Source organism: Acinetobacter sp. 197 (genome assembly GCF_048148385.1).
GTDB lineage: Bacteria > Pseudomonadota > Gammaproteobacteria > Pseudomonadales > Moraxellaceae > Acinetobacter > Acinetobacter pecorum.
In genome coordinates this window covers 57,672-115,342 of sequence record NZ_JAYWZK010000011.1, presented here as the reverse complement: position 1 = coordinate 115,342, position 57,671 = coordinate 57,672, and the positions used below count along the sequence as shown (strand labels likewise).

The 57,671-nt window shown below is 44.5% G+C and carries 53 protein-coding genes (2 of these 53 cut by a window edge); 35 read left to right on the top strand and 18 right to left on the bottom strand.

The genetic code is table 11. The features are described from left to right. The 3 genes from ffh to VXQ11_RS12095 all read left to right on the top strand — a co-directional run. Positions 1-1,322, top strand: partial view of a signal recognition particle protein gene (gene ffh, locus VXQ11_RS12105; RefSeq protein ID WP_005247147.1) — the 3' portion only. 85 nt of this gene lie to the left of the window's left edge; 1,322 of the gene's 1,407 nt are visible here — the last part of the coding sequence; its start codon lies beyond the left edge, outside the window; its stop codon occupies positions 1,320-1,322. 150 nt (positions 1,323-1,472) lie between these two features. Continuing rightward, positions 1,473-2,039 (top strand): RBBP9/YdeN family alpha/beta hydrolase, encoded by a 567-nt coding sequence (locus tag VXQ11_RS12100; protein WP_416706130.1) that lies wholly within the window; start codon positions 1,473-1,475, stop codon positions 2,037-2,039. A gap of 143 nt (positions 2,040-2,182) precedes the next feature. Further along, positions 2,183-2,788 (top strand): RBBP9/YdeN family alpha/beta hydrolase, encoded by a 606-nt coding sequence (locus tag VXQ11_RS12095; RefSeq protein WP_416681189.1) that lies wholly within the window; start codon positions 2,183-2,185, stop codon positions 2,786-2,788. On the opposite strand, the gene VXQ11_RS12090 is transcribed toward VXQ11_RS12095, so the two are convergent. Together VXQ11_RS12090 and VXQ11_RS12085 are read right to left on the bottom strand one after the other, a co-directional pair. Beyond that, entirely contained in the window at positions 2,742-3,482 is a 741-nt protein-coding gene (locus VXQ11_RS12090) for a type III pantothenate kinase (RefSeq protein ID WP_416681190.1), read from the bottom strand. The genes VXQ11_RS12095 and VXQ11_RS12090 overlap by 47 nt on opposite strands. 14 nt (positions 3,483-3,496) lie before the next feature. Continuing rightward, complete coding sequence (locus tag VXQ11_RS12085; protein WP_416681191.1) at positions 3,497-4,252, bottom strand: biotin--[acetyl-CoA-carboxylase] ligase; 756 nt, start codon at positions 4,250-4,252, stop codon at positions 3,497-3,499. A 27-nt stretch (positions 4,253-4,279) separates the two neighbouring features. On the opposite strand from VXQ11_RS12085, the gene VXQ11_RS12080 reads away from it, so the two are divergent. The 6 genes from VXQ11_RS12080 (at position 4,280) to rlmF (ending at position 13,784) form a co-directional block, all read left to right on the top strand. Then, entirely contained in the window at positions 4,280-5,083 is an 804-nt protein-coding gene (locus VXQ11_RS12080) for a sulfite exporter TauE/SafE family protein (RefSeq protein ID WP_416681193.1), read from the top strand. 199 nt (positions 5,084-5,282) lie between these two features. Then, positions 5,283-5,978 carry a GntR family transcriptional regulator gene (locus tag VXQ11_RS12075; RefSeq protein ID WP_144724252.1) on the top strand — a complete coding sequence of 232 codons (696 nt, stop codon included), beginning with the start codon at positions 5,283-5,285 and terminating at the stop codon, positions 5,976-5,978. 11 nt (positions 5,979-5,989) lie between these two features. Next, positions 5,990-9,442, top strand: coding sequence for a chromosome segregation protein SMC (gene smc / locus VXQ11_RS12070; RefSeq protein ID WP_416706143.1), 3,453 nt, complete (start codon positions 5,990-5,992; stop codon positions 9,440-9,442). Position 9,443: 1 nt separating this feature from the next. Then, positions 9,444-10,430 carry a cell division protein ZipA C-terminal FtsZ-binding domain-containing protein gene (locus VXQ11_RS12065; RefSeq protein WP_416706129.1) on the top strand — a complete coding sequence of 329 codons (987 nt, stop codon included), beginning with the start codon at positions 9,444-9,446 and terminating at the stop codon, positions 10,428-10,430. A gap of 115 nt (positions 10,431-10,545) precedes the next feature. Further along, complete coding sequence (gene ligA, locus VXQ11_RS12060; RefSeq protein ID WP_416706128.1) at positions 10,546-12,585, top strand: NAD-dependent DNA ligase LigA; 2,040 nt, start codon at positions 10,546-10,548, stop codon at positions 12,583-12,585. Positions 12,586-12,809: 224 nt separating this feature from the next. Then, positions 12,810-13,784 (top strand): 23S rRNA (adenine(1618)-N(6))-methyltransferase RlmF, encoded by a 975-nt coding sequence (gene rlmF, locus VXQ11_RS12055; protein WP_416706127.1) that lies wholly within the window; start codon positions 12,810-12,812, stop codon positions 13,782-13,784. Between the two features lie 120 nt (positions 13,785-13,904). On the opposite strand, the gene VXQ11_RS12050 is transcribed toward rlmF, so the two are convergent. Beyond that, positions 13,905-14,972: an SDR family oxidoreductase gene (locus tag VXQ11_RS12050; RefSeq protein WP_416706126.1), complete on the bottom strand. Its 1,068-nt coding sequence runs from the start codon at positions 14,970-14,972 to the stop codon at positions 13,905-13,907. A gap of 336 nt (positions 14,973-15,308) precedes the next feature. Between VXQ11_RS12050 and ftn the strand changes: the two genes are divergently transcribed. Beyond that, positions 15,309-15,773: a heteropolymeric bacterioferritin subunit Ftn gene (ftn, locus tag VXQ11_RS12045; protein ID WP_416706125.1), complete on the top strand. Its 465-nt coding sequence runs from the start codon at positions 15,309-15,311 to the stop codon at positions 15,771-15,773. 55 nt (positions 15,774-15,828) lie between these two features. On the opposite strand, the gene VXQ11_RS12040 is transcribed toward ftn, so the two are convergent. The 5 genes from VXQ11_RS12040 to VXQ11_RS12020 form a co-directional block, all read right to left on the bottom strand. Then, positions 15,829-16,248, bottom strand: coding sequence for an ExbD/TolR family protein (locus VXQ11_RS12040; RefSeq protein WP_064097008.1), 420 nt, complete (start codon positions 16,246-16,248; stop codon positions 15,829-15,831). Positions 16,249-16,269: 21 nt separating this feature from the next. Then, positions 16,270-16,695, bottom strand: coding sequence for an ExbD/TolR family protein (locus tag VXQ11_RS12035; RefSeq protein ID WP_064097007.1), 426 nt, complete (start codon positions 16,693-16,695; stop codon positions 16,270-16,272). A 16-nt stretch (positions 16,696-16,711) separates the two neighbouring features. Continuing rightward, positions 16,712-17,611, bottom strand: a complete 900-nt coding sequence (locus tag VXQ11_RS12030; RefSeq protein ID WP_416706124.1) for a MotA/TolQ/ExbB proton channel family protein — start codon at positions 17,609-17,611, stop codon at positions 16,712-16,714. A gap of 36 nt (positions 17,612-17,647) precedes the next feature. Beyond that, entirely contained in the window at positions 17,648-18,352 is a 705-nt protein-coding gene (locus VXQ11_RS12025) for an energy transducer TonB (RefSeq protein ID WP_064101801.1), read from the bottom strand. A gap of 149 nt (positions 18,353-18,501) precedes the next feature. Further along, complete coding sequence (locus VXQ11_RS12020) at positions 18,502-21,168, bottom strand: TonB-dependent receptor (protein ID WP_064097004.1); 2,667 nt, start codon at positions 21,166-21,168, stop codon at positions 18,502-18,504. Between the two features lie 740 nt (positions 21,169-21,908). Between VXQ11_RS12020 and VXQ11_RS12015 the strand changes: the two genes are divergently transcribed. Genes VXQ11_RS12015 through VXQ11_RS11990 form a run of 6 tightly spaced genes read left to right on the top strand, consistent with a single transcriptional unit; the run spans position 21,909 to position 31,375 of the window. Continuing rightward, the gene (locus VXQ11_RS12015; RefSeq protein ID WP_416706123.1) at positions 21,909-23,666 is read left to right on the top strand and encodes an ABC transporter substrate-binding protein; all 1,758 of its coding nucleotides are present in this window, start codon (positions 21,909-21,911) and stop codon (positions 23,664-23,666) included. A gap of 22 nt (positions 23,667-23,688) precedes the next feature. Continuing rightward, positions 23,689-25,491 (top strand): ABC transporter substrate-binding protein, encoded by a 1,803-nt coding sequence (locus tag VXQ11_RS12010; protein WP_416706122.1) that lies wholly within the window; start codon positions 23,689-23,691, stop codon positions 25,489-25,491. Between the two features lie 20 nt (positions 25,492-25,511). Next, positions 25,512-27,518, top strand: a complete 2,007-nt coding sequence (locus VXQ11_RS12005) for a M3 family metallopeptidase (RefSeq protein WP_064097001.1) — start codon at positions 25,512-25,514, stop codon at positions 27,516-27,518. A 12-nt stretch (positions 27,519-27,530) separates the two neighbouring features. Continuing rightward, positions 27,531-28,469 carry an ABC transporter permease gene (locus VXQ11_RS12000; protein WP_004279216.1) on the top strand — a complete coding sequence of 313 codons (939 nt, stop codon included), beginning with the start codon at positions 27,531-27,533 and terminating at the stop codon, positions 28,467-28,469. Positions 28,470-28,476: 7 nt separating this feature from the next. Beyond that, on the top strand, positions 28,477-29,628 hold the full coding sequence (locus VXQ11_RS11995; RefSeq protein WP_416706121.1) for an ABC transporter permease: 1,152 nt from the start codon (positions 28,477-28,479) through the stop codon (positions 29,626-29,628). A 10-nt stretch (positions 29,629-29,638) separates the two neighbouring features. After that, positions 29,639-31,375: an ABC transporter ATP-binding protein gene (locus VXQ11_RS11990; protein ID WP_064096999.1), complete on the top strand. Its 1,737-nt coding sequence runs from the start codon at positions 29,639-29,641 to the stop codon at positions 31,373-31,375. Positions 31,376-31,433: 58 nt separating this feature from the next. Here the strand turns inward: VXQ11_RS11990 and rluB are convergent, their stop codons facing one another. From rluB to VXQ11_RS11975, 3 genes are read right to left on the bottom strand one after another with little or no spacing between them, the layout of a single operon-like run. Beyond that, entirely contained in the window at positions 31,434-32,486 is a 1,053-nt protein-coding gene (rluB, locus tag VXQ11_RS11985; RefSeq protein WP_416681201.1) for a 23S rRNA pseudouridine(2605) synthase RluB, read from the bottom strand. Between the two features lie 41 nt (positions 32,487-32,527). Beyond that, positions 32,528-33,118 (bottom strand): SMC-Scp complex subunit ScpB, encoded by a 591-nt coding sequence (scpB, locus tag VXQ11_RS11980; protein ID WP_416681203.1) that lies wholly within the window; start codon positions 33,116-33,118, stop codon positions 32,528-32,530. Next, the gene (locus VXQ11_RS11975) at positions 33,115-33,909 is read right to left on the bottom strand and encodes a segregation and condensation protein A (protein ID WP_416681204.1); all 795 of its coding nucleotides are present in this window, start codon (positions 33,907-33,909) and stop codon (positions 33,115-33,117) included. Before VXQ11_RS11975 ends, scpB begins: the two co-directional genes overlap by 4 nt. Before the next feature lie 503 nt (positions 33,910-34,412). Here VXQ11_RS11975 and VXQ11_RS11970 point away from each other — a divergent pair. Next, positions 34,413-34,892: a hypothetical protein gene (locus tag VXQ11_RS11970; RefSeq protein ID WP_416681205.1), complete on the top strand. Its 480-nt coding sequence runs from the start codon at positions 34,413-34,415 to the stop codon at positions 34,890-34,892. 81 nt (positions 34,893-34,973) lie between these two features. On the opposite strand, the gene VXQ11_RS11965 is transcribed toward VXQ11_RS11970, so the two are convergent. The 3 genes from VXQ11_RS11965 to VXQ11_RS11955 all read right to left on the bottom strand — a co-directional run bounded on the left by VXQ11_RS11965 (position 34,974) and on the right by VXQ11_RS11955 (position 36,680). After that, on the bottom strand, positions 34,974-35,258 hold the full coding sequence (locus VXQ11_RS11965) for a hypothetical protein (protein ID WP_416681207.1): 285 nt from the start codon (positions 35,256-35,258) through the stop codon (positions 34,974-34,976). Between the two features lie 54 nt (positions 35,259-35,312). Continuing rightward, entirely contained in the window at positions 35,313-35,930 is a 618-nt protein-coding gene (locus VXQ11_RS11960) for an L-threonylcarbamoyladenylate synthase (RefSeq protein WP_416706120.1), read from the bottom strand. Between the two features lie 87 nt (positions 35,931-36,017). Continuing rightward, positions 36,018-36,680, bottom strand: a complete 663-nt coding sequence (locus tag VXQ11_RS11955) for an elongation factor P hydroxylase (RefSeq protein WP_416706119.1) — start codon at positions 36,678-36,680, stop codon at positions 36,018-36,020. 99 nt (positions 36,681-36,779) lie between these two features. Here VXQ11_RS11955 and VXQ11_RS11950 point away from each other — a divergent pair, with 99 nt between their 5' ends. From VXQ11_RS11950 to lysM, 6 genes are all read left to right on the top strand, one after another. Beyond that, positions 36,780-37,337 (top strand): YceD family protein, encoded by a 558-nt coding sequence (locus VXQ11_RS11950; protein ID WP_416681210.1) that lies wholly within the window; start codon positions 36,780-36,782, stop codon positions 37,335-37,337. Between the two features lie 77 nt (positions 37,338-37,414). Beyond that, a complete protein-coding gene (gene rpmF, locus VXQ11_RS11945) occupies positions 37,415-37,597 on the top strand; it encodes a 50S ribosomal protein L32 (RefSeq protein WP_004279227.1) in 183 nt (60 codons plus the stop codon). A gap of 250 nt (positions 37,598-37,847) precedes the next feature. Continuing rightward, complete coding sequence (fabD, locus tag VXQ11_RS11940) at positions 37,848-38,834, top strand: ACP S-malonyltransferase (RefSeq protein WP_416681211.1); 987 nt, start codon at positions 37,848-37,850, stop codon at positions 38,832-38,834. Further along, on the top strand, positions 38,831-39,565 hold the full coding sequence (gene fabG, locus VXQ11_RS11935) for a 3-oxoacyl-ACP reductase FabG (RefSeq protein WP_064101793.1): 735 nt from the start codon (positions 38,831-38,833) through the stop codon (positions 39,563-39,565). The genes fabD and fabG overlap by 4 nt, the downstream gene beginning before the upstream one ends. Before the next feature lie 83 nt (positions 39,566-39,648). Beyond that, positions 39,649-39,885, top strand: coding sequence for an acyl carrier protein (gene acpP / locus VXQ11_RS11930; protein ID WP_064096988.1), 237 nt, complete (start codon positions 39,649-39,651; stop codon positions 39,883-39,885). Positions 39,886-40,071: 186 nt separating this feature from the next. Next, positions 40,072-40,569 carry a peptidoglycan-binding protein LysM gene (gene lysM, locus VXQ11_RS11925; RefSeq protein ID WP_064101792.1) on the top strand — a complete coding sequence of 166 codons (498 nt, stop codon included), beginning with the start codon at positions 40,072-40,074 and terminating at the stop codon, positions 40,567-40,569. Between the two features lie 87 nt (positions 40,570-40,656). On the opposite strand, the gene VXQ11_RS11920 is transcribed toward lysM, so the two are convergent. Then, a complete protein-coding gene (locus tag VXQ11_RS11920; RefSeq protein ID WP_004279232.1) occupies positions 40,657-41,124 on the bottom strand; it encodes an Lrp/AsnC ligand binding domain-containing protein in 468 nt (155 codons plus the stop codon). A gap of 140 nt (positions 41,125-41,264) precedes the next feature. Between VXQ11_RS11920 and VXQ11_RS11915 the strand changes: the two genes are divergently transcribed. The 5 genes from VXQ11_RS11915 to cfa all read left to right on the top strand — a co-directional run bounded on the left by VXQ11_RS11915 (position 41,265) and on the right by cfa (position 47,228). Then, positions 41,265-42,524, top strand: a complete 1,260-nt coding sequence (locus VXQ11_RS11915) for a D-amino acid dehydrogenase (protein ID WP_144724267.1) — start codon at positions 41,265-41,267, stop codon at positions 42,522-42,524. Positions 42,525-42,559: 35 nt separating this feature from the next. After that, positions 42,560-43,672 carry an alanine racemase gene (gene alr, locus VXQ11_RS11910; protein WP_416681212.1) on the top strand — a complete coding sequence of 371 codons (1,113 nt, stop codon included), beginning with the start codon at positions 42,560-42,562 and terminating at the stop codon, positions 43,670-43,672. Positions 43,673-43,720: 48 nt separating this feature from the next. Then, complete coding sequence (locus tag VXQ11_RS11905) at positions 43,721-44,086, top strand: RidA family protein (RefSeq protein WP_416681213.1); 366 nt, start codon at positions 43,721-43,723, stop codon at positions 44,084-44,086. Positions 44,087-44,240: 154 nt separating this feature from the next. Next, a complete protein-coding gene (locus tag VXQ11_RS11900) occupies positions 44,241-45,680 on the top strand; it encodes an amino acid permease (RefSeq protein WP_416706118.1) in 1,440 nt (479 codons plus the stop codon). A gap of 408 nt (positions 45,681-46,088) precedes the next feature. Further along, positions 46,089-47,228, top strand: coding sequence for a cyclopropane fatty acyl phospholipid synthase (gene cfa / locus VXQ11_RS11895; protein ID WP_144724271.1), 1,140 nt, complete (start codon positions 46,089-46,091; stop codon positions 47,226-47,228). 259 nt (positions 47,229-47,487) lie between these two features. Here the strand turns inward: cfa and VXQ11_RS11890 are convergent, their stop codons facing one another. Together VXQ11_RS11890 and VXQ11_RS11885 are read right to left on the bottom strand one after the other, a co-directional pair. Continuing rightward, a complete protein-coding gene (locus VXQ11_RS11890; RefSeq protein WP_416681216.1) occupies positions 47,488-47,940 on the bottom strand; it encodes a CopD family protein in 453 nt (150 codons plus the stop codon). A gap of 23 nt (positions 47,941-47,963) precedes the next feature. Then, positions 47,964-49,193, bottom strand: a complete 1,230-nt coding sequence (locus VXQ11_RS11885; RefSeq protein WP_064096980.1) for a beta-ketoacyl synthase N-terminal-like domain-containing protein — start codon at positions 49,191-49,193, stop codon at positions 47,964-47,966. 274 nt (positions 49,194-49,467) lie between these two features. Here VXQ11_RS11885 and VXQ11_RS11880 point away from each other — a divergent pair, with 274 nt between their 5' ends. The 7 genes from VXQ11_RS11880 to rimI all read left to right on the top strand — a co-directional run bounded on the left by VXQ11_RS11880 (position 49,468) and on the right by rimI (position 57,354). Next, positions 49,468-50,952 (top strand): EcsC family protein, encoded by a 1,485-nt coding sequence (locus VXQ11_RS11880; RefSeq protein ID WP_416706117.1) that lies wholly within the window; start codon positions 49,468-49,470, stop codon positions 50,950-50,952. Positions 50,953-51,108: 156 nt separating this feature from the next. Continuing rightward, complete coding sequence (rpsL, locus tag VXQ11_RS11875) at positions 51,109-51,483, top strand: 30S ribosomal protein S12 (RefSeq protein ID WP_004783283.1); 375 nt, start codon at positions 51,109-51,111, stop codon at positions 51,481-51,483. Positions 51,484-51,662: 179 nt separating this feature from the next. Further along, positions 51,663-52,133: a 30S ribosomal protein S7 gene (rpsG, locus tag VXQ11_RS11870; RefSeq protein ID WP_064096978.1), complete on the top strand. Its 471-nt coding sequence runs from the start codon at positions 51,663-51,665 to the stop codon at positions 52,131-52,133. Positions 52,134-52,264: 131 nt separating this feature from the next. Next, positions 52,265-54,403 carry an elongation factor G gene (gene fusA / locus VXQ11_RS11865; RefSeq protein ID WP_416681218.1) on the top strand — a complete coding sequence of 713 codons (2,139 nt, stop codon included), beginning with the start codon at positions 52,265-52,267 and terminating at the stop codon, positions 54,401-54,403. Between the two features lie 93 nt (positions 54,404-54,496). Next, positions 54,497-55,687 carry an elongation factor Tu gene (tuf, locus tag VXQ11_RS11860; protein WP_416706116.1) on the top strand — a complete coding sequence of 397 codons (1,191 nt, stop codon included), beginning with the start codon at positions 54,497-54,499 and terminating at the stop codon, positions 55,685-55,687. 221 nt (positions 55,688-55,908) lie between these two features. Next, a complete protein-coding gene (locus VXQ11_RS11855) occupies positions 55,909-56,790 on the top strand; it encodes a metal-dependent hydrolase (protein WP_416706115.1) in 882 nt (293 codons plus the stop codon). Between the two features lie 105 nt (positions 56,791-56,895). Next, positions 56,896-57,354: a ribosomal protein S18-alanine N-acetyltransferase gene (gene rimI, locus VXQ11_RS11850; RefSeq protein WP_416706114.1), complete on the top strand. Its 459-nt coding sequence runs from the start codon at positions 56,896-56,898 to the stop codon at positions 57,352-57,354. Positions 57,355-57,367: 13 nt separating this feature from the next. On the opposite strand, the gene VXQ11_RS11845 is transcribed toward rimI, so the two are convergent. Next, positions 57,368-57,671 carry the 3' portion of an arginyltransferase gene (locus VXQ11_RS11845; protein WP_416706113.1) on the bottom strand. It continues 512 nt past the right edge of the window, so only the last 304 of its 816 coding nucleotides appear in the window; its start codon lies off the right edge, out of view; its stop codon occupies positions 57,368-57,370.

Here is a 57,671-nt window from a genome sequence, read left to right as displayed (position 1 = left end):
ATACGTTACGTGAAGTGCGTATGGCGCTTCTTGAGGCCGATGTTGCGTTACCTGTAACTCGTGAATTCATCGCGAAAGTTAAGGAAGAAGCATTGGGCCAGGAAGTGATGACTCAGTTATCTCCTGGGCAGGCTTTTGTCAAAATCGTTCATGACGAATTGACCAAAATGATGGGCGAGGCCAATGAAAGCCTCGACCTCGCTGCAAAACCACCTGTGGTTGTCCTACTTGCAGGCTTGCAGGGTGCAGGTAAAACAACAACTGCAGCGAAACTTGCACGCTTCTTACAAGAACGTCAAAAGAAAAAAGTAGCGATGGTCTCTGCCGACGTATATCGTCCGGCTGCGATCAAACAACTACAGACTGTCGCGGGTGAAGTCGGTGCGATTTTCCTGGAATCCAGCGCAGACGAAAAACCAATTACGATTGTCAATCGTGCGATTGAACAGGCAAAAATCCAGTTTGCCGATGTGCTGATTGTCGATACGGCAGGCCGTTTGCATATCGATGATGACATGATGGGTGAAATCAAAGAGCTGCATGCTGCGATAAACCCGACTGAAACCCTGTTCGTGGTCGATGCCATGACCGGTCAGGATGCGGCAAACACCGCGAAAGCATTCAACGATGCCTTGCCTTTAACTGGTGTGATCCTGACCAAAACTGATGGTGATGCGCGCGGTGGTGCAGCGCTTTCAGTACGCGCGATTACCGGCAAGCCAATCAAATTCTTGGGTATGGGTGAGAAACTCGATGCCTTGGAGCCATTCCATCCTGAGCGTGTTGCACAGCGTATTCTCGGTATGGGTGATGTACTTTCTTTGGTCGAAGAACTTGAACGCAAGGTCGACAAAGAAAAAGCCGAAAAAATGGCGAAAAAACTGCAAAAAGGCGGCAGCTTCAACTTTGAAGACATGCTGATGCAGTTTGAGCAGATGAACAAGATGGGCGGCATGATGGGCTTTCTGGACAAACTTCCTGGCATGAGCAATGCCGGTCTGCAAGATGCGTTGGCGCAAGCCAATCCTGAAAAGCAGGTCAAGAAAATGGAAGCGATTATCCAGTCGATGACCCTGAAAGAGCGCCGTAATCCAGACTTGATGAACCCAAGCCGTAAAAAACGTATCGCAGCAGGTTGTGGTATGGAAGTGGCAGAAGTCAACAAGCTGATCAAGCAACATGCGCAGATGGCCAAGATGATGAAAAAATTTGCCAATCCATCGGGTATGGCAAAAATGATGAAATCACTTGGTGGCTTGCAGAAACAGTTTGGCGGCGGCGGTGGTATGGGTCCATTGTTCGGCGGCAACGACAAGAAATAAGTTTTGTTTAAAAAAAGGCGCAATATGCGCCTTTTTTTATTGCGAATAAATGGTCAAACCGGTTTAAACAAAACAACATTTACTTACCCAAAATAAAAATCTAATCAGGCAGACTCGGGAATATCAGCACAAAATAAAGAGAAATTTCAAATGAACCAAGTAATTGTCGTACATGGTTATACTGCAAGCCCGGAAGAAAACTGGTACCCATGGATTCAGGAAAAAGCCCAACAGGAAAATGTCAGTTTAAAAGTCCTCCGGCTGGATCCATCAACTACACCGACACTGGACACCTGGGGTCAACAAATGCGTGAACAGATTGATGCAATTGATGAGGACAGTATCTTTATTGCACATAGCTTGGGAACTGTAGCCGCATTGCATTACCTATCCAGAGAATTAAGACAGCAGAAAATTCAGCAACTGGTATTGATCGCGGGATTTAATGGCCGGCTGGGTCGCCTGGATGAAGTAAACCCTTTTATTGATGCCGCGGATATCGATTTCGATTTACTCAAACAACAGGTTGCAGAGCGTGTGGTGATTTACTCCGAAGGAGATGACCGGGTTGCACCAGAATTTAGCCTGGAACAGGCGGACAGTCTTGATGCAATTGTGGTGAATGCCAAGCATCACGGACATTTTATTGATTCACAAGGCTGTACTGATCTGCCGGAGCTCTGGAAAGTGATCGAGCCTTATCTGATTAAATCTTAAATTTAGGCATGTTATTGTATTCGCTAAATTTTAAAATTTAATATGAGATGGTGTTCAAAAAGGTACTTGAATTCCATCTCCAGACTGTTTAAAACTGATTTTTATCGACGCCGTTTGCGTTCAATAATTATAAGTAATGCACTATGAAAAATATAATAAAAAAAGTCTATATCGTGCCGGATTATCAGGCGACCTCCAATGATCACTGGTACCCTTGGCTCAGTCGCCAGCTTAAAAATGCCGGTTTTGAGTCCAAGCGGATTATGCTGGCCAACCCTTTTCAGCCTGATTTAGAAGAGTGGCAGCAGAATCTGAAACTGCACATTCCGCACATGGATGAACATACCTTTTTAGTTGCACATGGCCTGAGTTGCGTCAGTGTTTTAAACTTTTTACAGGAACATTATATTCAGCAGCAACGCAAGATTGGCGGCATCATTCTGGTCTCAGCCTTTGATACACCCTTGGTGGCATGGTCAGAACTGAATAAAATACTGCAGGCTGTGCGACTTGATCTGAAAAACTTGCCCTATAGCTATAAACGTGCGGTGATGCTGATTTCCAGTAATGATCCCTATGTGCCTGCACCGATTTCCTTGCGTTTAGCCCATAGCTTGAATGCACAAATTTTTGAGATCAAAAAAGCCGGGCATTTCAATAAATCTGATGGCTTTTCCGAATTCCCTCAATTGCTGGATATTATCAAACAGTGTCTGGCAAATGAGCTGCAAAATGCTGCAGGCCTTTAAGTAAAAGATCAGGTTCAATCTGGGGATGGTGATGGCTGAGATGCTGCGCAAACAGTGGAGCATCTCCACCGGTTAAAACCAGCTGTGCTGGGAAATCATACAGGACTTTTTCAATGGTGCTGAGCAGGCCCAGCAGAATGCCATGATGTACAGCATCCAAGGTATTGCGGCCAGGATTAAGTTCAGAAAAAGCACCCTCCGGAATTTTAATGCCTTTGGTATTCTGAATCAGTGCATCGCGTTGCAAGTACAGATTCGGCAGAATAAATCCACCCAAATGTTGTTGTCCTTGCGCCAGATCAATGGTCAGTGCCGTACCACAACTAATTACACAGTAATTTTTATGCGCTTGAGTCGCCACTGCAAGTACCTGTAACCAGCGGTCAATGCCCAGCTGAGAAGGTTCATCATAGCCACAGATCAGACCAGCATATTCCGCCTGTACCTGAGCAAAAATCACTGGAATATGCAGACTTTCTAAAATGCTGAGAATACGCTCATTATTGATTTTATCCTGGACCGAGGATAGACCCACCTGATGCAAGCCCAGTGTTTTAAAATGCTGGATTAGGCCCAGTAATAAATCGGCAGGAGACTGTAAATGTAATTCCGCTGCCTGTTCAATAATCTGATCATGCTCGGTAATCCAGTATTTCAGCCTGGTATTGCCAATATCCAACCATAATTTTTTCATTGCTGTATGCCTGTTCATCCACCGTGTTGAAGGCGGAGCTGTCCCTGATAAAAAGTCTGGATTCCTTGATCGGTCAAAATCTTGACTGCACCATCATCCTGAATTCCGAGAAAAGTACCGGAATATTGCCCTTGCACATCGGTAAATTCAACTGTTTGTTGCATAAATGCAGCCGATCGATTGAAACGCGCCGCCAGATTTTGACTGCCATAATTAAACCATTGCCCGGCTTGTTGAATCGCCAGATATAACTGGGCAATCAGTTCGACTCTTGAGGTGCAGGATAAACCCAGCTCGCTCAGGGAACTGACCAGCTGGTCTGGAAGGTTGGTGGGCAGAGGATCAATATTTAGCCCGACCCCGACCACCACCTGCGTGGTTGAAACTGGCTCGACCAGAATACCCCCCCATTTTCCATGCAGGCTGTACAGGTCATTCGGCCATTTCACCTGTAATTCCAGGCCTTTTAGGCTTGGCATTTGCAGGATATTTAACGCAATTTCTAGCGCCAGACGACCATCAATGGGTTTTTGTGTATGCAGCAATGTGCTTAAATAGATGTTCCCTTCAGGTGATATCCACTGACGTTGACGCTGTCCACGGCCGTGGGTCTGCACATGACTGCATACCAGAACCTGCTGTACCCCTTTCGTTGCCAATTCGCGCACATCATCATTGGTCGATGTGGTAATCGGTTTGATGAGTAATACTTCCGGGAGTTGGCCTGCATCGCTTAATCGTTGTTGCAGTTCACGAGTTTCTACATCCATTTGAATCTAAACGTGGTAAATATCGTTATGGAGTTAATCATATATTTATTGATTGGTGCAATTGCCGGATTCGCCGCAGGCCTGTTTGGAGTCGGTGGAGGTCTGATCATTGTACCCATCCTCTACATTGTTTTTACCCAGCTTCAGTACGATCCTAGCGTGATTATGCATATGGCGGTGGGTACTTCCCTGGCGACGATTATTGTGACTTCTATCAGCTCGGTCATGGCACATCATCAACGAGGGGCAGTGCTGTGGCCTGTGTTTCGTAATCTGGCGCCAGGTCTGGTGATAGGGTCATTTGTGGGTGCGGGGATTGCCGATTATTTATCTGGTCGAGGTTTGCAATTGTTAATCGGGTTCTTTGCGGTCTGGGTAGCGTTTCGAATGTTTAAAGGTGCCAATATTCAGGTCGATCCAAACCAAAAATTACCTTCAACACCGCTGCAAATTGCTGCGGGTGGCGGGATCGGTGTGGCATCGGCCATTTTTGGAATTGGCGGGGGCAGTTTGACGGTCCCATTTCTGAATCGTTGTGGGGTTGTCATGCAAAAAGCAGTAGCGACCTCTGCCGCTTGTGGCTTGCCAATTGCAATCGCGGGTGCATTAGGTTTTATGTGGTTTGGTAAACAGGCGCAGGTCACCGTACCAAATACTATCGGTTATATTCATATTTATGCGTTTCTCGGTATCAGCACGATGAGCTTTTTCACTGCGAAACTGGGCGCAAAAGTGGCACATCTGCTTTCACCGGCTGTATTGAAAAAATGTTTTGCGGCCTTGCTGACTACCGTCGGCCTGTATTTTATTTATCAGGGTTTCATTGCCTGATTCAAATGTTCAGGTTAAATCAATGCGTCGCTGCAGGAGAATAGATCACTATTCTCCTTTTTTGTAAGTGGGAGTTGGCTATATAGACACAAGATTGTCTGACAATGTCAAAGTAATCATTAAAAAAAAGCCGTTTAATAGCAACATAGCCCAAATAAAGGGTTAAACCATTATTCATAAAAATAAACACAGGAACGGTATGCCATTAGAACAAGCGCAAAGTTTGTCTGAGCAGATTGCCAAGCATATTAGCGAACAAATTATTCGCGGTGAACTGGTCGAAGGCGAACGTATACAGGAACTTAGGATTGCCTCGGAGCTTGATGTCAGCCGGGGTTCGGTTCGTGAAGCACTGTTGTTGCTGGAACGCACCCAACTGATTGAAATTTTTCCACGCCGGGGAGCAATTGTTTCAGAAATGTCGGCCTTGCAGGTGCGTGCCTTATTTGACATGACCTCGTTATTGCTCGGGCAGATGGTGCATCGCATGGCGGAGACCTGGCGGGTGCATGAAGCTGAGCGCATTCAGCTATTATTAGAGCAATTGGAAGCAGAAACCCGCCAAGGACACACTGAAAAGTTTTATGATCTGATCTTTCAGGGCATGGCCCAGCAGCATGAGATGGTGGGGAATCCTTATCTGATGCGCTACTATCAGGAACTGCTGCCATCTTTACGTCGGAGCTATTTTCTGACCCTGAATATTTCCAGACGCGAGTTACAAGAATCTTTTGACTTATTTAAACTGGTCACTGAAGCAATTTTGATACGAAAAACCCATCAGGCCACTTTATTTATGGAAGATTTTTGTCGACACTTGCGCAACCTTGTGTTGGAATCTCTGACACGGATGAAACAAATTGAACTCGCGTGGGCCAGACGCTCACGACGTTAAATCAGGACATTATGCGTTTAAGCAGTTTAAAACTTTCAGGCTTTAAATCTTTTGCCGACAGTACCACCTTACATTTTAAAGATAACCGTACTGCGGTCGTGGGACCAAATGGTTGTGGTAAATCCAATGTCATTGATGCCATACGCTGGGTCATGGGCGAGTCCAGTGCGCGTCAGTTGCGTGGTGGCAGCATGCAGGATGTCATCTTTACCGGAACTGCCAAGCGTAAACCGGTCGGTATGGCCAGTGTGGAACTGCGCTTTGACAATACTTATGGCAAGCTCGGCGGTGCCTATAATGCCTATAATGAACTGGCGGTACGCCGGCAGGTCAACCGCGATGGCAAGTCCGAATATTTCCTGAATGGCAGCAAATGCCGTCGTCGTGATATTACCGATATTTTCCTTGGCACCGGTTTGGGTCCGCGTTCCTATGCGATTATCGAGCAGGGCATGATCAACCGTCTGGTGGATGCCAAGCCAGATGAAATGCGGGTTTATATTGAAGAAGCCGCGGGTGTATCACGCTATCAGGCGCGTCGCCGTGAAACCATACTGCATCTGGATCACACCACACAAAACCTGTCGCGTCTGGAAGATATCGCCTCCGAACTGAAATCCCAGCTAAAAACCCTAAAACGTCAGTCGGAAAGTGCGATTCAATATAAAGAACTGGAAGGACAGATCCGTACGATCAAGATTGAAATTCTGTCTTTTCAATGTGAGCAGAGTCACCGCTTACAGGAAGAATATACCCTTGAGATGAATACGCTCGGGGAAAAATTTAAGCTGGTGCGTTCTGAACTGACTTCCGTAGAACATGATTTGGGAAGCACCAGTGAACTGTTCCAGCGTCTGATTCAGCAATCCACCCCTTTGCAAAGTGAATGGCAACAGGCCGAGAAAAAACTGGCTGAACTGGAAATGACCCTGCAGCAAAAGCAGTCTTTGCTGGAGCAGAATTCTACAAGTCTGGTTAAACTGGAACAGCAAAAAGCCCAGACCAAAGAGCGTTTGCAGTTGATTGAACTGCAACTCGAAACCTTGCAGCAGCAATTTGAAGATCAGCAGGCACAATTGCAGCAACAAGATGGCCAGAGTCAGACGCATAGCCAGAATCTGAGTGAGCTCAAATCCCAGCAGAGTACAATTGCAGCGCAATTCGCACAGATTAAAACTCAGGTCGAACAGCAGCAACAGCGTAAATTGCAAATGCTGGCTCAAAGCGAGCAACTGGCAAAGAATATTGAACGGATTGAACAGCAGAAACAGACGCTACAACAGCAAAGCACACAGATTCAGCAACAGGCGCAGCAAGATGAGCTGGAGCAGTATCAGACAGATAAAGCACAGGCTGAACAGCAAATCGTTGGCTATGAAATTCAATTAACAGATTTAAGAACTCAATTCGAACAGCTTCAGGCAGAGCAGGTGACCCATCAGCAGCGCTTGATGCAACTCAAATCTGAAATTCAGGTGCTGCATTCAGAAAAGAAAAACCTGAGCCAATTACTGACCAAAGCCAACCCGAATAGCAAGAGTGATGCGGTCCAGCTGATGCATATACTTAAGCTCAATGATGCAGGCAAGGCACATGCCAGCCTGATCGAAAAGTTTCTGGCAAAATGGCTGTCTGCCCAGATTCTGGCCGAGGGCGAGCACTTCCTTGAAGATTGTGCACGTCAGTTAAAACAACAGGCTGTTCAGGATAAAATTCAGATTTCCAATACGATGTGTCTGGCCGACTGGATTGAATCTCCACATTATTCACTGTGGCAACAAGTCGCGGTCGTAGATACATTAGCACAAGCATTACCGCTTCAAACTGAGTTATTACAAGGCCAGACATTACTGAGTTTAGATGGCTATCATATTGGTGCAGACTGGGTCATTGCTCTGGATTATGATGAAGCCAGTCAGGCCGGACAAGGTGCTTTAAGCCATCGAATTCGACTGGATGAAATAGAGCAGCAGCTTGCGAAACTTGAACCTAAGTTTATGCAGCTGGAGCAGCAGTTACCTGAACTCACCGATCAGGTTAAAACTTTGCAAAGCCAGATTCAGAGTATCAGCGAGCAGCAGAAACAAGCTCAAAAACAGCTGCAGCAGCTCGATGTCAAGATTGCCAAAGTACAAAGCAGTGCGCAGGCTTTCGCATTGCAAAAGCAGCAATTACAGCATCAGCTGCAACAACTGGATGAGCAGCTTGAAGAAGATGCCATGCAAAAAGACGATCTGGAAATTGATCTGCATGCCCTGAATCTAAAGCTGGAGCAGGCTTTACCGAATTATAAAACCCTGCAATTTCAGCTAGAAGAATTGAGTGCTCAGTTAGATGACTCGCAGCAGCTTAGCCAGCAAGCGCAGCAGGAACTGGAATTGCTACGCCGTCAATGTGTGCAAAGCCAGCAGCAGATCGAATTACTGGAAAAAGATCAGGTATTCCTGAAAGAACAGTTTCAGCAAATTACTGCACAAATCGAACAGGCCAAGAAATTTGTCGATCCGGTACAGCTAGAATTGCCTGCTTTACAGAGTCAGTTTAATGAACAGGCGCAGATCACTGAAAAGCTGCAAAAGACTTGGTCCGACTGGCAGGTTGAGTTAAATCAGGTGCAGAGCAAGCAGCAGCAGCTGACCGAACAGCGTCACAGCTTCCAGCAGCAGGATGAACAGCTGCGTAGTGAGCTGGAAGCCAAACGTTTAGCTTGGCAGGCAGCCAAATCTGATTTGCAGCATTATTCAGAACAGCTGAAAGAACTGAACCATGATGTCATTAGCGGCTTAAATATTGATATTAAGGCCCATCAGGCGAAGCTGGAAAAAGCCCAAACCCAGTTCGATAAACTCGGCGCAGTCAATCTGGCGGCTTCTGAAGAATATGAAGAAGTATCAAAACGTTACGAGGAACTGAGTCACCAGATGCAGGATTTGGAAAATACGGTTGAACAGCTACAGGCTGCGATGAAAAGTATTGATCAGGAAACCCGTAAACTGTTTATGCACACGTTTGATCAGGTCAATGCCGAGCTGCAAAACCTGTTTCCGAAAGTATTTGAGGGCGGTGAAGCGAGTTTAAGTCTTGAAGATGGATGGCAATCGGGTGTAAAACTAATGGCCCGACCACCAGGCAAGCGTAACAGTTCACTCGCGTTACTTTCTGGCGGGGAAAAGGCTTTAACTGCCTTGGCATTGGTCTTCGCAATTTTCCGCTTAAATCCGGCACCATTTTGTGTACTGGATGAAGTCGATGCACCCCTGGATGATGCCAATGTGGGACGTTTTTGTAATTTAGTCAAAGAGCTTTCTGAACAAGTGCAATTTATTTATATTACCCATAACAAACTTGCAATGATGATGGCGACTGATCTTTTAGGTGTAACCATGCCTGAACCGGGAACCTCAAAATTAGTGACAGTAAATTTGGAACAGGCAAAAGAATACGGCTTAGCTGCGGAGGTATAATATGGAAATCACCACCATTATCGGGATTGTTATTGCAATTATCATCATGCTGTTGGGCATCAGAATGTTGCTCAAAAAACCTGTCGAGGCAGCGCCTTCACTGGATGCCAGCCTGCATATCGACCCGGATAGCCAGACCCCTGTCATTCCTCGGCATGTACGATCGCAACTGGCAAAGCAGGACGCAGATTCAACACAACGCATAGAGCCAAGCCTGAGTGCAGGTGAACCGGCTCCTGAAAAGCCTTCCGCCTTTCGCAAGGCTGAATCAACTCCGGTTGAGCCAAAAGCGGTTGAAACTCCTGTAGCTGCCCATTCGGGCGATGTGACAGAGGCTAAAGTGGGGGCAACATCGGTCGCGACAGAAGCAGCTGACACAGCAGTAGAGCAAAAGCTGGCTGAAACAGAACAGGAAAACAATCACGCCGAAAATAAAGATAAAGCTGCCGAATTCAGTCTGAACAGCAATATTGAAAAAGCTGAAATTTCTGAATTTAATGATGAAAGCAGTATTCTGGATGCACATCTGCATGAGCAAAAAATAGTGGATGAAGAAAGTGCATTATCCAGTGCTGAAACCATTATTTCTTTGCATATCTATCCGCAAGGTCGTGTGCTTTCAGGTGATAAAACTTTGAAAGTTCTACTGAAATATGGTCTGCGTTATGGCGAACTGGCCTGTTTTCACCGTTATAGTGAAGATGGTTCAAAACTGCTGTTTTCGGTACTGCAAATGACTGATACAGGTATGGAAGGCTTTGATCTGGAGACTCTGTCGACTCAGGAAGTCAAAGGTCTGGCATTCTTCCTGGCTTTACCGCATAGTGATGTACAAAATGCTTTTGATACCATGGACAGTATTTCGCGGTTAATTGCTCGTGAAGTGGATGGTCTGGTCTATGATCAGAACCAGCAGGAATTCACGCCACAATTACGTGAATTCTGGCGCCATCAGGCAATTGATTATCGCCCGGGACAGGCCACCTGATTCGAAGATTGCTTTGTTCAATCTCCAAGTTGAATCTGTAGACTGCAATTTTTATAATAGCCAAAAGCTGAATATTCTACAGGGCGGATTTTCCGCCCTTTTTTATGGTGAAATTATGACCCAAGATGCCACTGTGATTGCGCAAATGCGTCAATTGATTCAACTGCTTGCCAAGCATAATCATGCTTATTATGTGATGGATCAACCGAGCATTGAAGACAGTGAATATGATCAGCTCTTTCATCAGCTCAAAGCCCTAGAAGAACAATATCCACACTTGCAGCAACCCGATACACCCACTATCAAGGTGGGGGGGCAGGCACTTGCAAAATTTGTAACTGTCACGCATGCCGTGCCGATGCTGTCTTTGGGGAATGTGTTCAATCAGGAAGATCTGCTGGCTTTTGCCCGCCGTATTGAAGAACGTTTGCCAAATCAAAAAATTGAATATGATGTTGAGCTGAAATTTGATGGCCTGGCGATTTCACTCTGGTATGAACATGGCGTACTGGTGCGCGGTGTCACCCGTGGTGATGGGGAAACTGGAGAAGATATTACCCAGAATGTCAAAACCATCCGTAACCTGCCGAAATTCCTGTCTCCAGTGAATGGCGTTATTCCAGAATTACTGGAAGTGCGTGGCGAAGTGCTGATGCCGAAATCCGGCTTTGAACGCCTGAATGCGGCCAATGCAGCGAAAGGCGAAAAAACCTTTGCCAATCCACGTAACGCTGCGGCCGGCAGTTTACGCCAGCTTGATCCGAATATTGCAGCTTCTCGACCTTTGGCTTTTTATGCCTATGGGATTGCCCAATGTGTACCACACCATGGTCAAACCACGATGTCAGCCAGTCTGGAATGGCTACAGCAGTTTGGCTTTGCTGTTGGTGAGCGGCATTTTATCTGCAGTAGCATCCAGGAAGTGCAAAAAGTTTACGAGCAGATCATTGAAGAACGTTCAAAGCTTAGTGTCGAAATCGATGGTATGGTCATTAAGGTCAATGACCTTAAACAGCAACAAAAACTAGGTTTCTTGAGCCGTGAACCACGTTGGGCAACCGCTTATAAATTCCCTGCGGTTGCGGCATTGACCACCGTTGAAAATATTGACTGGCAAGTAGGCCGTACCGGAACGTTGACCCCTGTGGCACGTTTAAATCCGGTTGCCGTGGGCGGTGTGACGGTTTCCAATGTGACCCTGCATAATATTGGTGAAATTCACCGTCTGGATGTAAGAATCGGGGATACCGTCAGTGTCTATCGTAGTGGTGACGTGATTCCTAAGGTTGAAAAAGTCTGGCCAGAATTTCGTCCTGTTGACGCAGTCGAAGTGCATTTACCTGAGAACTGTCCAGTGTGTGATTCACCCGTGGTGATGCCGGAAGGTGAAGCACTGGCACGTTGTTCAGGTGAACTGTATTGTGCGGCGCAGCGCATCGAAACTATTCGTCACTTTGTTTCGCGTAAGGCTATGGATATCGAAGGTCTGGGCGATCGCTGGGTGGAGTCACTGTTACATCTCAATCTTTTGAAAGATGTTTCGGATATTTATCACTTGCATGAGCATCGTGAGCAATTGCTGCAAATCGAAAAAATGGGTGAAAAATCCGTGCAGAATCTCATTGATTCGATTGAGAACAGCAAGAAAACTACATTGGCAGCGTTTATTTATGCACTCGGTATTCGCGGTGTAGGTGAAACGACAGCACGTATGCTGGCCAATACTTTCCAGACTCTCGACGCTTTGCGTAGTGCTGATGTAGACGCTTTAAAGAAAACACCGGATGTTGGTGATATTACCGCAGAATGGATTGTTGATTTCTTCCAGGCACCGCATAACCTGGAAGTATTGGATCGCTTGTTGGCTGCCGGTATTCATTGGGATGCGCCAATTGCACCAACGCGCCAACCACTGAATGGTGAAAGCTGGGTAGTGACTGGAACTTTAAGTTCTATGGGACGTGATGAAGCGACGCAATTACTGCAAGCATTAGGTGCCCGGGTTAGCGGGAGTGTCTCTAGCAAGACCAAATGTGTGGTGGCGGGTGAAAAAGCGGGTTCTAAGCTCGATAAAGCAGAAAAACTCGGTGTGCCTGTGATCAATGAAGCGCAATTTATTGCTTTGATGAAAGAGCATGGGCAAATCGAAGAATAATTAGCTCTAAACAATGACTCAAATAAAAAAGACACCTAGGATGATGAATCTTGAGATGTCTTTTTTATTGCTAATTTAAAACTATAGGTGAATGGAGGGGGAGGATAGACAAATACAAGGACGGGTTCGGCAATGTAAGTTGAATTCACGTACAATATCGATTCATTTGCAGGTATAGATCCTGCCTTATTGATTCTATTCTCCCGTTGATGATTGGCATACACATGGCGCAAGCAAAGAAATCTTTTCCGCAACAAAAATCGCAATTACATGCACGAAATCTGCATCGTAGTCGTTACGATTTTCCTCAGCTGATCAAGAGTTGTCCGGAACTTGCACCTTTTGTCAGCCTGAATCAATACAACGATCTTTCAGTCAACTTTTCTGATCCACTGGCTGTGAAAATGCTCAATAAAGCATTGCTCAAGCATTTTTACGGCATTCAATATTGGGATATTCCTCAATATTATCTTTGCCCACCGATTCCGGGTAGAGCAGACTATATTCACTATTTGGCTGACCTGTTAAGTGACAATAATAACGGCCAAATTCCAACAGGGCGTGCAGTTCAGGTGTTAGATATTGGGGTAGGTGCGAACTGTATTTATCCGATCATTGGGCATCGTAGTTATGGTTGGAAATTTGTTGGCTCAGACATTCATCCTGCATCGGTTAAAAGTGCTCAATTTATTGTGGAGGCAAATCCAAATCTCAGGAAGGGGATTCAGATTCGATTGCAAAAGACACCGAGCAATATTTTCAAAGGTGTGATTAAACCTTCAGATCGTTTTGATTTGACCCTGTGTAACCCACCATTTCATGCTTCACAAGATGAGGCAAATGCCACAGCAACGCAAAAACTACGCAAACTTGGCAAACCGGTTGATCGGTCTAAAGTGGTGTTAAACTTTGGTGGACAAAAGAACGAGCTGTGGTGTGACGGTGGAGAAGAACGCTTTGTTTGCCAAATGGTACAAGAGAGCACACAGTTTGCTGAGCAATGTCTTTGGTTTAGTACACTGGTTTCTAAGAAAACCACATTGCCTATGCTGTTAAATACCTTGCGTAAGTGCGGTGCAGTGGATGTAAAAACTATTAAAATGACGCAGGGGCAAAAAGAGAGTCGTTTTGTGGCTTGGACTTTTCTAGATACAAAGCAACAGCAAGCGTGGAAAAATGCGCGTTGGACTTCTGCTTAGCTTGTTTTTATGCAGGAATAGTGAGCTTGTGGGCGCATAAGTCGGTGTAGTAGCTCAAATTTAATCTGACAGACACCATAAAAAATCGGTCACTGTCAGATCAGGTTTGAGCTCGTACAATTAAGGAATATATTTCTTCACCACACCATCATCCAGCAGCTGCTGGAAATGTTCGACCAGACTTTCATTCACAGGGCGGTATTCGATGCCGAGCTCATCCTTGCTTTTTCGTGCATTGAAGAAAATTGGATAGCCCATATTTAATTCGACAAACTTGCGACTAAAGCCTGCCACAGGACCAAACAGCTTGAAGGCTGTTTTCGGCAGTTGATTACGCGGGAACGGGAATTTAGGACCAAACGCTTTACGTAGGATTTTACCCATTTCCAGCAGGCTTAAAGTCTCACTAGAGACAATATAGCGACCGTGTGCTTGTGGGTTAAACGCAGCACGGATATGTGCTTCAGCGACATCCTGAACATCGACCACGCCATTCCACATCGGTGGAACGCCAAGCAGGGTCATGCCGTTGGCAAACTGTTGCAGGACTTCTACGCTGCCAGACTGGGTATTTGGCGTTAAGGATTGCCCAAAAACCAGTGCAGGATTGATGCAGACCAGATCCCAGCGATCCTGTGCTTCAGCCATTTCCCAGGCTTTACGTTCTGCCATAACCTTGGAGTATGGATAAGGCTGATGGATTTCTGAACTGGTGGTGTTCCAGTGTGATTCATCAAAGCTGGTGTGCTCGGTTTGCAAAATATCAATTGCATCACCATATGTTGAAGCAATACTTGACGTCACGATCACACGTTGGACCGATTCGGTTTTATTGACACTGTTGAGCACATTTTGCGTGCCTAAAATCGCAGGTTCAATAATATCCTTGAGCGCATCTTTATAATTGGTCACCACAAAAGGCGAAGCCATATGAAAGACAATCTCACAGCCTTGCATGGCTGCATCAAAAGAACCCGGCTTGAGCAGGTTGGCTTCAAACAGTTTAAGTGTGCCCGGACTGCTGTCAGCAATTTGTTCCAAATGCGTATAACTCTGGCTTTTGTTTAGATCACGTACCGTGGCATGTACGGTATAACCTTGTGTCAGAAGTTTCTGGATCACCCAGCTGGCAATATAGCCAGATGCACCGGTCACCAGAACAGGTGCTGTACTGTGTTGTAATGTCATATTTTAACCATTGTTGTTTTAACTTCGCATCGTCGTCACAATTATGCACGAACCAGACCAAACTAGTGAGTCCAAGACAAAAATAAGTAACAAGATAAGTGCTTATTAATATTTACAAAAATAAACGTTTGAATATTCCAGCCAGTTCATCTGAATAAAGCGGGTACAAAAAATGCAACACCTTGTTTTATAAATGGGATTTGGCCTAATAGAGAGCGTAAATGCAAGTGCTTCTCATTTTAATTATATAAAAATCATATATTTACAATAATTTTAATTTTGCAAATCAAAAATCTTTTCTCCATAATAGCAAGATAAAAGCAGGGAGTAATGCAAATGCGCGGTAATCCAGAAGTCGTAGATTATTTAAATATGCTGATCGGTGGCGAACTGGCTGCTCGTGACCAATACCTGATTCACTCTCGTATGTATGAAGATTGGGGTCTGACTAAAATCTTTGAACGCATCGATCATGAAATGCAGGAAGAAGCACAGCATGCAGATGCCCTGATCCGTCGTGTCCTGTTCCTGGAAGGTACGCCGAATATGCAGCGAGATGATATTGAAGTGGGTGCAGATATTGTGACTTGTCTGAAAGCTGACCTCAAGCTTGAATATCATGTGCGTGAAAAACTGGCTCAAGGGGTAAAACTTTGCGAAGAGCAGGGTGATTATGTAACCCGTGACATGCTGCGCCAGCAAATGTCGGATACTGAAGAAGATCATACCTACTGGTTAGAAAAACAGTTACGCTTGATCGAGCTGATTGGTCTGCAAAATTATATTCAGTCACAAATGTAAAATATGCAGTTATAAAAAAACCCAGCATTTGCTGGGTTTTTTTATAACTGATGACTTAAGAATTATTATTACTCACGATCCCGATTTTTTTGACTTCCAGCCGTTGAGCTGCCGCCATGACCATAGCGATATGCTTATATTCTGTCGCACGATCTGCCTTGATTTTAATCTGATCCTGATCCGCTTTTTGCGCTACTGTCTTGAATAAGTTTTCCAGAGCCTGGGTATTCTCTACTGGTTGATCATTCCAGAAAATCTTACCTTGTGCATCCAGACGTAATTCCACCAGCTCAGGCGGTTTTTCTTCGGTTACAGGCGGTGTGCCATTTGGCAGGTCAATATTAATCGAGTTGTTTGGTAAAGGAATTGTGATGATAAACATAATCAGTAAAACCAGCATGACATCAATCAGTGGTGTCATGTTGACATCTAGCATCACATCATCATCTTGATTTGAACCAACATTCATACCCATAAACTTAATCCCTCTTTGTGCTTAAGGTGTAGCGGGCGGAGTGGTGACAAAAGCAATTTTGCCAATACCCGCTTGCTGGGTCGTACTGATCACCTGATCAATTGCCTCATAAGGCGTTATCTGATCACCACGGATATGCACTTCAGGCTGCGGACGTTTTTGGGCTTCTGCCTGTAAACGGGTCAGTAAAACTGATTTATCTGCGATATAGATTTCGTTCCAGAAAATATCACCTGTTTTGTTGACTGCCAGCTGGATGTTTTCCGGTTTGGTTTCATACGGTACATTTCTTTCTTCGGGTAGATCGACAGGTACAGTATGAATGGCAACCGGTACAGTAATCAGGAAGATAATGAGCAGAACCAGCATAATATCAACCAAAGGGGTGGTATTAATGGTTCCAATTACCTCATCATCGCTGTCGTTTGAATTGACCATCATTCCCATGGCTGATGCCTCACTCTTACTTCACGTCACGATTAACAGGATTATTGGTTGTAATTTCACCGCTGAGTAATACTGCGTGTAAATCAGAACCAAAAGTACGCACTTCTTCCATCACTGCTTTATTACGGCGGGTCAACCAGTTGTAGCCCAGTACTGCCGGTACAGCGACGGCCAGACCGATTGCAGTCATGATCAGTGCTTCACCCACTGGACCTGCTACTTTATCAATCGAAGCCTGACCAGAAACACCAATCGCGGTAAGCGCGTGGTAGATACCCCAAACCGTACCAAACAGGCCAACAAAGGGTGCAGTAGAACCGACTGTGGCAAGGAAGGCCAGGCCACCACTCAGATGGTTCTGGATTTTGTCGATTGCACGGGAAATCGAAATGGTGACCCAGGTATTGAAATCAATACGTTCAAGTAAATTACCACCATGATTTTGGGTCGACTTGATACCTTTTTCTGCAATAAAGCGGTAGACGCTGGCTTCATTGAGGTTTTGGGCTGCGTTATCCAGAGAAGACGATTCCCAGAACTGGTGTTCAGCTTCCTTGGCTTGCTTGCGAATCTTGCCTTGTTGCAGGCATTTGCTGATCATGATGTACCAGGTACCAATCGACATAATCAATAGAATGAACAGGGTAATTTTCGAAACAATATCACCTTCTTTCCACATGGCTTCCAGACCATAAGGATTATATCCAGCCTTTTCATCCTTAGCTTCAGCTGGTAATGGCGGCGGGGTCGGTGTAGCCGCTGTTGCTGGTATTGTTACCGCTGTTTCAGTGACAGCACTGGTATTGGGTGTAGCGGACTGTTCTGCAAAAACTGCTTGTAAAGGCAATAAAGTGCTCATGGCAATTACGCCGGCAGCAGTCATATTTTTTAAAGGTTTTAGTGATTTTTTCATCATGGATCTCCTGATTTTTTTCTTTATCTGTCGTATCTGTTAGTCAAGGACAAATTCATATGGAATGTCATACCAAGATTCTTGCGGTTCGCCATTTTTCATTGCCGGCTTGAAGGTACATAAACTGAAGGCCTTCGATGCGGCACGATCCAATGCACGGCTCCCGCTTGACTTTTTCACCTTCGCATCCTGAACCTTGCCAGCAGTATTTACATATACAGAGATCAGCACTTCACCTTGTTCTTCATTCATTAGTGCATCACGTGGATAGTCTGGGCGTTTACAACCCGCTTCACCTTGAGAAACACCACGAGTGACTCCAGAAGGCTGAGGTGGAGCTGGTGCTGGAGCGGCTGCAACAACTGGAGCCGGGGCTGCTACTGGACTTGGCGAAGGACTGGCTGCAACAGGGGTAGGTACTGCAACAGTTGTCGGTTGGGTTGGCGTTGGAAGTGTTTTCTGTACAGGAACGACTTTTTCAACCGGTTTCACCTCAGGCACTTGTGCCACTTTCTCCACTATTTTGGGTGGTTCAGGTGGTGTTTCTTTTGGTGGTTCAGGTTCAGGCGGCTTAATATCCTGAATGATCATCAGTTCTACCGGCTGTTCTGACGGTTTTATTATTTCTTTTGCCATACCTGCTATCAGCACCAGGCCAACTAGAATATGCAATAAAATTACCACCCCAATACCAGTCAGTTTTTTGGCGGAGTTTTTTTCTAAGTCTTCAAACTTTGTGCCCATCATGACTCCTAGAATTTAAGACAAACAGGAAATAGTGCACTGATGAGAAAATTATTTTTAGTTACAGGCTGCATTATTTTTTGTTTGGCCAAAATTAAACGGGGAAAACTGCAAACACCGCTTGGCAGCAGTGTTTGCAAAGTGATTAATTAAAAGAATTTATAAGTACCGCGTAAGAAGTAGCTACGGCCTGTAGGGTCACCATGACGAGGGTCATAGCCATATTGTGCATTGTTGGTTGCATCAGACGCAGGTGGTTCTTTATCAAACATGTTCTTGATCCCTGCAGTCAATTCAAGGTTCTTGAATCCTTTATATGTTCCTGCAAAGTTGTAAACCATCCATGCACCTACATCACGTGTTTCTGAAAAATCTTTATATCCACGGATATATTGTTGCTCTAACAACATTCTCCAGTTTTCATAAGTCCAGTTCACATTGGCAATATGTTTCCAGCGAACGACTGCCGGATCATCATAAATACCTACGTAATCTTCCCATTCACCACCTGGTTCTATTTGGTAATCCATTTTGATGACATAAGTCCCATCAATTCCGAAACCAAAACGGCCAGTCGCGGTCATTGGACTTAAATAGTTCAGACTGAGGTCGATCCCTTGAGTTTTTAGGCCACCCATATTTTGTAAGGTCGTATTTAAATACTGGATACGGCCATCTGGTGCATAAACAATCAGGTTGCCATAGCGATCAAGATCATCAAAAATCATATCTGGAGAGACTGTACCGACCAGATCTTCGATTTTAATGTTGTAGTAATCAGCTGTGAAAACCAGGTTCTTGATTGGCTCGTAGACAAAACCGGCAGTATAAGAAGTTGACTCTTCAGGTTGTAAGTCCGGGTTACCGCCTTGTTTACGTTTAAACTGCATACCGCACTGATCGGCAAACTGAAGGTTGTTCGGTGTGCCATCAGCATTACAGAAACGCGGGTTATTGAAAGGTGAACTGGTATAGGTTTCGCTTTGCGGAGAGTTTATTTCCCATAAGCTCGGTGCACGGAAACCTGTGCTATATGAAGTACGGAACATGAGCTCTTTTACCGGCTCCCAACGTAGCGAGGCTTTCGGATTGAAAGAATCGCCAAAGTCGCTATAGTCATCATAACGTGCAGCAAGTTGAGCTTCTAACCCGGCTACGATTGGTATGTGAAATTCAGTAAATATTGCAGTGATATCGCGATCACCTTTACTGATTGGTTTGTCCGGGTCTATACCACTGCCTGGCACCTGACGGACAAGATCGGAATTTATTTTGGCTTCCCAGTCTTGGGTAGTGTAACTACCACCTACGGCAAAACCGACCTCACCTGCAGGCAATTCATAGATAGGACGGCTTAGGGTGAAATCCACGGTAGTTGAATCTAGCGTTGCCTGATTTGTCGGACCTGCGACATCAAAAGTAGACCATTTTCCGGCATCTTCCGGCGCTTGAGGGCCAAATGGGTTGAGTGTACCGTCATTCAGGGCTGCCTGGACTCTACTTTGGTTTAAGTAACCGCTGACGAAATTATCAGTCGCTTCGCCTTTGGCATAAGTTACACCACCGTTGAGGTCCCAGCCGTAGGCTTCACCTTCGATTCCAGCAAAGATCCGGTTGGATTCATTCTCTGATTTAGATACACGGTTGCCAGCCTGGGAACGTAAATAAAGTATTGAGGATGTGCCTGTCAAGCCGGGAATATCTGGAGTGATTCCTTGACCAGGATAGTATTTGCTGCTGTCTGGAATAGTCAGGCTACCACCCCATACATCAGGTGCAATAGAAGTGGTCACTTCGCTTTTAGTGTAAACATATTCCGCGACCGCGTTTAATGAATCGGTAAGTTTTAAGGTACCTTTCGCTAAAGCGGAGAAGGCTTCTTCATCCGGAGTAATACCAATTAATGCCTGTGTATTCAGTAAGCAGCGTGTGCCAGAGATAAACGTATTTGGAGCATTATTACAGTTCTGGTTGATATAAGGGTTAACTATACCCACGCCTGGATTTGAAATATTTGCTGGAAAGCCAGCAGTCGAACCGATCGCCATCCCTAGTTCAGGAATCAGACCGCCGCGGCGGCTGACTTTGCGGTCTTTCGCCATGATCATGTCGGAAGTACGATAATCGATTACCCCATAGACGTTGAATCCTTGCTCGTCCAGATCACCATAGCCACCGAAGATGGAAACATCATATTCATCCCCATTTTTGTGTTCAGGTAATTGAAGTCCGCCAGATATGCCAAAACCTTGGTATTCTTTCTTGAGAATGAAGTTGATTACTCCGGCAATAGCATCTGCACCATACACGGCAGAAGCACCATCGCGTAGCACCTCAATACGTTCAACCATAGCGAGTGGAATAATATTTAAGTTAACTTCAGATGTACTGAAAGGACTGTTGGCCAGACGGCGACCATTTAATAAAATCAGGGTCTTATCGGTACCAATACCACGAAGGTTCGCAGAAGAGCCTGAAGTATTACTTTTACCAATATTCTGGGATACAGCAAAACCGGCCTGATTGGCGCTGACCCTATTCAGTGCTTCCTCAACAGTGGTGACCCCCTGATTCACCAGATCTTCGACTTTAAGTACAGTAATTGGCGATGCACTCTGTGCAGCTACTCCTTTAATAGATGAACCCGTTACTGTCACTTTTTGCACCTTGGTCGGCTGCGTAGCGGAGTTTTCTGGTTCATCGGCTGCATGTGCCAAAGACAAACACATCATACTTAAGGTAAGCGTACTTAACTTGAGTATTGTTTTGCCAACTGTTGGAGCCCCCATAGATCCGACTAGTTTGTTTATTTTCATCGTAAAGTTCACCTTTCTTGTTGTGTGAAGATAATGCTGTATTCTTTTTAAGCAAAGCAAGTGCCAACTTAGCTGTAATTCTTATAAAAATATTGAATATATTGAGAAATGTTTACTTTATAAGGATTTATAAAGAAAGAACTTGTGCGTCATGGAAAGCAGACAGGCTGTATTGGAAAATATAAGAAAAAATGATATTGAAAATCAGTATTAATTGTTTTCCAGTAAGTGTTATTTAAAAAATATGTGAAATGGTTCACATTTAAAAATTCTGTAACATAGATATGAAATGGGCTGTAGAGTATAATTGATCAATTATTGATCATACTCTTAGTTATTAAAATATAAAGGATTATTTTTTTAGTTATAAATTGAAAAGTTGAGATGTGCTATAAAATGACTCACGGGTGAATTATTTTTGTGCAATATAATGAAAGTCATTGTAGGATTAATGTAATAAATATTTCGGAATTTATCTGAATAATTTTCTAAATCATTATTATTTTAAATAATTAATAAAAATATGTTTTTTGCTGTAAAAAGAACTTAATTACTGCTTAAAACTTAGAGTGGCATGAAATTAGCTTTCAAACGCTGGAGTCATAAGATAGGCTGAGTGTTGAAAAATAAAAAAACATGAAGCCAATCAAAAAAAGATAGATGCTTTCAAAAAAACTTAATCGTTTAAATAGCTTAAATAAACAAAAATAGGTATGAATTTGAAATCAGCAATTATAAGGATGACAGTTTTAGCGCTGGCAGTGGTATCCGGGGAAATAACCTTAGCAAAATCACCTGCACAACCAGATAAGGTTTTAAACCTGGCTTTCGAAGCACCTGATGATGGTTTTGATATGGTCAAAACTTATAATGTTTATAGTGGTAGCGTTGCCGAGGCTATTTTTGAACCTTTGTTACGTTATGACTATCTGGCGCGGCCGGCAATCCTGGTACCAAATACCGCCGAATCCTTACCCAAGGTTGAGCAGGATGGGAAAGTCTATACCTTTAAAGTCAAGCCGGGAATCTACTTCAGCCCAGATCCGGCATTTCAGGGCAAGAAGCGTGAACTGGTGGCGCGTGATTATATCTACTCCATGCAAAGGATCATGGATCCCAAAAATCATTCTCCTTCTTTTTCTTTTATCGAGGGAAAAATCCTTGGGGCAGATCAGGTCATCCAGCAGGCTAAAAAAACTGGCAAGTTCAACTACGATGCAGCTATTCCCGGTTTAAAAGCACTAGACAAATATACTTTACAAATTACCCTGACCCGTTCCGACCTGAATTTTCCATATATTCTGGCCTATGTGGCTTTTAGTGGTACCGCACGAGAAGCGATCGAACATTATGGTCATCGGGCAGGTCAGCATCCGGTTGGAACAGGGGCGTATCAATTACACAAATATGTGCCGCGTAGCCGTATTGAACTGACTGCCAACCCGAATTATCGTGGTTTTGTCTGGAACTTTAAGGGTGATGGTTCTGAATGGGATCAACGTATTGTCAAAGCCATGCAAGGCAAGCAGATGCCGCAAATTGGCAAGATCAAAATCAGTATTATTGAAGAGGAACAGTCTCGCTGGCTGGCTTTAAAGTCTGGACAATTGGACTATGACAAACTCACTGCGAGCGGCGCCGAACAGGCCCTGGAAAATAAGCAGCTGAAAAGCGAATACAAGAAAAAAGGCATCCTGCATTATCCGAATAAAGAACCGGAAATTACCTATACCATCATGAATATGCGTGATCCGTTAATTGGTGGGAATTCACTGGAAAAAATTGCCTTACGTCGTGCTCTCGCCTTGTCCTATAACCAGAAAGAAGCTATCCAGCAGTTGTACAAAGGTCATGCCGATAAAGCTGAAATGATTTTGCCAGAGGGAGTGGGTGGACATGACCCGAAGTATAAAAGCAGTATTGCTTATAACCCATTACTGGCCAATAAACTGCTTGACCGCTTTGGCTATAAGAAAGGTGCTGATGGTTACCGCACCTTGCCCGATGGCAAACCTTTGATACTAAAAATGAATTCAACCAGCTCAAGCTCTTCGGTAATTTCTGCAGAATTATGGAAAAAGAATCTGGATGCGATCGGGGTGCGAATTGAGTTCAAGGTCAGTAATTTTGCGGACAATTTAAAAGAAGCCACCCAATGCAAACATATGATGTGGGGTGGAGCCTGGATTGCGGATTATCCGGAAGGGGAAAACTTTGCCCAGTTACTGTATGGGCCAAATGCGCAGCAAGGCAACCTGAGTTGCTATACCTCAAAAGCCTATGACGCGTTGTACCAGACCGCGATGAAACTGCCGCCGCAGCAGCGGATGCCATATTATGAGCAGATGAACCGTCAGATGGAAGCTGATAATCCATGGATTCTGCACAATACCCGGATACGTAACTGGTTGATTCATCCGCATGTACAGGGCTTTAAGGCCCATCCGGTGACCAGAGCAGTTTGGCAATATATGGATATTGAACCTGTTAAAAAATAACTTGAGAAGATTAAGAACCAGTATGAATGTGAATAAAAATACTTTAAAAAAACTGGCCAGTGGGGTGTTAGTGGCCGGTTTGATGATGGCAGGGAGTGCATCGACATGGGCCAGCAATCCTGCCAACCCGAATAAGGTTTTAAAAACAGTATTTCTGGCAGCTGAAACCGGTTTTGATCCGGGTTATATCCATGACCGTTATTCGGCCAAGATTAACTCGGCGATTTTCGAAACCTTATATACCTATGATTATCTGGCCTCGCCGGCAAAATTAGTGCCATTGACTGCAGTCAGTCTGCCTCAAGTGAGTGCGGATGGCCTGACTTATACCATCAAAATCAAAAAGGGTATTTACTTTGCCGATGATCCGGTCTTCGGCGGTAAAAAACGTGAACTGACCTCGTATGACTATGCTTATAGCTTGAAACGTCTACTGGATCCAAAGCTGCATTCACCGAACAGCTGGTTGCTGGATGGCCGAATTAAAGGGCTGGACGCATGGATGGCTCTAACCAAAAAGAATGGCAAAGCCTATGAAAATCCGTTTGAAGGTATTCAGACCCCAGACCGCTATACCTTGGTATTAAAGCTGAATAATCCGGATCAGAACTTTCCGATGTTGCTGGCACATGGGCCTGCCGCTGCAGTAGCTCGTGAAGTGATTGAAAAATATAAAGACAAGGCGGGTTGGGTCATGAATAGGCCAGTGGGAACTGGTCCTTACGTGCTCAGCCGCTGGACACCAGGCTCACGGATTATCTTAAAACCAAATCCAGCTTATCGTGGTTTTGTCTGGGACTTTAAAGCCAGTGGTGCAGAAGATCAGGCCATTGTAAAAGCCATGCAGGGCAAAAAAATGCCTCAAATCGGCACTATTGATGTGCGTGTTATTGAAGAAGCGCAATCACGGATGCTGGCATTTAAGAAAAATGAACTGGACCTGCTCGAAATTGAGGGTGATATCGTCGTACAGGCCCTCGATGGTGACAAATTAAAGCCTGAGCTGGCTCAGCAGGGGGTGAAGCTGTCTCGTATTTTAGAGCCCTCCATTAGTTATCATTACTGGAATATGCAAAACCCGGTCGTGGGTGGTTTCGCGCCAGAAAAAATTGCCTTACGTCGTGCCATGGCGATGGCATTTTCTGTGGAAAACATGATCAATGTATTACTTAAGGGAGATGGAGCAAAACTGCACATGCCTATTCCCCCAGGAGTCGCAGGCTATTCACCGTCCTATAAAAGCAGTATTCCCTATTCAGTCAAAGCAGCCAACATGTTGCTCGACCGCTATAACTACAAGATCGGTGCAGATGGCTGGCGAAAGACCCCTGAAGGGAAACCTCTGGTAATTGAAATGATTGTTTACAATACCAGTCGGGGCCAGCAGCAGGGTGAATTCTGGAAAAAGACCCTAGACAGTATTCATATTCAAATGACCAGTAAGGCCATGCCATTTGCTGAAAGTATCAAGCTGGAAAAGCAATGTAAAACCATGTTCAAGAGTTCTGCATGGATTGCTGACTATCCGGATGCCGACAATTTTATGCAGCTGTTCTATGGCAAAAATGTCAATGTCACCAACAATGCCTGTTTCAAGCATCCTGAATTTGACCGTCTTTACGAGCAAACCCAGAGCATGCCGCCAGGCCCTGAGCGTGATCTGCTCTATCGCAAAATGACCAGGATTCTGGAAGTCAATATGCCGACCCTGATGCTCTATAGCAGCTACCGTAACGCCTTGACCCAACCCCAAATTATCGGACATAAGTCCCATCCGATTCTGTCTTCAGAATGGATGTATATCGATATTAATACGAAAAAGTAAGAAAAAATCTGGAGATGAATATGAAGTTAAAGCCTTTAAAATTAAGTACCTTATGTTTAATGATAATGGGGGGGTATCAAGGTGTAGCGGCAGATACCCAAGTACAGCTGCTGCCATTATTCAAGGCTGCAGAAATTCCATCTTTATGTGATGCCAGTCTGGCTTCCATGCAAAAAGATATCCAGATATTTGAAAATAAAAAAATTAAAGATAATGCCAAGGCAGGGCCTTATCTGGCCGAATGGGATGAGTTGCATGCCAAAGCCCGTGATTTCGGTGCTGCAGTAGGACTATATAGTAATGTCGATCCGGATCCTGCATTGCGTCAGGCAGCCGATGACTGTGAACTTAAAATCAGCAAATACCAGACCACCCTGTATCAGAATCCGAAACTGTATGCCCAGTTCAAGAAACTGAAAGCCAGTGATCCGATTGATCAGAAATTTTTAGAAGATATTCTGGAGCAGTTTGAGAACACCGGGGTACAACTCAGTGCAGAAAAACAGAAACGACTGAAAGAAATTATTGAAGAAAGTACTAAACTGGGGCAGGACTTTTCCAAAAATGTGCGGGATAACCCTGAAAAAGTTGAATTTACTCCAGCTGAAATGAAAGGCCTGCCAGAAAGTTACATCGCAAATTTAAAGAAAAATGAAAAGGGCAATTATTTGCTGGGCTTTGATTATCCGGAATACCAGCCTTTTATGGAGCTGGCAGAAAGTGATGAAGCACGCAAACGCTACCAGACCGCTTACACGCGTCGCGGGACCGAACAAAACCTGCAATTCATGAAAAAGGCCATTGATCTACGTTATGAAATGGCACAACTTTTTGACAAGGAAAGCTATGCCCATTCTGCGCTTGAATTCCGCATGGCCAAAACTCCTGAAGCAGTGAACGGTTTTCTGGATGAGGTTTATGCCAAAGTTGCACCTCTAGAAAAGCAGGATGTAGAACAATTACGTCAGTTCAAGGCTGAAACTTTAAAAGTTCCAGTAGAGAAAGCAGAAATTACACGTTGGAATCAGGGTTACTGGAGTGAAAAACTGCGTCAGGCCAAATACAAGGTAGACCAGGAAAAATTACGGGATTATTTCCCGACAGAAGCATCGCAAAAATGGTTATTCGCTATTTCTTCGGAACTCTATGGCATTGAGTTCAAGCCGGTGAAAGTCAAGGCTTGGCATGATGAAGTGGAATATTATGCGGTACATGACAAGGCTACGGGCGAATTCCTGGGCGGATTATATGTCGATAAATACCCGCGTGAAGGCAAATATGGGCATGCAGCTGTCTGGGGAGCTTATGGCGGCAGTACCCTGAATCAGCGTCGTCCGGTATCGGTACTGGTAACCAATTTTAACCGTAAGGGCTTGAATAGCAACGAACTGGAAACCTTTGTGCATGAAATGGGGCATGCCTTGCACGGGATTCTATCGAAAACCCGTTATACGGAACAGTCTGGTACCTCGGTAGAGCGTGACTTTGTTGAAGCGCCATCACAGATGTATGAAGAGTGGGCACGCCGTCTGGAAACCTTGTCAAAAGTAGCGGATTACTGTGAGCCGGCATGTCCTCGCGTGGATGCTGCCATGACCGAGCGCTTAAAGAATGTGAAGAATTACGGCCGAGGCCTGCATTATGCCCGTCAGGCTTTATATGCCCAATATGATATGGCCCTGCATGGTAAAGATGCAAAAAACATTGAGCCTTTAAAACTCTGGCAGGATATGGAAGGTAAAACCGCCTTGGGTTATGTCAACGGTCAGCAGTTCCCGGGACAATTCGGGCATCTGATGGGCGGCTATCAGGCAGGTTACTACAGCTATATGTGGTCTGAGGTCATTGCCCTGGATATGCTTTCATCCTTTGGCGATCAGCTGATGGACAAGAAAGTCGGTGCACATTATCGCAATACGGTCCTGGCTCAAGGTGGTCAAAAGCATGGCGAGCAAATGGTGAAAGACTTCTTGGGTCGTGATCCGGACAGCAAAGCTTTCTTTAATGAAATCTCTGGAAAAAATTAAGGAAGGCAAGCGATGCTGGCATATATTATTCGACGGCTTTGGCAAATGATCCCGACCATGCTCGGGGTGATTTTGCTGATATTCCTGCTGTTTAACTGGGTAGGTGGAGACCCTGCCTATATTCTGGCCGGTAAAATGGCCAATGCGGAACAGATTGAGAACATCCGTCAGCAACTGGGTGTGGATCAACCGTATTACGTACAACTCTGGATCTTTATCAAGCAGATTTTAACTTTTGATTATGGGGTGAGCTGGAGCACCGGGGAGTCGGTGGCACAGATTATCACCACCCGTTTGGGACCCTCACTAACCATTCTGATTCCACTGACCATTCTGCAAACTATTATTTCTATCATTCTGGCTTTGGGTGTGGCTTCGGTTCGTGGTTCTTTGACTGATCGCATGATCATGATGCTATGTACGATCGGTATGTCGATCAGTATTCTGGTGTACATCATCGTGTTCCAGTATTTCCTGGCCTATGAACTGAGCTGGTTCCCGGTACAGGGCTGGAGCGATAATTTCGCCGACAACCTTTTCAAATATGCCTTGTTACCTGTGCTGATTATGTTGGTGGTGAGTATTGCACCAACACTACGCCTGTATCGTAGTTTCGTACTGGATGAAGTCAATCAGGACTATGTGCGTACTGCGCGTGCCAAAGGCCTGGGTGAAAACCGTATCATGGGCGTGCATGTCCTGCGTAATGCCTCGATTCCGATTATTACCGATGTCATGGCAGGACTTCCGGCACTGCTGATCGGTGCTTTCCTGATCGAACGTTTTTTTGGTATTCCGGGAATTGGCCGTGAAGTCATTATTGCGGTAGAACGTTCCGATTTTCCTGTGATCAAAGCCATTACGGTCTATGTCGCTGCTGCGACCATGATATTCAACCTGATTGCCGATCTGATCTATAAATGGGTCGATCCGCGTGTACAGTTGAAGTAGGTGAATTATGCTGAGTGCGATATTTAAAAAAGAACAAGCGGCTGAAGCAGCACCTGAGTCGGCTTCAACAGGATTATGGCAACTGGCCATGCGCCGTTTGAAACGTGACCGGATTGCCATGTTTTCCCTGTATGTGGTGCTGTTTTATCTGCTGCTGCTGGTGCTGTCAATGAGCGGCCTGATTGCCAAAGACTGGAATAAAGAAGTGGCGGTCAGCTATGCACCGCCGAGTTTTATCAGTGCAGCGCCAGTTCCGGCTGCCGCTGATCCAGAGCAGGGCGCAGAATCTGTGCCTCTACCGGTCAATCCAGTCGATCCCTTAAAAGATGTCATTGCTGAATTGAATGCTGAAATTGCTGCTGAGCAGGGTGCTGGTGCAGGCATCGATTATTATGGAGTGGTCGATCCGCTGGCAGAAGACATGAAGGCCATTAATCAGGAACTCGGCGGCCAGCTGATGGATGAAAGTGGTGAACTCAAGCAAAGTCTGGCCTTCGGCGCCGATAAATGGGGGCAGGATGTTTTACAGAAAACCATTAAGGGGGCTGAAACCTCGATTCTGGTTGGACTGATTGCAGCCTTTGTCGCTGTACTGATTGGGACTGCACTGGGTGCAATAGCAGGTTACTTTGGTGGCTGGGTCGATGATGTCCTAAACTGGTTTTATAATATCTTTACCTCGATTCCCTATCTGTTGCTGGTTTTGGCGATTGCCGCAGTGTTACAGCAGAAAGGTATTTTATCAATTATCCTGATTTTAGGTCTGACTGGCTGGACCGGGGTTTTCCGTTTGGTTCGTGCCGAATACATGAAACATACGGCACGTGAATATGTGCTGGCTGCCAAGGCGATTGGCGTGAGTAATATGCGTCGTATGTTTGTCCATATTTTTCCCAATGTCAGCCATATTGCTCTGGTACAGATGTCTATTCTGGTGGTGGCATTTATCAAGTCCGAAGTCATTTTGAGCTTTCTTGGTTTCGGTGTGCCTATCGGGGTAGTGTCATGGGGCAGTATGCTAAACGAAGCGCAAAGCGAGCTGATTTTGGGTAAATGGTGGCAACTGGCGGCAGCCTCAATCGCCATGGCGGTATTGGTGACTGCTTTCTCGATGTTTACCGATGCACTCCGTGATGCATTAGATCCAAAACTGAAATAGGAGCGCAACGATGTCTGAAATCAATCCAAGCACAGTACCTGCGCTACTTCGCGTAGAAAATCTGCGAGTCAGTTTTAAAGGTGAAAATAAAGAATATATTGAGACCGTAAAAGGGGTTTCTTTCGAGATTCCGGCCAATACCACGGTTGCACTGGTAGGTGAGTCGGGGAGTGGCAAGTCGGTTACTTCCCTCGCTACTATGGGCCTGCTTCCGGCAGAAAGCGCCCGTATTTCAGAAGATAGCCAGATCATCTTTGAAGGGAAAAACCTGCTCAAGCTTAAAACCCGTGAAATGCGCCAAATGTGTGGCAAAGACATTGCCATGATTTTTCAGGAGCCCATGTCTTCGCTAAATCCGGTATTTACGGTAGGCATGCAGATTGCAGAAATCCTGCAACTACATTTGGGCATGAATAAAAAACAGGCGCGGCAACGTACCCTGGAGCTCCTCAAAGAAGTGGGGATCCCTGCGCCAGAAACTAAAATTGATGCCTATCCGGGGCAGCTTTCCGGTGGACAGCAGCAACGGGTCATGATTGCCATGGCCATTGCCTGTGAACCTAAACTGTTGATTGCAGATGAACCGACCACAGCTCTGGATGTGACTATTCAAAAGCAGATTCTGGACTTGCTGGAATCGCTGCGTCAGCGTCGCCAGATGTCGATGCTGTTTATTACCCATGATCTGGCATTGGTTGGTGAAATTGCCGATCAGGTGATTGTGATGCGCCATGGGGAAATCCGTGAACAGGGTCCGGTTCGGGAGGTGCTGGACCGGCCTCAGGACATGTATACCAAAGCCTTGTTACACTGCCGTCCACAATTGTCGCAACGTCCGTTACGTTTGCCGATGATCAGCGATTTTATGAAACAGGATGGTTCAACCTGGCTGGAAGATATCCGTCTGAATACTCAGCTCCCACAACGTTCACGTGGACTAAAGGGCGGAGAGGAAATTATTCTGGATGTACGGGATCTGAAAAAATCTTTTTATAGTCGTAAAGGACTGTTTGGCAAAGATGAATTTCAGGCAGTAAAAGGGGTTTCTTTCCAGTTGGCCAAAGGCAAGACCTTGGGGCTGGTCGGGGAATCCGGTTCAGGTAAAACTACCATCGGTTTATTGCTGATGCGTCTGCAACAGGCTACGGGTGGTAAGGCACTGTTTCAGGGTCGGGACATTCTGGACATGTCGGAACAGGAGTTTACCCAGTATCAACGTAAAATCCAGATCATTTTCCAGAATCCCTATGCTTCGCTGAATCCACGTTTTACTGTTGGACAAATCCTGATGGAACCGATGCAGATTCACAAGATTGGTCAGGATGATGCCGAACGCAAACAAATGGCTTTAGACCTGTTGGAGCGGGTCAGCTTGCCTGCACAGGCTTTTTATCGTTATCCGCATGAGTTTTCCGGGGGTCAACGCCAGCGGATTGCAATTGCACGTTGTCTGACTTTAAAACCTGAGATTTTAATCTGTGATGAATCGGTCTCGGCGCTGGATGTATCAGTACAGGCGCAGGTGCTGAATTTACTGCAAGACTTACAGGATGAATTTGGTCTGAGCTATATCTTTATTTCGCATGATTTGTCGGTGGTGAAATATATTTCTGATCAGATCATGGTGATGAATCATGGGGAGCTGGTAGAAATCGCCAATTCAGATGAACTGTATCAATCACCACAGCATGAATATACCAAGCGTTTACTCGGTGCTATCCCGCAAGGGATTCCACAAAGTGCCTGATGCATAAGACATAAAAAAGTCAGGCAATGTGCCTGACTTTTTTTATTTATCTTAATTATTAAAACTTTTTAAAGCCTTTGTTGGCGCCATATGGACGACGCGGCGCATTTTCATCACGCTCTTCACGACGACCAAAGCCCTGATCCGGACGGTTTTCACGACGAACGAACTGAGTGCCATTCTGGTTTTCACTTCTGTCACGACGACCATAAGCATTGTCATCACGACGCTCACGGCCAGTGTTATTTTGTGGTTGCTCATCACTGTCACGACGTTGCTGACGCAAGAAACCGCCACGGCGTGCAGCCATCGGCTTGTCCTGCATACGTTCATTACGGCGTTTTGCCATACCAAACAAGCCAGTACCTTGACGTGGTTTCAATTCCACTGATTTAGTCAGGTTGTCAATATCCTGTTTATCCAGTTCAATCCAGCGACCGGTACGCAGTTCGCGTGGCAAAATCACGCTACCATAACGGGTACGCAGTAGACGGCTGACTTTCAAGCCTTGTGATTCAAAGATACGACGGACTTCACGGTTACGCCCTTCTTTTACCACCACCTGATACCAGCGGTTGATCCCGTCACCGCCAAGTTCAGAGAAAGATTCAAATTTCGCAGGACCATCATCCAGCACTACGCCTTTCAACATGTTATTTTTCAGTTGTGGTGTTACTTCGCCCATGACACGAACCGCATATTCACGTTCGATTTCATTCGATGGGTGCATCAGACGATTCGCAAGTTCGCCATCATTGGTAAACAGTAGCAGACCGGTCGAGTTAATATCCAGACGACCCACCATTACCCAGCGATCGCCCGGAATAGCAGGCAGTTGTTCAAACACAGTCGGACGGTTTTCAGGATCGCTACGTGAGCAGATTTCGCCTTCAGGTTTGTAATAAATAATGACACGACGACGGATTTCGTCTTCAATCTGGAACGCAACTTTACGACCATCGATGCGAAGCTCATCACCTGGTTCGATTCGTTCACCCACTTGGGCAATTTGTCCGTTGACACTTACACGACCTGCGGCAATGACTTCTTCCATATAACGGCGAGAACCCAAACCAACGCGTGCAAGCACCTTTTGCAACTTTTCACTCATGACAGCATAACCTTAGAAATAATTATCAACAGTTCACCTATTTATGACTTCGGTGCATTTGCATCGAGGGCCATAAAAGCTTCCTTGGCATCCTGCAGGGGAGGCAATTGGCCCAAACTATTCAGGCCAAACGCATTTAAAAATTGTGGCGTTGTCATTAACAACGCAGGTCTTCCAGGGAGTTCACGAAATCCGGACTCTTTAATCCAGTTCCAGTCAAACAGCGTACGCAGGTTTTGACTGTTATTCGTAACACCACGAATCTGTTCAATATCCGCTCGAGTCACAGGCTGATGATAAGCAATCACTGCAAGCGTCTCCAGTAATGAAGGCGACAAGCGAGCCGGTCGTTCAGGCCAGGTCTGTGCAATAATATTACGATATTTTGCACGTACTTGAAAACGATAACCTTGTGCTGTTTCCACCAGTTCAATTGAGCGGCCATGCATCAGCATGGAAAGCTGTTGTAAATACTGACGTAATTCCTGTTTGCTATAACGATCCTGAAAAGCTTCTTTCAGACGGGCCAATGAAACCGTAGTGTCGCTGGCAAAAATAATCGCTTCAAGCTGCATCAGGACTTCATGCAGATTATCTTCTGCAGATAACAGCATATTCTGATTGGGTGTCATTGGCTGGCTCCTTGAATCGCGAGCGGGGCTTCAATACCTGTAGCAATAATCTGAATTTTTTGTTGTCGGGTTAGTTCCAGCACGGCCATAAAGGTGACCACCATGCCCATACGGCCTTGGCTCGGTTTTAACAAGTCCTTAAAGCTGAGTACTGCGCCAGTTTCAATACAACTTTCAATATAGGCAATCCGTTCTTCCAGCAGTACCGGTTCCTGTTGTACCTGATGAATCACCGGTTCAGGACGGTTAAATATACAAAGCAAGGCATCACGCAGTAAATCGCTTGAATAGCCTTCATTCGGCTGCTGGATGTCTCCCAGAGTGACATTGGCGGTAAAGGTGTCACGTTCCAGAATCGGCATCTGGCCCAGACGTTCTGCTGCCTGTTTAATTCTTAAATAGTTTTCTAAACGGTCAATCAGTTCTTGTTTTGGATCTTGTTCAATTGCAGCCAGACTTTTCGGTTTAGGTAATAGCAAACGTGATTTCAGATCTGCCAGTAATGCGGCCATCACCATATAGTCTGCTGTCAGTTCGATATTCAGGGATTTCATTGCGTCCATGTAAGACAAATACTGGGCTGCAATCGGTGCAATATCGACCTGTAACAGGTCAAAACCGTTTTTTTGAATCAGGTAAATTAAAAAGTCGAGCGGGCCTTCAAAATGTTCTAATAAAATTTCAAATGCTGCTGGAGGAATATACAGATCCTCCGGGATTGTCTCCTGCCATTCATCCAGAACCCGAATGTGCGGAGCAGATTCCCTAATGTTATGGATAATTTGAGTCATTACAATTATAGGCCACGCGAATTTTCAAAGGCATGCAAAGGCTTGATTTTCGGTATCTGATCGAAACAAAAGCACAGGATTTAGCAGTGGCATTGTACTGGAAAAGTAACTTTAAATAAATTAAATAAACACTCAAAGCAATAAAAACTTAAAAAAATAATGGAATTTAACTGCTCTTTAAAAAAAGCATAGAACAAAAGACTGAGTACAGCAGAAAATATACGATGATCTTCATGTTAATACGAGTTTAAAAATTAAGAGACCGAAGGGTAAACATCGGTTGATGCATGCAAAAAGCTGGATAAAGGCTGTCCTTCTTACTGGAAAGAGAAAGTTATTTAGTGGATAGGCGCTGAATGAATTTTAAACGGATTTTCCATTAAGAAACATGAAATTAATAAATATTAATAAAATGCACTTCTATAATTTTTGGTCAAAAACTTCGCTATACTGCTGAAAAAATAGTCGAAGCTCACAAAAAATATTAAAAAGGTGAAGAAAGTATGCCTCTTATTTTGCTTGTTATTGGAATGATCGCATTCGGGGGATTTTGGGCTTATCCCAAATATCAGATTATGCAGCTTGAAGATGAAGCACGCACAGGACTGAAATCAGGGGGATTCTCGGCTTTTGCCGAACGGGCCCAGCCTGTCATGCAGGCCATGAAAATGGATTTTAGCATCCTTGACCAATATCCTCAGATCCGTTTTTATATGCGGCATATGGCCTATGAAGGGGACCAGCTGGACGAAAGGGTTAAGCTGGATATGCAAGCCATGTCTTGTGAGTCAATCAATTCCTTTAAAGTCATGGAACCCAAGGCACGTACAGCAATGCTAAACGTACTGGAGGAAGATCAGATCGTTTTTCATGTGTATCTGAAAAATAAACTGGGCGAGGAACTCATGCACCATGAACAGAAGCTATCGCAATGCCCAAATTTCATTGCAGTTCGTCATTATGAACGTAGTTCAGACTCCTAAACTGTTTTTGGCAACCACCACATACCTGTCGAATTGAAAAGAATAAAACTGCAACCTCTCACCATATGCTGTTTTAGATTTTTATAGTGAGGAATGACTATATTCCTTAGCGGCAAACTCAATGAGACGCTGACAGGTCTCTGCCAGGCATACATTTTGGTTTGAATTGATCTGCAACCACTGTCTCACTAGAGCCAACGTCAGGAAAAATTGGTACTCAGTATGATCAATATTTACAGTGGGATGGGGAGAAGAATGTGCTTCGACCATGATTGCCTTGGATTGTAGAGTCCAAGGCATTTCTGCATAGATTAAATCCTGTGCAGAAAATTCATGCTGATTCAGAAGCAAATAAAATAGATCCATGCATTCGAACTCTCTCAATACTGAAGGACAATTTTCGCATTCTTCATTTAACGACTATTCAAATGCACTCACATCACCGACACCCCGACGGATCACTTCTGGATGATCACCGGATAAATCTACAATAGAAGTTGTGCTCAGCGTGCCTAAGCCGCTATCTATAAAAACATCAATGCGTTTGCCCAACTGCATTTCAATATCATAAGGATCATCAAGTGGATCGGTCTGTCCTGATAAAATTAGGGTAGAGGTCAACAGCGGTTCACCGAGTTCTTTGAGCAGCATCTGGCATACCGGATTATTCGGAATGCGTAGACCGATAGTTTTCTTTTTGGGATGCATCAAACGACGCGGGACTTCACTGGTCGCAGGTAAAATAAAGGTCGTGACTGCCGGTGTATTATTTTTCAGCAAACGGTACATGGCATTGTCCACTTTGGCATAGGTGGCAATATCGGACAAATCACAGCACAGAATCGCATATTGATGCTTTGGACCCAGACCACGAATCTGCGCAATCCGTTCCATGGCACTCTTGTTCCCGATCTGGCAACCAATCGCATAGGCCGCATCAGTGGGATAGACCACCACATCACCCGCACGGATACGTTCCACTGCCTGACTGATTAAGCGGGGTTGTGGGTTATCTGGGTGTACGCGTAAATGCAGCATAGAGGCTACTCCAAGCTTGGACTGATGGCTTATTATGTGGCGCTTGAGTCAAATCTGACAATCATTAAAAAGGTAGATTTGTGTAATTTAATCAAGCATTTCACGTCTAAATTCATCAGATTGTAAACTTTTACTACCTCTGGTACAGGCACAGATACATTGGATAAAGCGCATTGCATCACGTGGAAGCTTGGCCGTGCCGTTGAAATAAGCCTGCACCTGGGTGTAGACATTGTCTTTAAAGCCCTTGCCATCCCCGCCGTCGCCAGTCAGATTATCCAAAGATACCCGGAATTTACGGCCAAAAGCCTGGGCAAACATCCATTCAATCGCCTGCGGCTTGACTTCGACCTGTTCAAATAAAGCCTGCTGTTCCTGGGTACGCCCATCTGGCGCATACCAGTAGCCCAGATCTGGCAACAGGCGGCGTTTGTCTCCGGCAATGGTCCAGTGACTGATTTCATGCAAGGCACTATTAAAGAAACCGTGCGCAAACTGGATCCGGGCAGGGGCATCCTGGGTTGCCGGGAAATATTCTGGTTCAAAAGCGCCACGGACTAAAGTGACATTTAGGTGGGAAAACCAGTGATTAAAGTGTAAGATGAGCCAATCAACCTGCTGCACTTCTGATAATAAATTCGCCCACGGTAAGCGTTGCACTTGCTGTAGTGAGCTGTCAGAATCGGAGGTTGAAAGTGTGCTAACGAGTGATGAAATATTCACTTCTGTTTGCGGCTGCAACAGATGCATGACTGAAATTACCCAATTGGTCTGTCTAAAAATAAGTACAAAATTGTATCTTAATCTTTGACAGAGTTCTGATGAATTTGTAGAATTGCCGCCTTAATTATGTCAGCAAATACCTTTCCGGCACAGATTGAGCCGTTTAAATGGGCTGAACAAGGCTTTACATGGTCAGGTACCCTGCCATTGTCTCGCTTTGTTCGTATCGCTCGTGAAGCTGTTGGATCAATTGATGATCAATTGATTAACATAGACTGTAAGCTATCAATGGATGCCTATCATCGCATTGCATGGCTAGATGGTCATGTTGAAACGAAAGTTCCAATGGAATGCCAGCGTTGTCTGGACACCGTTGAAATTGAACTCGTTTCAGATTTTCATCTGGCTCTTGTAGATGATGAGTCACTGATAGAGCGCTTGGATGAGGATGCTGATTTCATCGTCCTAGGTGAAAGTGAAGCAACGACGAAAGGTTCATATGATGCACCTGCCACCGCTGATTTACTCGCACTGATAGAAGATGAATTGTTATTGTTGATGCCGCTGTCTGCTAAGCATGATGCTTGCGAACATAAGCATCAACCTGCCGTAGAAGAAGTTGTTGAAGAAAAACGGGATAATCCGTTTGAAGTTTTGGCAGCTCTGAAGGGTAAACTTAACTAATTTTTGTGTTATACTCATATGTATAAGACAATCGAATTTGTTCTGATCCATTTTTTCGATATTTGTAAGGAGCCATCATGGCCGTTCAGCAAAACCGTAAAAGTCGCTCTCGCCGTGACATGCGCCGTTCACATGACGCTTTAACTGAGAATGCATTAACTGTAGACCAAGCTACTGGTGAAACTCATCGTCGTCACCACGTATCTAAAGATGGTATCTACCGTGGTCGTCAATTATTCGCTAAAGCATCTGCTGAATAATTGATGATGTATTAAGCGTTAAAGCTTAGTAGAAAAAATGGGAGCGTTAAGCTCCCTTTTTTTATGGCTGATTTTTTATGTCTAAGTTTTGCATGTTTAATATTGAAGTTGCGGTTTTTGTTGTATTTGGCAATTACCCAAGCCGAAATTACGTGCTAAATTGCGCTCCACAATGGGTAGGGTGATCTGATTGGCCAATTCTTTGGCTTGCTTAAAAGATTCGCACCTCTTGAATGAAAGGATTTTATTTATGTCTGCTAAACAACTCGAACAAGCAGCTCAAGCAACTAAAACTGCATTTGTATTCCCAGGTCAGGGTTCACAAAAAGTCGGCATGCTCGCTGAACTTGCAGAACAGTTTAGTGGTATCCGCGATACATTTGCCGAGGCATCTGCAGCGGTGGGCTTTGATCTGTGGCAGATCGCCCAAAGTGGTGAAGGTCTGGATCAAACCGAATTTACTCAACCTGTGCTCTTAACTGCATCAATTGCCTTATGGCGTGTATGGTTGGAGTTAGGCGGGGTGGCACCAAAATACATGGCGGGTCATTCACTGGGTGAATACAGCGCACTGGTTGCATCCGGTGCTTTAAGCCTGGGTGATGCAGTTAAGCTGGTGAACCTGCGTGGTAAACTGATGCAAGATGCAGTACCTCAAGGTGTCGGTGCAATGGCAGCCATTCTAGGTTTGGATGACACCAAAGTGATTGAGCTTTGTGCGAAAGCGACTGAAGCAGGTGAAGGTTCTGTCGAAGCAGCGAACTATAATGCACAAGGCCAAGTTGTGGTTGCAGGGAATAAAGAGCGTGTAGAAGCTGTTATGGCACTGGCCAAGGAAAATGGCGCTAAAGCCATTGCGCTGCCTGTTTCAGTTCCTTCGCACTGTTCACTAATGAAACCTGCTGCCGAGCAGTTCGCGCCAGCTTTGGAACAAACGGCCATTGAGATGCCCCGTATACCTGTATTACAAAATGTAGGCGCGAGAGCGGCGGCTGATGTGACTGAACTTCGTCAGGCCTTGACGGCGCAGCTATATGAGTCGGTACAGTGGACCAAAACACTACAATTCCTTCAAGATGAAGGAGTTGAGTATATTGTAGAATGCGGTCCAGGTAATGTACTGGCGAATATGGCGAAACGTTTACCAAATATCGAAAAAGCACTTCCACTGGATACCAAATCTCGTCTGGAAGATGCGCTTAACACCGTACTGGTGGCAGAAGGGAAAATTGCATGACACAGGAACGTAAAGTTGCCTTGGTAACAGGTGCGAGTCGCGGCATTGGGGCTGCAATTGCGCAACAACTCATTCAGGACGGTTATTTTGTCGTCGGTACTGCGACTTCTGAAGCTGGTGCAGAAAAATTAACTGCACATTTTGCTGAAAATGGTGCCGGTAAAGTTTTAGATGTGCGTGATGGTGCTGCGATTGATGCACTGGTGAGTGATATCGAGCAAAACTATGGTCCGGTACTGGTATTGGTGAATAATGCCGGGATTACCAAAGATAACCTGTTACTGCGCATGTCAGAAGATGACTGGGATGATATTTTAAATATTCACCTGAAGGCCGTTTACCGTTTATCTAAACGTGTACTGAAAGGCATGACCAAGGCGCGTTTCGGCCGCATTATCAATATCAGTTCTGTGGTGGCACACTTTGCCAACCCGGGGCAAGCCAACTATTCTGCTGCCAAAGCTGGTATTGAAGCATTTAGCCGCAGCCTGGCCAAAGAAATGGGCAGTCGTCAGATTACGGTAAACTCGGTGGCGCCAGGATTTATTGCCACTGAAATGACTGAGCAGTTAAGTGAAGATATTCGTAAAAAGATGACTGAACAGGTGGCTTTAAACCGTTTGGGTAATCCGCAGGATATCGCCAATGCCGTAAGTTTCTTGGCTTCGGATAAAGCCAGTTACATTACTGGTACAGTTATTCATGTAAATGGGGGCTTATACATGAGCTAAGCTCAAGTATAAACTTTCCAAATTTTTTAGATTCAATTAAACTAACGGCATTAAAAACGCCACAAGCAATGAGGAGAATTCCTGTGAGCGATATCGAACAACGCGTTAAGCAAGCGGTTGCAGAACAACTTGGTATCAAAATCGAAGAGATTAAAAACGAAGCATCTTTCATGGATGACTTGGGTGCTGACTCTCTAGACCTAGTTGAACTTGTTATGTCTTTCGAAAATGACTTCGACATCACGATTCCTGATGAAGATTCTAACGAAATCACAACTGTTCAATCTGCTATTGACTATGTTACTAAAAAACTTGGTTAATTGCTGATTTTCAGCTTTGCTGAACCTAAAGACCACCGTTGCGGTGGTTTTTTTGTATCTGCTTTTCACATGAATGAAGGTTTTACAATCGATTACTTTTCTGTCACCAATGACTAACTATTCTGAAGCAGTTTTCATTATAAAAATAGGAGTGATGTGACATTAACAACAAGAACGGAGTTCACCATGGGTCTTTTTGATTTCGTAAAAGGTATCGGTAAGAAAAATACGGCTGCTGCAGAACCACAGCAAACTCCGGCAGCGACACCGCAGGCACCTAAAGCCGCACCTGCAGAGCCTTCTGCCCAGGAAATGGCAAATAAGCTATTGGGCCATGTCAAAAGTTTAGGCTTGCCGATTACAGGTTTGTCGATTAGCTATAACTCGACCTCTGATCTGGCCACCGTGCGCGGACAGGTAAAAAGTCAGGCCGATCGTGAAAAGATTATTCTGGCAGTCGGAAATATTGATCATGTCGCCAAAGTAGATGATCAGCTAACCGTGACTAATCCAGAACCTGAAAGTAAATTCTATACAGTCAAATCTGGCGATACTTTATCTAAAATCTCAAAAGAGTTTTATGGGGATGCCAATCAGTATAATAAGATCTTTGAGGCTAATCGTCCCTTGCTTAAAAATGCGGATGATATTTTCCCGGGTCAGGTACTGCGTATTCCTGCTTAAGGATTAATAAAATCAATGAATTTTCGAACATAAAGCCCCCTTCCGGGGCTTTAACGTTTTTGCAGGCAGATTAATAAAGTTAAGGTATTAAATCCCTAGGTCCAGATATAAACTTTCTTTGACTTCTTCCATGACGACATAACTGTGCGAGGAAGCAGAAGCGGGCAGTTTTTTCAGTAAATCCCCCAGTAAACGGCGATAAGCACTCATTTCCTTTAAACGCGCTTTGACCAGATAATCAAAATCACCAGAAATTAAATGACATTCCAGGACTTCTGGAATTTCTGTCAGATTACGAGCCACCTGATCAAATACATCACCTGATTTGGCTGAGAGTTTGATTTCCAGAAATACCAGCAAACTACGCTCCAGCATTTCCGGATTTAAACGGGCGTAATAACCCATGATAATACCTTCACGCTCCAGCCGTTTTACCCGTTCTGAACAGGGTGTGGTTGAAAGATTGACACGTGCTGCCAGCTCGCTAATGGCAATCCGGCCATCGCGTTGCAGGATGTCTAGAATCATGCGATCAATGCGGTCTAATTTGCGCATTAATATTTCCCTCTTTTTTTTAATTCTGCCCGAAAAAATATTTATTCCACTGAATTTATACACTGAATATAGTGAATTTAACTATTAAAGCAAAAATATACTAGTGAAATAACCTGGAAAAATGTTTGAGGATTAAGGTAATGCGCGTATTGGTTTTAGGTAGTGGTGTGATTGGTGTGGCAAGCGCTTACTATCTGGCGCAGCAGGGAGCAACTGTAACTGTGCTGGATCGTCAGGCGGGTCCGGCTCAGGAAACCAGCTTTGGCAATGCTGGACAGATTTCTCCGGGCTACTCGACTCCTTGGGCGGCACCAGGTATTCCTTTTAAGGCGGTCAAATGGATGTTCCAGCATCATGCTCCGTTGGCGATTAATGTCGATGGCAGCCTGTGGCAATTGCAGTGGATGGCACAAATGCTGAAAAACTGTAATGCCCAGCATTATGCAGTCAATAAAGAACGGATGGTGCGTGTGGCTGAATATAGCCGTGACTGTTTACGCAATTTGCGTCGTGATATTGGCATCTCTTATGAAAACCGTGCGAAAGGCACTTTGCAGATTTTCCGTAAAGATGCGCAGCTGGATGCGGTGCAGCGCGATATCGAGGTTCTAAAAGAAACTGGTGTGGAGTTTGAGTTGCTGGATCGTGATGGACTGGCGCGTGTAGAACCGGCATTGGCACAGGCAAAAGACAAACTGGTGGGTGGTCTGCATTTACCCAATGACGAAACGGGCGACTGCTATCTGTTTACCAATGCCTTGGCCGAACATGCCAAAGGGATGGGTGTAGAGTTCAAGTTTAATCAAAACGTTGAAAAACTGATTGTAGAAGGCGACCAGATCAAAGGAGTTCTGGTGAATGGTCAGGTGCTTACAGCAGATAAATATGTGCTGGCTTTTGGTAGTTATTCACGTGATTTCCTCAAACCACTTGAACTGAATTTACCGGTCTATCCAGTGAAAGGTTATTCATTGACGATTCCTATTGTAGATCCAGCCTTCGCTCCACAATCTACCGTGCTGGATGAAACCTATAAAATTGCAATCACCCGTTTCGACCAGCGCATCCGCGTAGGGGGAATGGCTGAACTGAGCGGTTTTAACTTGGGTCTGAATGAAGACCGTCGCGGCACGCTGGAAATGGTGACCCGTGATTTATTCCCGGGGGGCGATATGAATCAGGCCAGTTTCTGGACAGGCCTGCGGCCAATGACCCCGGACAGTACGCCAATTATTGGAAAAACTCGTTTTAAAAACCTGTTCCTGAATACCGGACATGGCACGTTAGGCTGGACCATGGCGTGTGGTTCGGGCAAGTTAATCAGCGATCTGGTCTTGGCTCGTGATCCTGAAATCAGTACCGAAGGTCTTTCATTGTCGCGTTATCAGCAGGCGGCCTAAGATCATCTGAGGCACAGTATTCAAGGAGGAGTTTTATGCCACGTCCTATTACTGCGATCATTCATCAGCAGGCGCTTAGGCATAATTTAAGCGTTTCACGCCAATGTATGCCTGACAGCCAGGTATTTGCCGTGGTCAAGGCCAATGCCTATGGACACGGGATTGAGCGCGTTTATACGGCACTTCAGGACGCAGATGGATTTGCCTTTCTGGATATCGGGGAGGGTACGCGGCTACGTGCGCTTGGGTGCAAGAAGCCGCTGCTGTTGCTTGAAGGTATTTTCGCTTTTGAGGATTTATTTGAATGTGCGAAGCATGAAATGAGCTTTGCCATTCATTCCCTGCATCAAGTGCAATGGTTGAAACAGTTTGCTGCAATAGCACCAGATGTACAGTTTGATGTGTATTTAAAAATGAACAGTGGCATGAACCGGCTGGGTTTTGAGCCACAGCAATATGCAGAAATCTGGCAGGAGCTGCATCAGCTGAATACTGTCCGTTCAATCACGCATATGACCCATTTCTCCGATGCGGATGGCGAGCGTTTTGGATTGGATGGAATTGAACATCAACATTTTATTTTTAATAAAACGATTCAGGGACTTGCGGGTAAAACCTCGCTGAGTAACAGTGCGGCCATTTTGCGGCATCATCAAACCCTTCATTGCGATATTGTGCGTAGCGGCATCATGCTGTATGGCAGTTCCCCGGATTATCCTGCACATAGTATTCAAGACTGGAATTTACGTCCTACGATGAGCCTGCGCAGTGAGATTATCGCCATTCAGACAGTACAGGCAGGCGATAGTATTGGCTATGGCTCCAAATTTATTGCCACGCAACAGATGCGGATCGGAGTGGTGGCCTGTGGCTATGCCGATGGCTATCAGCGGCTATCGGCGACCGGTACGCCTGTGCTGGTGGATTCAGTTAAAACACATACATTGGGCCGGATCAGTATGGATATGCTCGCTGTGGATGTTACTGCACTGCCGCAGGCGGATGTAGGCAGTGAAGTGGTACTTTGGGGGCAATCTTCCGAAGGTGTGCTTTTGCCAATTGATGAGGTGGCGGCCAGTTCTGGCACGATTGGCTATGAGCTCATGTGTGCGGTAACCGCCCGGGTTAATTTTCAGATTGATGCTTAAATTTTTAATCTAATTTTTTATTTCATATCCCAAACAAGGAAGATCAACATGACACAGGACAATACAGCTATTCAGCGGCTCAAGAGCAATGGAATTATGAGTGCTGTAACGATTCATCATCAAACCGTGTATTTATCGGGTCAAATACCCGACAGCAGCGATCTGGACATACGCAAACAGACACTGGAAGTGTTCGCCAAGATTGAGGAATTGCTGGTACTGGCAAATACTGATAAAAGCCGTCTGCTTTCTGCACAGCTATTCGTGAAAAATCTGGACGATTTTCAAACCGTGAATCAGCTTTGGGTGGAATGGCTGCAAGGTCATGGCACGCCCGCACGTGCTACGATTCAGGCGGATCTGGTGAACCCTGACTGGCTGATTGAAATTGCAGTGATAGCAGCATTACCTTGATTTAAAGAATATTTTTACATCTCCCTATTTTGATTTTATAAGGACATCAGACTTGATCATTTAGTTATTTAAATGAAACTGCATCTGCAATCAGGATTTCAGGAAGATATCCGATTAGATGAGCGAAAGTCTGAGCTAAAAAAAGGAACCGATTATGAATACCGCCTCCTCTAAGGATGACGCAGCGTCTTCTCCCCATGAATTGCAGCGTAAGCTCTCTAACCGGCATTTGCAGCTGATAGCTATTGGTGGCGCCATTGGTACAGGCCTGTTTATGGGCTCCGGTAAAACCATTGCATTGGCAGGACCATCAATCCTATTTATCTATATGATTATTGGCGCAATGTTCTTTTTTCTGATGCGTGCATTAGGCGAAATTTTGCTGTCCAATCTGCACTATAAATCTTTTATTGATATGGCGCATGACCTGATTGGCCCGGGTGCGGGCTATTATATTGGCTGGTCCTATTGGCTGGGCTGGATTCTGGTGGGTATTGCGGATCTGGCGGCAATTATCAATTATCTGAATTTCTGGTTGCCACCGGATATGACCTTTACCCCATTGGGGCAGGCGATGATCAGTGCTGGCTGTGTATTGCTGGTACTTGGAATTAACCTGCTGACCGTCAAACTGTTCGGTGAAATTGAGTTCTGGTTTGCCCTGATTAAAATTCTGGCCATTCTGGGCCTGATTGCAATTGGCGGATATATGATTTTCAGCAATTTCCAGACGCCAGATGGATCTGCTGCCAGTCTTAGCAATGTCTGGGCTTATGATGGCATGTTTCCTAAAGGAACTATGGGCTTTCTCGCAGGCTTTCAGATTGCGATGTTTGCCTTCGTGGGGGTAGAGCTGCTCGGTACCATGGCGGCTGAAACCAAGGATCCTGAAAAAAACCTACCTAAAGCAGTGAATGCGATTCCAACCCGAATTATCCTGTTCTATGTGCTGTCTCTGCTGGTGATTATGTCTGTGACACCATGGGTGGAAATTCCCGCGGATCAAAGTCCTTTCGTGACACTTTTCCTGCATGCAGGGATTGCGGTTTCGGCCATTATCATGAATCTGGTGGTGCTGTCTTCTGTGATGTCATCAATGAACAGTGGGGTATTTTCGACCAGCCGGATGCTCTTTGGTTTGGCTCGTGACTCTCAGGCACCCCAGGCGCTAGCTGAACTTTCGAGTCGTGCGGTTCCAGCCAAAGGCTTGCTGTTTTCCTGTGCCTTTATCATGGCAGGCGCAGCTTTTCAGTATTTCGTACCCAATACCATGGAAGCTTTTACGCTGGCAAGTTCGCTATGTGTGATCCTGTTTATCAGTATCTGGGGGCTGATTATGGTGTGCTATATCCGTTACCGTAAACAGCAGCCTGAAAAGCATGCAGCTTCTACCTTCAAAATGCCAGGCGGTATTTGGATGTCATATCTTGTACTGATCTTTTTGTTTTTTGCATTGGTTATTTTGAGTCTGGAAGCAGATACCATGAAAGCATTGATGATTAGTCCACTCTGGTTGATTATTCTGTTTGCCACCTACCATATGTTGTATAAACCAAGGATGAAGAAGCGCATCCAGTCTTTAGATATACGGTAACTATGGGTTCAAATAATTAAAAAGAGAGGGGAAGAAACCCCTCTCTTTTTTATGAGGGTCTATTTAAATGGTGATTGAAATTTGAGTTAACCATGAATCATGGATAAAAAATAATTTGAAAAATGAATGCCTGTTTCAGCGGATGCTGAATCTCATAATAAAAGTCTTTTTAAAATGACCTGCCTACAATAGGAGTTCATCTCTTAACACTAGAAAAACAGTCTAACAGCCAAAATTTTGCAATGATTAGCTAATCTCTTCAAAGGACAAAGACTCGAGTAGCTGATGAAGTACTGCTAAAAAATAAGCATAATCTGGCGCTTGGAGTGAAATCCATAAGAGGTAGAGTTATCTGGAATTATATAATTATTTAATAAAACTAAAAAAATAGAAGATGTAGGAGTAGATATGAATATCTATGTTGAGCATAAAAATGATGGTCTAAGAGAGGTCTTGGCAAAATTATTGGATGAAGCTGGCATTCAGATTAATGGTGACAAGCCTTATGACATACAGGTACATAATGATGATTTTTATAACCGTATCTTACAGCAAGGTTCATTAGGTCTAGGTGAAAGCTATATGGATGGCTGGTGGGACTGTGATCGGCTAGATATTTTATTCTATAAAATTTTACGTGCCAAGTTAGATAAAAAATTACCCTATAATTTAAAAGATATCATTAGAATTGCAATTTCTCGAATTCAAAATTTACAGACTCAAAAAAGAGCCTGGCAGGTGGGTGAAGAACATTATGATCTTGGTAATGATCTTTTTAATCATATGCTTGATCCATATATGCAATATTCTTGTGCCTACTGGAAAAATACCGATAACCTTTTTCAAGCCCAGCAACAAAAACTCGATTTGATCTGTCGCAAACTTGACTTGCAGCCAGGCATGCGATTGCTGGATATTGGTTGCGGGTGGGGAGGGTTAGCTGAATATGCGGCCAAAAATTATCAAGTTTCGGTAGTAGGTATTACTATTTCTAAAGAACAACAAAAACTAGCCGTTGAGCGATGTAAAGGACTTGATGTTGAAATCTTGCTTATGGATTATCGTAACTTAAATGAGAGATTCGATCGTATTGCATCTATAGGCATGTTTGAGCATGTAGGATTGAAAAATTACGATACCTATTTTCAAGTCGTACAACGTAATTTAAATGCGGATGGATTGTTTTTATTGCATACCATTGGTTCTAATACCATAAGGAAGGGAGCTGATCCATGGATAACGAAATATATCTTCCCGAATGGTTATATACCCTCAATTGAAAAAATTGCTCATTTTAGTAGTGGCAAATTTATTATGGAAGATTGGCATAATTTTGGTACCGATTATGACTTAACACTTCGGGCTTGGTCGGAAAGATTCCTTCAAGCGTGGCCAGAAATTGAAGCCAATTATAGTGCGCGCTTTAAAAGAATGTTTAATTATTATTTAAATGCCTGTGCGGGTGCATTTCGAGCACGAGAATTACAATTATGGCAAATCGTATTCAGTCCAAATGGTTTAGAAGGGGAAGTTCGAATTGCACGTTAGAGTATGAGATTAACCGTGATTTACGGATTGGAATTTTTCTTTAAAGTCATCCGGAAGATTTCTGCTTTTTTTTACGCTGCTTAAGAGCAATTTAAAGTGATTTTTAGGCATTCTCTCCGTATTTCTCAGTTAGAAAAGTAGGATTTATTAGATGCTTGCTTGGGGCTTATAGAAAATTCGGCTTAAGCAGGATTTGAATTATTGAATAAAAAAAAGATTAAAAAAACCTCCTATTGGAGGTCTTTTTAAATTGAATACATTAAAACTGCGGTTTCACCACCACCAGAATGACAACGGCAAATAAGATCAGGGTAGGCATCTCATTAAAATAACGCCAGAACTTGTGCGACTTGTAATGTGGATTATTAATCAGTTTTTTGCGGTAATAACCACATACCAGATGGTAAATCACCAGTAAACCGACCAGACCTACTTTCAGATAAAACCATAAAGCTTCATGGTAATGCTGCGTTGCATCCCCCCAATCCACCAGAAAGTGCGCCGTAATCAGAGTGGCCAGCATGGCCGGCCACATGATGCCACGATACAATTTACGTTCCATGATTTCAAAGCGTTGATGACTCACGGCATCTTCACTCATGGCATGGTAGACATACAGCCGTGGCAAGTAGAACAAAGCTGCAAACCAGCATACCACCGCAATAATATGTAATGCTTTTACCCACAAGAAAGCATCAGAAGGAGCATCCATCAAGTCACCCTAAACTGGGCGGCTTAGCCTTCCCATTTTTTGAAAATGAGACAAGCATTTACGCCGCCGAAACCGAAACTGTTACTCATTACAGTATTCAATTTTGCGTCACGTTTTTCAAGCACGATATCAAATGGTTTCGCACCTTCATCCAGCTCGGTCACATTGATGTTTGGCGCAATAAAGTCATTTTGCATCATTAGAACCGAATAAATCGCTTCCTGAACACCAGCAGCCCCAAGACTGTGACCTGTCATTGACTTGGTTGAGCTGAGTGGAGGAACCTGACCTTCACCGAAAGCACGTTCCATTGCTTTAAGTTCTGTAATGTCGCCCGCTGGAGTAGAAGTACCATGTGTATTTACATAGTCAATTTTATCGACACCGTGTTGTTTTGCTTCTTCTAAAGCCATCAGTACGCAACGCGTTGCACCTTCACCACTTGGTGCAACCATGTCGGCACCATCCGAATTGGCTGCATAGCCTACGACTTCGGCAAGAATGTTAGCACCACGCGCTTGCGCATGTTCCAAAGACTCGAGCACCACGAAACCACCACCACCGGCAATCACGAAACCGTCACGATCTGCAGAATAAGGGCGTGATGCTGTTTCCGGGCTATCATTGTATTTAGAGCAGAGTGCACCCATGGCATCAAACAACAAGCTTTGTGACCAGTGATCTTCTTCACCGCCACCTGCCAGCATTAAATCTTGTTTGCCGAGTTGAATCAGGTTGTAGGCATAACCAATCGCATCCGCAGAGGTTGCACATGCACTGGTAATGGTATGCGCTACACCTTGCAGTTTAAAAGCGACACCGACGTTAGCCGTAATGGTGTTGGTCATATTACGTGGTACAAAGAAAGGACCAACTTTACGCGCACCTTTGGTTTGCAATAATTCGTTCATTTCAATAACGGAAGCAGTTGAACCGCCACCTGAACCACCCGCGATACCATAGCGTGGGTTGCCAGCTAGGTCTTCAGCCTTTAAACCTGCATGTTCAACCGCAGCCAGCGCCGAGTTGTATGCATACATCGCACATACACCCATAAAGCGTTTTAGTTTGCGGTCGATCCCGTCGAAATCCTGCTCGGCTGCAGCACTAACATGACTTTTGAAATTGAGTTCAGCATAAGTCGGATTAAAACGTGTTCCTGAAATCCCGTTTTGTAAAGAATGGTTTACATCCTCTAATGTATTACCAATACACGAGTTAATACCCATGCCAGTGATGACAACACGTTTCATCTACAGATCCTTATAGTTTGCTCTATGCTCAACGGCAGATACAGGGGCTTTTAAATCGCCCAATCCAGCGCTCAGCCTTAATTTCATGATGGGGAACATGATAGCAGAAAGACTTTTGAAATCTTATGGCAAATGTTATGCCGTGTGACAGTCGGTTGACTTTGTGAGTCGGCGTGTACGGGTTTTACTAAATGAAACAGAATAAAGTTGAGATAAATGCTGACTACACCTAGTATTTATACCAAATACAAGCACATGAATGCTGAGGTAAAAAATGGTAAATGCTAATAATAAACAATCTAATGGTCTGATTTCGAATGCCTTTGGAGTGGCGAAAAAGTTCAGTTCAACCGGATTGGATTTATTGAATCATGTTGCACCGGATTCAGTGACTAAAGCACTGAAGCCTTCAGGCTCTGATCAGGTGATTGACGGTTCAGCGAAGGTGAAAAGTGTTTTTTCCTCAAAAAAATATGACAATCCTCAGCAAATGCTCCGTGAGCATCTTCCCAATGTATCCCGTCAACTTCTCGGGAACCGTTTTAATACCGTAAATAATGTTGCGCACTTTGTGGCGCCAGACCTGACCGAAAAAGTATCGAATTATTTTTATGAGCGTCTCAATCAATTCAGTAATCAAACCAGTTCGGTCGATGCCATTCTCGATGAGGCTGGAGTGAAAGATTTAGAGGAACTCACTCAGGATGTTGATCGTTCCAAACGGATTTCTCAAGCTTTGGGTGAGCAAAATAAATGGATTGCAACAGTGCAGGGGGCGGTCAGTGGTGCTTCAGGGGTGATTGGTACTGCGATCGATATTCCGGCTTCTTTACTTATGGCATTACGTACCATCTATCAAGTTGGCCGTTCTTATGGTTTTGACTTGAGTAAAGAAGAAGACCAGGAAATCGTCCAGCATATTTTTAAACAGATCGACCTCGGTCTGATTGCAGAAAAGCAAACTTTGTTGTTGGGTTTAAAAGCGTTAAGCAATACCCTTAAAAGCCATGATATTTCCCAGTTACAGGCGATGCTAGGTTCTGGTAACGATATCAGTGTTATCAAGCAATGGCTCAGTCGTCATGAGGGAGAAACGAAATGGCAATGGCTGAATCATCTGCCGAAAAGTTCGATACTGGAGCAGTTAACCAGGCTGACTCCTCTGGCAAGTGCAGGTATTGGTGCTGTATATAGTCATCGCTTTGTTGAGGACGTGAATCAGAAAGCTCAGGAAGCATTTTCCCATGCTCGTCAATATCTGATTCAGCACCAGGATTCACAACTTTCCCCTTATGCTGCCTATAAGAAAGCAGTCAGTTTGTTGCAACAGGCGAGTCCCAAGCTGCTAGAAAGTACTTCTCCATCGGTTGAAGCTCCAAAAGATAAGCCAATCATGGATAAAGAGATTCCACTTGAGGGTAATAGCACAATCAGTCAGGTTAAACTGGTCAAAAAAGAACAGAATGATTTAAGCGCTCAAGATGCTGAAGTGAAGAAAGATGAAAAAGTCAGTGAAGGGCTGGAAGCGCTCAGCGATGAATTGGTTGAACCTGCCGCAGACAAGCAGTCACAGCAACCGGCTTTAACTAAAACTTCATTTAATCCGGAAATTGAAGCTGAACTGCATCCAGATGCGGCTGCCGAGACAGAATCTGCTGCAGAAACTCCAGAGCTTGAGGCAGATAATCAGGACAAATCAGACCCTCAATCTGAAGTCCAAAATGTTACAAAAAAAGCTGGAAAAAATTCGAAAAAATAAGCGGATTTTAATCAAGCTATAAAAGCAAGCAATGTCGTGAGAATCGGCATTTGCTTGACTTGATTAGGTTGACCAATTTTGCATCTTGACTTACAATTGCATGCCCTCAAAAAGTAGTAGTTTTTTGGGGCTTTTTATTAACGGGAGAATTGCCACATGGCAACAACAAATCAGTTGATCCGCAAGGGTCGTACGACTTTAGTTGAAAAATCTAAAGTTCCTGCGTTGAAGGCTTGTCCACAGCGTCGTGGTGTTTGTACACGTGTTTACACAACTACACCTAAAAAACCTAACTCAGCAATGCGTAAAGTTTGCCGTGTTCGCTTAACTTCAGGTTTCGAAGTTTCTAGCTACATCGGTGGTGAAGGTCATAACCTTCAAGAGCACAGTGTTGTTCTTATCCGTGGTGGTCGTGTTAAAGATTTACCAGGTGTACGTTACCATACCGTTCGTGGTTCTTTAGACTGTGCTGGTGTTAAAGATCGTAACCAAGCTCGTTCTAAATACGGTACTAAACGTCCTAAGAAATAATCTTTCAAGATCAAATTCTTAGTTCGCTAGAACTGTAATCCTTTATCGTCTCGCTTGTCTGATTTCTGCATTTAATTTTGTGAAATTCAAGCGACGTGTAGTAAGGCCAGCGAAAGCACATGACACTTTGTGCTACTGCTGGATAAACCTGAAGTGTCATATTTATAGGTAGTTTTAAAATGCCAAGACGTCGCGTAGTCGCTGCTCGTGAAATCCTTCCGGATCCTAAGTTCAGCAGCCAAACAATCGCTAAATTCATGAACCACGTAATGCAAGATGGTAAAAAATCTATTGCTGAAAGTATCGTTTACGGTGCTTTAGACCGCGTTCAAGAAAAATCTAAAGTAGACCCGGTTGAATTCTTTGAAGCTACGCTTGAAAAAGTTCGTCCTATGGTCGAAGTTAAAGCACGCCGTGTTGGTGGTGCTACATACCAAGTTCCTATGGAAGTACGCCCATCCCGTCGTACTGCTCTAGCGATGCGTTGGTTAGTAGATGCTGCTGCTAAGCGTTCTGAAAAAACTATGGCTTTACGTCTTGCTGGCGAGTTGCTTGATGCATCTGAAGGTAAAGGCGCAGCGGTTAAAAAACGTGAAGATGTGCACCGTATGGCTGAAGCCAACAAAGCATTCTCTCACTACCGTTTCTAAGCAAATAAAACAGGCCCTTATCAGGACAGTGATGGTTTGGGTTTTACCCAGACTGTCATCAAAACGCTTTAAGTTGCTAGCAGCTTAAAGCGTCCTGTTTTAAACAACAAAATTTAGGAATGCAAGAGATCATGGCTCGTCAAACCCCAATTTCTCGTTACCGTAACATTGGTATCTCGGCTCACATTGATGCTGGTAAAACCACAACTTCAGAACGTATTTTGTTCTACACAGGTGTATCTCACAAACTTGGTGAAGTACATGATGGTGCAGCAACAATGGACTGGATGGAACAAGAGCAAGAACGTGGTATTACAATCACTTCAGCTGCTACAACTTGTTTCTGGTCTGGTATGGCTAAACAGTTCCCAGAACACCGTATCAACGTAATTGATACCCCGGGACACGTAGACTTCACAATCGAAGTTGAACGTTCTATGCGTGTTCTTGATGGTGCATGTATGGTTTACTGTGCTGTAGGTGGTGTTCAACCTCAGTCAGAAACTGTATGGCGTCAAGCAAACAAATACCAAGTGCCTCGTTTAGCATTCGTGAACAAGATGGACCGTACTGGTGCAAACTTCTTCCGTGTTGTTGAACAAATGAAAACACGTCTTGGTGCACACCCTGTACCAGTGGTTATTCCAGTTGGTGCAGAAGAAAACTTCCAGGGTGTTGTTGACCTAATTGAAATGAAAGCGATTATCTGGGATGAAGCATCTCAAGGTATGAAGTTCGAATATGGCGACATCCCTGCTGACCTTGTTGATACGGCTAATGAATGGCGTACTAACATGGTTGAGGCTGCGGCTGAAGCATCTGAAGAGTTGATGGACGAATACTTAAACAATGGTGACTTGTCGAAAGAACAAATCATTGCTGGTCTTCGTGCTCAAACTTTGGCTTGTGAAATTCAACCAATGCTTTGTGGTTCGGCGTTCAAGAACAAAGGTGTTCAACGTATGTTGGATGCTGTGATTGACTTCCTGCCATCACCGACTGAAGTTAAAGCGATCGAGGGTATCCTTGATGACAAAGCTGAAACTAAAGCGACTCGTGAAGCATCTGACGAAGCACCGTTCTCTGCGTTAGCGTTCAAAATCATGAACGACAAATTCGTAGGTAACTTAACCTTCGTACGTGTTTATTCTGGTGTTCTTAAACAAGGCGACCCAGTATATAACCCGGTGAAATCTAAACGTGAGCGTATCGGCCGTATCGTGCAAATGCACGCGAACGAACGTCAAGACGTTGAAGAAATCCGTGCGGGTGATATCGCAGCATGTGTAGGTCTTAAAGACGTAACTACTGGTGATACACTTTGTGATGAGAAAAACATCATTACTCTTGAGCGTATGGAATTCCCTGAGCCAGTAATTTCTTTAGCTGTAGAGCCTAAGACTAAAGCTGACCAAGAGAAAATGTCTATCGCACTTGGTCGTTTGGCTAAAGAAGATCCATCGTTCCGTGTACGCACTGACGAAGAATCTGGTCAAACAATCATCGCGGGTATGGGTGAGCTTCACCTTGATATCCTTGTTGACCGTATGAAACGTGAATTTAACGTTGAAGCGAACATTGGTAAACCAATGGTTGCTTACCGCGAAACAATCAAAAAGACTGTTGAGCAAGAAGGTAAATTCGTACGTCAAACTGGTGGTAAAGGTAAATTCGGTCACGTATATGTTCGTTTAGAACCTATGGACGTTGAAGAAGCTGGTAAAGACTACGAGTTTGCTGAAGAAGTTGTAGGTGGTGTTGTACCTAAAGAATTCTTCGGTGCGGTTGATAAAGGTATTCAAGAACGCATGAAGAATGGTGTATTGGCTGGTTACCCTGTTGTGGGTATCAAAGCGACACTATTTGATGGTTCTTACCATGATGTCGACTCTGACGAATTATCGTTCAAAATGGCAGGTTCTTATGCCTTCCGTGATGGTTTCATGAAAGCGGATCCTATCCTTCTTGAACCAATCATGAAAGTTGAAGTAGAAACTCCAGAAGACTACATGGGCGATATCATGGGTGACTTAAACCGTCGTCGTGGTATGGTTCAGGGTATGGACGATTTACCTGGTGGTACTAAAGCAATCCGTGCTGAAGTTCCACTGGCTGAGATGTTTGGTTACGCAACTCAAATGCGTTCTATGTCTCAAGGTCGTGCGACTTACTCTATGGAATTTGCTAAATATGCTGAAACTCCACGTAACGTGGCTGAAGGCATTATTTCTAAGTTCCAGTCTGGCGGTAAAAAAGGTGACGACGAGTAATCTTTCGATTACTATAAGCCCAAACTAATTCATAGTTAAAAACCAAGCGCTCATGCAGTGATCCTGCATGAGCAGTTCAAAAAGGAAGATCTCATGGCTAAGGCTAAGTTCGAACGTAATAAGCCACACGTTAACGTGGGCACAATTGGTCACGTTGACCATGGTAAAACAACTTTAACAGCTGCGATTGCAACTGTATGTGCTAAGAAATTCGGTGGCGAAGCGAAAGACTACGCTGCGATTGACTCTGCACCAGAAGAAAAAGCACGTGGTATTACCATCAATACTTCTCACGTAGAATACGATTCTCCAACTCGTCACTACGCTCACGTAGACTGCCCGGGCCACGCCGATTATGTTAAAAACATGATTACTGGTGCTGCTCAGATGGATGGCGCGATCCTTGTATGTGCTGCGACTGATGGTCCAATGCCGCAAACTCGTGAACACATCCTGCTTTCTCGTCAGGTAGGTGTACCTTACATCGTTGTATTCTTGAACAAATGCGACCTTGTAGACGACGAAGAGCTTCTTGAGCTGGTTGAAATGGAAGTTCGTGAACTTCTTTCTACTTATGACTTCCCGGGTGATGACACTCCAGTGATCCGTGGTTCTGCTCTTCTTGCACTTAATGGTGATGACAGCCAATACGGCGAGCCAGCAGTAGTTGCGCTTGTTGAAGCTCTTGACTCTTACATCCCAGAGCCAGAGCGTGCAATTGACCTTCCGTTCCTTATGCCGATTGAAGACGTATTCTCAATCTCTGGTCGTGGTACAGTAGTAACTGGCCGTGTAGAGACTGGTATCGTTAAAGTAGGCGAATCAGTTGAAATCGTTGGTATCCGTGATACACAAACAACGACTGTTACTGGCGTTGAAATGTTCCGTAAACTTCTAGACGAAGGTCGTGCGGGCGAGAACTGTGGTGTTCTTCTTCGTGGTACTAAGCGTGAAGACGTACAGCGTGGTCAAGTATTGACTAAACCAGGTGCGATCAAGCCACATACTAAATTCGATGCGGAAGTATACGTACTTTCTAAAGAAGAAGGTGGTCGTCACACTCCATTCCTTAACGGTTACCGTCCACAGTTCTACTTCCGTACTACGGACGTAACTGGTGCGATCTCGCTTAAAGAAGGCGTGGAAATGGTTATGCCTGGTGACAACGTTGAGATGTCAGTAGAGCTAATCCACCCGATCGCAATGGACCCAGGTCTACGTTTTGCGATCCGTGAAGGCGGCCGTACGGTTGGTGCTGGTGTAGTTTCTAAAGTAACTGCATAATCACTTGATTGTAAAAAAAGCGCTCCTTTGGGGCGCTTTTTTTAATTCTTATTTTTATAAAACCAAAAATAAATTGTCTGACAAATTTATTTAAAGCTGTCCTTAACTGATATTGGCCTGACCTAAACAGCGCTTATGTAAAAAAAAATCCCACGTAATATACAGATAAGAATATGAATATTACATTTTCAGGCCTGGACGGGCTTGATGGGAGTAGTCACATGAACGCTAAAGTAAATATTACCAATCGTGCGGGTGCAAGTTTTCCAGTTCGTCGCATGAACTTCGATTTTGATGCTGTACCAGAATACTGGATGAATGGTTCAGCCGGTCTTACTCATTTTATGACGGCATTATCTGCACTGTTTCCAGCAGGTGAAAAGTTTTTTATAGATTCAGTCCGCGCGGTGCGTAAACATCCTGCGATTGCCCACAATGAAGCCTTACAAAAAGAAATTTCCGCCTTCATTGGTCAGGAAGCGATGCATACTCACGAGCATATCGGCTTTAATGCTTCTGCGCAAAGGTATGGTCATGATGTCGATACGCTTGATCATTACACCGATAAAGTCATTCAAACAACGCGAAAGTTCATGGCAAAGTTGGCTAAACCTGTGGGTATTAGCCAGGAAATGATAGATTTAACCGCGACAACAGCACTTGAACACTTTACCGCAACCATCGCTTCACAGCTGTTAACCAATAGCCATATTCAGGAACTGATGACAGATGAGACCATGAAAACCATGTGGCTATGGCATGCAGTCGAAGAAAATGAACATAAGGCAGTCGCTTATGATGTCTTTGAGGGGGTTTTTGGCAAAGGCTTAAAAGCATATGCACTGCGTACGTCTTCCTTGGTCATCGCAATGGCCACCTTATTTGTGGTGCAAAGCTATTTCCTTGCACGATTACTCAAACAGGATCAGCAGTTCAATCTTGAATCCTTGAAGGCCATTTATAGCTATGCCTATAGTCCTTCCAAAGGCATCATTACCGGCATGGCTAAGGAAATGCTGATGTATTTTAAACCGGGATTCCATCCGAATGATCATGATACAGATCAACTGCTGGCGGGCTGGAAAACAAAATTGGGTATTTAATAAAGCTAAATAATGAAGAGCGACTGGAATCGCTCTTTTTTTTACTCGATTTTTTTTATGAAGTTTCTATAATGCGGAGGTTGAATCTATATAAGATGAACGAAGATGATTCGTTTGATGCAAGCAGCGGATGTAGAGGCCGTTGTAAAAATTGAAAGATTGGTCCAATCACATCCTTGGACCTTAAAGCAGTTTCAGGATGCAGTGACTGCTTATCAAAGTACCGTGATTGAAGTGCAAGGGCAGGTAGCCGGATTTTGTATTTTACAACCGGTGCTGGATGAAGCCAATTTATTGCTAATGGCGATTGATCCGGCACAACAGGGCCAAGGCCTGGGCTATCAGTTGCTGGAGGCTTCAGTGGCGATGCTGAAAAATAATCCGGTGCAGATTTTCCTGGAAGTACGCGAGAGTAATCAGGCTGCGATCAAGCTATATGAAAAATCAGGCTTTCATCAGATTGATCTGCGCAAGAACTATTATCCAAATGCCAATAGCAGTCGTGAACATGCCATCATTATGGTCAAGGCATGTACGGATGATTTTGCCAGCCTGTTTAAATAAGAGAGACGGACGCTTATTTAATAATCTGATGATTCCATCCGCTAGGTAAGGTTGTCATTAATGAGTTTCCCAAATGCTGAATCTCGGCGGCACTCAAGGCATGATTTAAGCGTCGCCATTGTCCATCGATCAGTAATTCAAGCGGCAGGTATTGGGATTTGTAGTTCATCTTGGCTGAATGAGGAACCCAGTAGCCCAGATAAACAAATTTCAAACCAAGCTTTTGTGCATGTTCAATCTGTTTCAAGATTGCAAATGCACCCAGTGAGCGGCGATTTTCATTTGGGTCAAAGAAAGTATAAACGGCCGAAATGCCA

Coding starts and splice junctions, on each gene's coding strand:
- VXQ11_RS11975 (WP_416681204.1), bottom strand. CDS start 33,909: ATGACTCAAATTATCCATAACATTAGGGAATCTGCTCCGCACATTCGG.
- rpsG (WP_064096978.1), top strand. CDS start 51,663: ATGCCAAGACGTCGCGTAGTCGCTGCTCGTGAAATCCTTCCGGATCCT.
- VXQ11_RS12065 (WP_416706129.1), top strand. CDS start 9,444: ATGGAAATCACCACCATTATCGGGATTGTTATTGCAATTATCATCATG.
- VXQ11_RS11900 (WP_416706118.1), top strand. CDS start 44,241: ATGAATACCGCCTCCTCTAAGGATGACGCAGCGTCTTCTCCCCATGAA.
- fabD (WP_416681211.1), top strand. CDS start 37,848: ATGTCTGCTAAACAACTCGAACAAGCAGCTCAAGCAACTAAAACTGCA.
- rpsL (WP_004783283.1), top strand. CDS start 51,109: ATGGCAACAACAAATCAGTTGATCCGCAAGGGTCGTACGACTTTAGTT.
- VXQ11_RS11955 (WP_416706119.1), bottom strand. CDS start 36,680: ATGCATCTGTTGCAGCCGCAAACAGAAGTGAATATTTCATCACTCGTT.
- VXQ11_RS12020 (WP_064097004.1), bottom strand. CDS start 21,168: ATGAAAATAAACAAACTAGTCGGATCTATGGGGGCTCCAACAGTTGGC.
- VXQ11_RS12015 (WP_416706123.1), top strand. CDS start 21,909: ATGACAGTTTTAGCGCTGGCAGTGGTATCCGGGGAAATAACCTTAGCA.
- VXQ11_RS11965 (WP_416681207.1), bottom strand. CDS start 35,258: ATGGATCTATTTTATTTGCTTCTGAATCAGCATGAATTTTCTGCACAG.
- tuf (WP_416706116.1), top strand. CDS start 54,497: ATGGCTAAGGCTAAGTTCGAACGTAATAAGCCACACGTTAACGTGGGC.
- lysM (WP_064101792.1), top strand. CDS start 40,072: ATGGGTCTTTTTGATTTCGTAAAAGGTATCGGTAAGAAAAATACGGCT.
- smc (WP_416706143.1), top strand. CDS start 5,990: ATGCGTTTAAGCAGTTTAAAACTTTCAGGCTTTAAATCTTTTGCCGAC.
- VXQ11_RS12035 (WP_064097007.1), bottom strand. CDS start 16,695: ATGGGAATGATGGTCAATTCAAACGACAGCGATGATGAGGTAATTGGA.
- rpmF (WP_004279227.1), top strand. CDS start 37,415: ATGGCCGTTCAGCAAAACCGTAAAAGTCGCTCTCGCCGTGACATGCGC.
- VXQ11_RS11885 (WP_064096980.1), bottom strand. CDS start 49,193: ATGAAACGTGTTGTCATCACTGGCATGGGTATTAACTCGTGTATTGGT.
- VXQ11_RS12075 (WP_144724252.1), top strand. CDS start 5,283: ATGCCATTAGAACAAGCGCAAAGTTTGTCTGAGCAGATTGCCAAGCAT.
- VXQ11_RS12085 (WP_416681191.1), bottom strand. CDS start 4,252: ATGGATGTAGAAACTCGTGAACTGCAACAACGATTAAGCGATGCAGGC.
- VXQ11_RS11970 (WP_416681205.1), top strand. CDS start 34,413: ATGCCTCTTATTTTGCTTGTTATTGGAATGATCGCATTCGGGGGATTT.
- VXQ11_RS12010 (WP_416706122.1), top strand. CDS start 23,689: ATGAATGTGAATAAAAATACTTTAAAAAAACTGGCCAGTGGGGTGTTA.
- VXQ11_RS12000 (WP_004279216.1), top strand. CDS start 27,531: ATGCTGGCATATATTATTCGACGGCTTTGGCAAATGATCCCGACCATG.
- fabG (WP_064101793.1), top strand. CDS start 38,831: ATGACACAGGAACGTAAAGTTGCCTTGGTAACAGGTGCGAGTCGCGGC.
- VXQ11_RS12025 (WP_064101801.1), bottom strand. CDS start 18,352: ATGGGCACAAAGTTTGAAGACTTAGAAAAAAACTCCGCCAAAAAACTG.
- VXQ11_RS12030 (WP_416706124.1), bottom strand. CDS start 17,611: ATGATGAAAAAATCACTAAAACCTTTAAAAAATATGACTGCTGCCGGC.
- VXQ11_RS11915 (WP_144724267.1), top strand. CDS start 41,265: ATGCGCGTATTGGTTTTAGGTAGTGGTGTGATTGGTGTGGCAAGCGCT.
- VXQ11_RS12090 (WP_416681190.1), bottom strand. CDS start 3,482: ATGAAAAAATTATGGTTGGATATTGGCAATACCAGGCTGAAATACTGG.
- VXQ11_RS11950 (WP_416681210.1), top strand. CDS start 36,780: ATGTCAGCAAATACCTTTCCGGCACAGATTGAGCCGTTTAAATGGGCT.
- VXQ11_RS12005 (WP_064097001.1), top strand. CDS start 25,512: ATGAAGTTAAAGCCTTTAAAATTAAGTACCTTATGTTTAATGATAATG.
- cfa (WP_144724271.1), top strand. CDS start 46,089: ATGAATATCTATGTTGAGCATAAAAATGATGGTCTAAGAGAGGTCTTG.
- VXQ11_RS11995 (WP_416706121.1), top strand. CDS start 28,477: ATGCTGAGTGCGATATTTAAAAAAGAACAAGCGGCTGAAGCAGCACCT.
- VXQ11_RS11960 (WP_416706120.1), bottom strand. CDS start 35,930: ATGCTGCATTTACGCGTACACCCAGATAACCCACAACCCCGCTTAATC.
- VXQ11_RS11880 (WP_416706117.1), top strand. CDS start 49,468: ATGGTAAATGCTAATAATAAACAATCTAATGGTCTGATTTCGAATGCC.
- VXQ11_RS12040 (WP_064097008.1), bottom strand. CDS start 16,248: ATGGGTATGAATGTTGGTTCAAATCAAGATGATGATGTGATGCTAGAT.
- VXQ11_RS12050 (WP_416706126.1), bottom strand. CDS start 14,972: ATGACATTACAACACAGTACAGCACCTGTTCTGGTGACCGGTGCATCT.
- alr (WP_416681212.1), top strand. CDS start 42,560: ATGCCACGTCCTATTACTGCGATCATTCATCAGCAGGCGCTTAGGCAT.
- VXQ11_RS11920 (WP_004279232.1), bottom strand. CDS start 41,124: ATGCGCAAATTAGACCGCATTGATCGCATGATTCTAGACATCCTGCAA.
- VXQ11_RS12080 (WP_416681193.1), top strand. CDS start 4,280: ATGGAGTTAATCATATATTTATTGATTGGTGCAATTGCCGGATTCGCC.
- fusA (WP_416681218.1), top strand. CDS start 52,265: ATGGCTCGTCAAACCCCAATTTCTCGTTACCGTAACATTGGTATCTCG.
- scpB (WP_416681203.1), bottom strand. CDS start 33,118: ATGACACCCAATCAGAATATGCTGTTATCTGCAGAAGATAATCTGCAT.
- rluB (WP_416681201.1), bottom strand. CDS start 32,486: ATGAGTGAAAAGTTGCAAAAGGTGCTTGCACGCGTTGGTTTGGGTTCT.
- rimI (WP_416706114.1), top strand. CDS start 56,896: ATGATTCGTTTGATGCAAGCAGCGGATGTAGAGGCCGTTGTAAAAATT.
- VXQ11_RS11890 (WP_416681216.1), bottom strand. CDS start 47,940: ATGGATGCTCCTTCTGATGCTTTCTTGTGGGTAAAAGCATTACATATT.
- rlmF (WP_416706127.1), top strand. CDS start 12,810: ATGGCGCAAGCAAAGAAATCTTTTCCGCAACAAAAATCGCAATTACAT.
- VXQ11_RS12100 (WP_416706130.1), top strand. CDS start 1,473: ATGAACCAAGTAATTGTCGTACATGGTTATACTGCAAGCCCGGAAGAA.
- ftn (WP_416706125.1), top strand. CDS start 15,309: ATGCGCGGTAATCCAGAAGTCGTAGATTATTTAAATATGCTGATCGGT.
- ligA (WP_416706128.1), top strand. CDS start 10,546: ATGACCCAAGATGCCACTGTGATTGCGCAAATGCGTCAATTGATTCAA.
- VXQ11_RS11990 (WP_064096999.1), top strand. CDS start 29,639: ATGTCTGAAATCAATCCAAGCACAGTACCTGCGCTACTTCGCGTAGAA.
- VXQ11_RS12095 (WP_416681189.1), top strand. CDS start 2,183: ATGAAAAATATAATAAAAAAAGTCTATATCGTGCCGGATTATCAGGCG.
- VXQ11_RS11855 (WP_416706115.1), top strand. CDS start 55,909: ATGAACGCTAAAGTAAATATTACCAATCGTGCGGGTGCAAGTTTTCCA.
- VXQ11_RS11905 (WP_416681213.1), top strand. CDS start 43,721: ATGACACAGGACAATACAGCTATTCAGCGGCTCAAGAGCAATGGAATT.